The following is a 53,902-nucleotide window of genomic DNA, read 5'->3' as shown; positions in this document are numbered from 1 at the left end:
AATCAACCAATTCATATAAAATAAACCGGTATCAACAAACTTGGCACACTATTGAGTTCTCAAACAACAGACACACCCGGCACCACCACAACCAACCATTCGGTCGCGGATCGCTCCGGAGCAACTTTTCAAACTTACCCGCTCGCTTCGCCCTAGTCAAATCGGCTCCTGCGACTCCCTGATGCCTGAGGCATCTTAGTCGCTGTTCCGACCGACTCCGGGGAGCGGCGCGGAAATAAACTCTACCACTACTTTTCCCTGTAGCCAACCCGCCTGCAGAATGCACCGAAGAGGCATGGAAGAGGCCCGGAATCACGGGGATTCCGGGCCTCTTCCGGCAGCCTGGTCAGAACCGGGTTGCCGTCAGCTCACTGTCGTCTCCGGCAGCTCTGCCTTGGCCGAACCGCCCGGCAGGGTCTGCGCATTCGTGCCGGCCGGCTTGAAGTAGACAACACCCAGTGGCGGCAGCGTCACTGTCAACGTGGCAGGCTGGCCATCGATGGCTTCGTCCTCCGCTGTCAGCTTCCCGTCATTGAGGACGCCGGAGCCGCCATAGGCCGCGGCATCGGTGTTGAGCACTTCGGTCCAGACGCCCACGGACGGTACTCCGAGTGCGTAGTCCTTGTGCGGGCCTCCGGAGAAGTTGACCGCCACAACCACGGGGTTCCCCTCGGTGTCCCAACGGACAAAGGTCAGGACGTTGCGGTCCGCATCGGCTCCGTTGATCCACTGGAACCCGCCGGGCTCGTTGTCACGTGAGTACAGTGCCGGCGTCGACTTGTACAGCTCGTTGAGGTCCTTCGTCAGCAGCTGGAGCCCGCGGTGGGCGGGGATGTCCGCCAGCCACCAGTCAAGGCCGTGCTGCTCGGACCATTCTGCTTCCTGGCCGAATTCGGTGCCCATGAAGATGAGCTGTTTGCCGGGGTGTGCCCACTGGTAGCCGAGGAACGCGCGCAGGTTTGCCAATTGCTGCCAGCGGTCGCCGGGCATCTTGCGGAGCATCGAACCCTTGCCGTGGACAACCTCGTCATGGCTGATGGGGAGGAGGAAGTTCTCCGTGAAGGCATACACCATCGAGAAGGTGACGGTCCCGTGGTGCCACTTCCGGTTGACCGGATCCTCGGAGACGTACTTGAGCGAATCGTGCATCCAGCCCATGTTCCACTTGAGCCCGAAGCCGAGGCCGCCGTGGCTGGTGGGACCTGTGACGCCGGGGAAGGCGGTGGATTCTTCGGCGATCATGACTGCACCGGGATGGGTCTTGTACACGGTGGCGTTGGTTTCCTGGAGGAAGGAGATGGCCTCCAGGTTTTCGCGCCCGCCGAAGCGGTTCGGCTGCCACTGGCCGTGCTCGCGCGAGTAGTCCAGGTACAGCATGGAGGCGACTGCGTCCACCCGGAGACCGTCGATGTGGAACTCATCAAGCCAGTAGAGTGCGTTGGCCACCAGGAAGTTGCGGACCTCGGTGCGGCCGAAGTCGAAAATCAGGGTGCCCCAGTCCGGGTGCTCGCCCAGGTTCGGGTCGGCGTGCTCGTACAGCGGCTGTCCGTCGAACTGGGCAAGCGCCCAGTTGTCTTTCGGGAAGTGTGCCGGCACCCAGTCCAGGATGACCCCGATGCCCGCCTGGTGGAGCGCATCCACCAGGTAGCGGAACTCGTCGGGGTGCCCGAAGCGTGACGTCGGCGCGAAGTAGGAGGTGACCTGGTAACCCCAGGAGCCGCCGAACGGGTGTTCGGCCACCGGCATGAACTCGACATGGCTGAAGCCCAGCCACTGCACATACTCGACGAGTTCCTTCGCGAGTTCCCGGTAGCTCAGCCCCAGGCGCCAGGATCCGAGGTGGACCTCGTACACGCTCATGGGCGAGTTGTGCGGATCCCGCTCGGCGCGCGCCTTCATCCACTCGGCGTCCTCGAACCGGTAGTGGGATTCGACAACCCTGGAAGCAGTCAGCGGCGGCACCTCGGTGCCGAACGCCAGCGGGTCAGCCTTCTCTACCCAGTAACCGCCCTTGGTCTTGATCTCGAACTTGTAGCACGCGCCGGCCGCAACGCCGGGCACGAACAGTTCCCAGACGCCGGAGGACCCCAGGGAGCGCAGGGAGTTTTCCCGCCCGTCCCAGGCGTTGAAGTCGCCCTTGACGCGGACTGCCTCGGCGTTGGGGGCCCACACGGCGAAGGACACGCCATCGACGTCTCCCAGCGAAGACTTGTAGTGCTGGACATGGGCGCCAAGGACCGCCCACAGCTTTTCGTGGCGGCCCTCGCCGATCAGGTGCAGGTCCACCTCACCGACGGTGGGGAGGTAGCGGTACGGCTCGTCCACCGTCACGGGTTCCGCGCCTTCGTAGGCCACTTCCAAACGGTAGTCCGGCACGTGGCCGGCCTGCAGGGGCTCCAGCACGGCGACCCATACGCCGTCGGTCTCATGGGTCATCGGCACGGAACCGGCTTCGGTCACCACGGTGACCGCCTCGGCAAGGTGCTTGACGGTACGGATGGTTACGTGGCCGTAGTTATCCAGATGCGCACCAAGCACGGAGTGTGGGGCATGATGCTCACCGGCCGCCACTCGTGAGAGCGTGTTCGCATCCACATGAAGGGGGGCATGGGGCCTATCTGTAGGTGCAGAGCCTGTCATCTTCTTACCTTCCGCTGCGGCTCCGGCCGGTTCGCCGGGGCCTTTACTGCTGAGGAGTCGCCTGGACGCAGTCACAGGAATGGCTAGCCAGTCCGGCCTGTTGCGCAATTCATACACGACTTCGTACAACGCCTTGTCCAGCCACAATGCCACAAAGAGCGGGGACTTCCGGTCTATGGTGCCGGGAGTGACCTCGGAGTAGCCGGCCAGAAATGCCTCGGCGCAGTCATCCACCCACGATTCGGGCACGCGCGCCTCGCTGCTCTCGCGCTCCGCGGCGCCGGCCGCATAGTCGAAGGAGCGCAACATGCCCACCACGTCCCGCAGCGGGACGTCCGGAAAGTTCCGTTCCGAAATCGGCCGCATGGGCTCACCCTCGAAATCGAGGATTGCCCACCGGTCCGGCCCGCCGTTCCGGCCCGGAACCTGGAGGATCTGGCCAAGGTGAAGGTCGCCGTGGATGCGCTGCAGGGCACCGGCCGGAGTCCCTTCCAGTTGCATCAGGAGGCTGTCCAGTTCGTTTTCATACGGCCCGACGGCGGGACCGGCTTCCGTCCAGGCCTGCCGCACGCGCTGGGCTACTCCGGGCGCAATGACACCGCCGGGGACGGCCTCCGCGGAAACACCCAGGGTTTCAGCGAGCCGCCGGTGGACAGTCGCGGTGGCGTGCCCCAGGGCGTGGGCTTCCTGCGTAAAGTCCGTTCCTGCCGCGGCCGCATCGACCGCAAGCCGCCAGGCGTCCCGTCCGCCGGCCAGGAACTCGTGGGCAACGGCCAGTTCACCTTGCACCGGGCTCGCCACGGCAGCGTCCTGCCCGGAATCGGTGCCCGCCGCGGCCTGCTGCGGAAGCCATTGGCCGGTGACCCAGCCGAGCGTGGCCGGAACCTCTGAGGTCCGCGCTGCGGAAAGGGCGGCACCGACCTCCACCTCCGGATTGCGGCCGGCGGAGAGCACCCGAAAGAACTTGACGATGGCCGCGGAAGCGCCGTCGTCGACAATCACGGAAGTGTTGGACTGTTCGCCCGAGAGGACGCGGACCGTGCCCGCGGCGCTCGGAAGCGGCTGGCCACCGCCCGGGAGGTGCCCGCTGGCCGCCCCGCCCGCGGCGACACCCTCGGTTCGCATGAGGTCAAGCCATTCGGCGACGAACACCGGATCGTGGACGCCATCGTAAATCCAGCGGCGCCCCAGTTCGGCATCGTCGATTTCGCCGATGAGCGCGCGCCCGGCGCCAGCCAGCGGCGCGCTGCGGTAGCTGAGCGGCACCTGGACCACATCGGTGCGGGCGCCGCCGTCGGCCGTTTGGGACACCACGGAGGCGAGAATCACCTCAAGTCCTGCCTCACCGGAGGAGTCAGTGAGAGTGAAGCCGCCCACCGGGACCAGCGAAAATGCGCCGGCCTTTACCGGGAACCAGCGCTGGCTTGGCAGCCACTGGCGCAGCAGCTCGTGGAGCGTCGGGGTCAGTGTGGATTGTGTCATGTCAGCCCTCAATGGACAGGATCGGCATCGCCTGGGTGTACGGGGATGCAGGGTTGGAGGCGGCGGACCGCACGCGGAGCCAAAAGAAATCGTGGCTGCCAAGAGTCAGTGTCAGGTTGCCGTCCTCGCCGACTCCCGGGAACGGCTGCCCACCGAACACATCGCGGAGGCCACGGCCGGCGAACTGCGGCAGCTTCAGCGTCGCAGCCACCGGGTGCTGCGAAAGGTTGAAGGCGCACAGGATGGTTTCGGCCGGTTCCCCGGCCGTGTTGCCTTCCGGAAGTTCACGCAGGTAGGCCAGCACCACTTCGTGGTCGGCCTCCACGTGCCGGAAGCTGCCGAGCCCGAACGCGGCGTGGTTCCGCCTGACGCTCAGGATCTGCCGGGTCCAGCGCAGCAGCGACCCGGAGTGCGCGGCTTCCGCCTCAACATTGGCCATGCTGTAGTTGTAGACCAGCGACTGGATCACCGGGAGGTACAGCTTGCCCGGATCCGCGTTGGAGAAACCGGCGTTGCGGTCCGGGTTCCACTGCATGGGAGTGCGGACGGCGTCGCGGTCTTCCAGCCAGATGTTGTCGCCCATGCCGATTTCGTCCCCGTAGTAGAGGAACGGGCTGCCCGGCAGCGACAGCAGGAGGGCGTTGATCAGTTCGATCTCGGCCCTGGAGTTGTCCAGCAGCGGCGCGAGGCGGCGCCGGATGCCGATGTTGGCCCGCATCCGCGGGTCCGGCGCATACCAGCCGAGCATGGCGGCGCGCTCATCGGAGGTGACCATTTCCAGCGTGAGCTCGTCGTGGTTCCGCAGGAAGGTGCCCCACTGGGCGCCCTCTGGGATGTCCGGGGTGTCGTGCATCGTTTCGATGATGGGGGCAGCCTTCTGGTCACGCAGCGCGTAGTAGAGCCGCGGCATGATCGGGAAGTGAAAGGCCATGTGGCATTCCGGCTCCTCCTCGGTACCGAAGTACTCCACCACTTCGTTGGGCGGCTGGTTGGCCTCCGCGATGATCACCCGGCCCGGGTAGCTCTCATCCACCATCTTCCGCAGCTTGCGGAGGAACTCGTGGGTGGCGGGCAGGTTTTCGCAGTTGGTGCCCTCCTCCTCGAACAGGTAAGGGATGGCGTCGGCGCGGAAACCGTCGATCCCCTGATCCAGCCAGAACCGCACGACGTCGAACAGCGCGTCGATGACCTTGGGATTCTCGAAGTTCAGGTCCGGCTGGTGGCTGAAGAACCGGTGCCAGAAGAACTGCCGCCGGATGGGATCGAACGTCCAGTTGGACTCTTCCGTGTCCACGAAGATGATGCGGGCGTCCTGGTACTTCTCGTCCGTGTCGCTCCAGACGTAGAAGTCGCCGAACGGGCCGTCCGGATCCTTGCGAGACTCCTGGAACCAGGGGTGCTGGTCCGAGGTGTGGTTCAGCGGCAGGTCGATGATGACCCGGACGCCGCGGGCGTGGGCCTCCGCCACGAGCCGTTTGAAATCGCTGATGGTGCCGAACTCATCGAGCACGGAGTTGTAGTCGGAGATGTCGTACCCGCCGTCACGGAGCGGGGACTGGAAGAACGGCGGAAGCCAGAGACAGTCCACGCCCAGCCACTGCAGGTAGTCGAGCTTCTCGATCAGGCCGTGGAAATCACCCGACCCGTCGCCGTTGGCATCCGCAAAGCCCCGGACCAGCACTTCATAGAACACCGCCTTCCTGTACCACAGTGGATCATGCTGCAATCCCGGCGCATTGAGCTCGAATGTGCTCTTCGGAGTGAAATGATGTGACGGGTTCTGCGGGCTGAAACTCACTGAGGCTGCCTCCGGATGTTCAGTATGTGTGCAGGTTCAACGTGGGCATCAAGTCTGACGTAGTTGTACTCCCCCCATTCCCAGGTCTCGCCCGAGATCAGGTCATCCACCCTGAAGCCGCCGTTCGGCGTAAGGTCGTCCGGGTCGAGCTGCAGCGCGGCCAGATCCAGCGACACCGTGCTTTCCCGCGTGCTGTGAGGGTCCACGTTGACCACCACGATGATGGTGTCCTTGGTGCCATCAGGGAGGGTCTTGTGCTTGGAGTACACGATGGTGGCGTCATCCGTGCTGTGGTGCAGGGTCAGGTTCTGCAGATCCCCCAGCGCCGGATGTGCCCTGCGGATCTCGTTGAGCCGGGTCAGGTACGGGGCAAGGGTGCGGCCGGACGCGGCAGCAGCATCCCAGTCCCTGGCCTTGTACTCGAACTTCTCGTTGTCGATGTACTCCTCCGCGCCGGGGCGGGCCACATGCTCGTACAGCTCGAAGCCGGCGTAGACGCCCCACAGCGGGCTGGCCGTTGCAGCCAGCGCAGCACGGATCTTGAAGGCCGCCGGCCCACCGTACTGCAGGTACTCGGTGAGGATGTCCGGCGTGTTGACGAAAAAGTTCGGCCGGAAGTAAGCCGGTGAGACATGGCTGACCTCATGGAAGTACTCTTCCAGCTCTTTCTTCGTGTTCCGCCACGTGAAGTACGTGTAGGACTGCTGGAAGCCTGACCGGCCGAGCGCGTGCATCATGGCAGGCCTGGTGAATGCCTCGGCCAGGAAGACGACTTCGGGGTTCTTCTTGTTGACCTTGGCGATCAGCCATTCCCAGAACCACACCGGCTTCGTGTGCGGGTTGTCCACGCGGAAGATCTTCACCCCGTGGCTGACCCAAAGCTGCACGATGCGGAGGATTTCCTTGGACAGGCCCTCGGGATCGTTGTCGAAGTTGAGCGGGTAGATGTCCTGGTACTTCTTGGGTGGGTTCTCGGCGTAGGCGATGCTCCCGTCCACCCTGGTGGTGAACCATTCCGGGTGGGATGTGACCCACGGGTGGTCCGGCGCCGCCTGCAGCGCGAGGTCCAGTGCCACCTCGAGGCCCAGCTCCGTGGCACGGGCTACGAACGCATCGAAGTCCTCGAAGGTGCCGAGGTCGGGGTGGATGGCGTCGTGGCCGCCCTCCTTCGCCCCAATGGCCCAGGGTGATCCGGGGTCGTTCGGACCCGCGATCAGGGTGTTGTTGGGGCCCTTTCGGTGCTGGACACCGATGGGGTGGATTGGCGGCATGTAGATGACGTCGAAGCCCATGTCCGCGACAGCTTCCAGCCGCTTGGCCGCAGTCTGGAAATTGCCTGAGGTCCAGGCGCCGGTCTCGTGGTTGCGGATGGCGCCTTCAGAGCGCGGAAAGAACTCGTACCAGGAGCCGCGGCCGGCGCGATCGCGCTCCACCAGGAGCGGGAAACGTTCAGAAACCGTGACCAGCTCCCGGATCGGCTCGCGGCCAACAATCTCGGCCACGTCTGCGCCGAAGCCGGCGGCGAGCCGCTCCTCAGCGGACTTGGAGGTATCGGACAGACCCACGACGGCGGCCCTGAGCGTATTGCGGTCGGCGGAGTTGCGGAAGGACTCCTCGGCGGCCTGCGACAGCAGCGCGGCCCCCTCGTCCAGCATCAGCTCGACGTCGATGCCGGCTTCCACCTTGACCTCGGCGTTGTGGTGCCAGGTGCCGTAGCGGTCGTGCCAGGCCTCGATGACGAAAGACCAGTTACCCGTGGAGTCGGGCGTGAGCATGCCTTCCCACAGGTCCGTGCCCTTGCCGCGGTCCCCGGGCGGGGGCTGGAGGCGCACACGCTGGCGCTCCTTGCCCTTCGGGTCCAGCAGGACGGCACTGACGCCCAGCTGGTCATGGCCTTCACGGAAGGACTGTGCACTGACCACGATTCCTTCGCCGGGGAGCGCCTTGGCGGGAAACTTCCCCCCTTCGACTACCGGCTGAACGTTCGTGATCGGGAAACGACCAAATCGAAGGCCATCCGCGATCGAAGCTTTGGACGTTTGCTTGGCTGGGGCATTGGTTCGCGTGTTAGTCGTCACAGGCTCGACATTAGCGAGAAAAGCAAGCCATTGCTAAGCCTGCGATCTTAATTAATGAACTGATTCGTCATTTACCGGAAAGTAATCGAAACCGGTTCCTGCCGTTCATCTTCTCGATTAGTGTGGCGCAGGTGAAGGCAATCCGCAGATTTACCGTCCGAACCGTTCTTCCCGAGCCGATCCGGCCGCTGGCCCGTTTGGCCACGAACCTGCGCTGGTCCTGGCACCGGCCCACCAGGGAACTTTTCGAAGGACTGAACCCCAAGGTCTGGGCTGAATGCGGCAACGATCCGGTCAGCTTCCTCGGGCTGGTGGGCCGCGAAGAAATGCACCGGCTGGCCACGGACCGGGACGTCGTGGCCCGCGTGCGCGCCGCGGCGGACGACCTGGACCGCTACCTGGAGCAGCCGCGCTGGTACCAGGGACTGGGCGAGGACGCGCCCGCCTCCATTGCATACTTCTCCCCCGAATTCGGCATCACCGAGGTGCTGCCGCAGTACTCCGGCGGCCTGGGCATCCTGGCTGGCGACCATCTCAAGGCAGCGTCAGACCTCGGCGTTCCCCTGATCGGGGTGGGCCTGCTGTATCAGGCAGGCTACTTCAAGCAGTCATTGTCCCGCGACGCCTGGCAGCAGGAGACGTATCCGGTCATTGACCCGGATGGGCTGCCCCTGACGCTGCTGCGCGAACCGTCCCCTGACGGAAGCGGAAAGCCCATCGAAATTTCGCTGCCGCTGCCCAACGGGCGCCGCCTTGCGGCGCACATCTGGCGTGCCGACGTCGGACGCGTTCCCCTGCTGCTGTTGGATTCCAACGTTCCGGGCAATGACGACGCCGCCCGCGGCATCACGGACCGCCTCTACGGCGGCGGTGGTGACCACCGCCTCCAGCAGGAGCTGTTGCTGGGCATGGGCGGGGTGAAGGCGCTGCGCGTCTACCAGCGGCTGACCGGGACCCCTGCCCCGGAGGTGTTCCACACCAATGAGGGCCATGCCGGTTTCCTCGGGATCGAGCGGATCCAGGAACTGATGGCCGGTGATCAGGCACTCACCTTCGATGAAGCGTTGGCCGCGGGCCGCGCGTCCACAGTTTTCACCACGCATACACCCGTGCCGGCCGGCATCGACCGCTTCGAAACCGCCCAGATCCAGCACTTCTTCGAGGCGGGGCTTGCGCCTGACGTGCCGACCTCCCGCATCCTCGATCTTGGCCGCGAGAACTTCGCCGACGGCAACCCGTTCGTCTTCAACATGGCGGTCATGGGCCTGCGCCTCGCGCAGCGCGCCAACGGCGTGGCCAAGCTGCACGGCGAAGTGTCCCGCGGCATGTTCTCCGCGCTCTGGCCAGGATTCGATCACTCCGAGGTGCCCATCACCTCCGTGACGAACGGTGTGCACGTGCCGACGTGGGTCGATTCGAGGATTTCCAAGCTCGCCCGGGAACGGTTCGGCGCGGAAGCGGAAGCCATGGGCCGCTGGGACCTCGCCTACAACGTCAGCGACGCCGAGGTCTGGGCCCTGCGGCGCGAGATGCGCGCCTCGCTCGTGGAGGATGTCCGGCGCAGGCTCCGCGCGGCCTGGAAAAAGCGCGGCGCCGCCGACGCCGAGCTCGCCTGGACAGACTCCGTGCTGGACCCTGATGTCCTGACCATCGGCTTCGCCCGGCGTGTGCCCACGTACAAGCGGCTGACCCTGATGCTGCGCGAACCGGAACGGCTCAAGGCCTTGCTGCTGCACAAGGAGCACCCCATCCAGCTGGTCATTGCCGGGAAGTCCCACCCCGCGGACGATGCGGGAAAGAAGATGATCCAGGACCTGGTGCGCTTCACGGATGACCCGAAGGTCCGCCACCGCATCGTGTTCCTGCCCAACTACGACATCGCCATGGCACGCACCCTGTTCCCGGGATGCGACGTCTGGCTCAACAACCCGCTGCGCCCGTTGGAGGCCTGCGGCACGTCCGGCATGAAGGCGGCCATCAATGGCTCCCTCAACCTTTCGGTGCTCGACGGCTGGTGGGACGAGATGTACGACGGCGAAAACGGCTGGGCGATTCCGACCGCCAACAACGGTGCATCAGCGGACGAACGCGACGACATCGAGGCAGCCGCCCTGTACGAACTGCTCGAGACGCAGGTGGCGCCGCGCTTCTACGGCAACACGGTTTCGGAGGCGGCAGGGGCTGCCGGACCGTCCGCCACCGGGCACGAGAAGATCCCCACCCACTGGGTGTCCATGATCAAGCACACGCTCGCCCACCTGGGCCCGGCCGTCTCGGCCGAGCGCATGCTCCAGGACTACGTCAACGTGCTCTACCGGCCGGCTGCGATCTCCGGACGGCACGCGGTGGCGTCCTCCTTCAGCCAGGCCAAGGAACTCGCGGCATGGACCTCCAAGGTCCGCGCAGCCTGGCCCCAGCTCCACGTGGAGCATGTGGACTCCCTGGGCGTGTCCGAGGATCCGCAGATCGGTGACACCCTCGAGGTCAATGCCTACGTGGGACTGCACACCCTGACGCCCCAGGACGTGGCGGTGGAAGTCGCGTACGGGCAGGCCGAGGAAAGCGATGAACTCGCCAACGTGACACTCGTAGAGCTCGATCCGAAGGACGAACTCGGCAACGGCCGCTATTTGTTCACCGGCTCCATTGTGATCGACCGCTCAGGGTCCTTCGGCTATACGGTCCGCGTGCTTCCCAAGCACGACGCGCTGGCATCCAAGGCGGAGCTGGGCCTGATCGTCAACGCCTAAGCACGGCCCGGCGCCGCAAGCGCCGCCGGCTTACAGGAGCACCGCGATGACGGCCAGGTCCTTCCCGGCGTAGCTTTCGGCGTCCTGGAGGATTTCGCAGATGATGCCGAAGGACCTGTCGCTGCGGAAGGCTGCCGGCACCTGCCAGATGACCGTGAGGGGCTCCTCTCCGTTGTCGGAGATGGCGTCCGCGAAGTCGTGCAGTGAGTCGTTGAGTGCGTCCAGGTTGACGCCGTAGTGTTCCGGGAATTCCAGTGCTTCGCCGAAGGTGGCCAGCACTTCCTTCCTGGAATCGGCCGCCGGGACCACGAGGCTGCGGCGGCCGGCGTCGGCGACCTGGTCGGTCAGTTCCTCGATGGTCCAGGTGTCTGCGGAATAGATCTTCATGGCGCTATTTGCCCTCTGCTATGAACTTGAACGACTCGTAGTGGTCTGCCGTGTAGTATTTTTCGCCCGCCTTGCCCGCCACGATCCTGCGGGCGCCGCGGTCGGATTCACCGGGTGTGGGGACAGTGTACTCGCGGTAATATCCGCCGGATTTCCGGGGCAGGATGCGCTCAAAGTTGCCGAACGTCACGCCGTCGCGCCCGTAAGGGTACGGCCCGCCCCGGCGGATGAGCGCAAGGGTCCTGCGGCCTTCGGCGGGGAGCTGCGATTCCCGGATGGTGGCCAGGCCTGAAGGGTTGGGAACCGCACTGACCCCGGCCGTCGCCACTGGTCCGCGTGAGGCCGGTGTCGCGATCCCGGATTCCACCGGGGCGGGATCGCCCGCCTGCCTGCCTGCCTGCGGCTGGAGTCCACTGGACACGACAAGCGCCACTCCCAGCAACACCAGCAGCACCACGGCTGCCAACAACCTGCGCATGTTCACGCTTTCCCGTCCGGTGGTGCTAGGTGCGGTAGATGTTGATGGTGTTGGCCTGCACGACGTCCCGCTCGCCGGACGCCACCTCGAAACCCTGGCGCTGGTCATGGAGGTCGGATGTGGTCAGGCGCAGTTCGAACAGCCGCTTGGCTGTGCCGTCGTCGTTGACCGCTTGGGGAAGGGCGACCTGGATATCTTCCCGGCCGCCGTTGACCACAATCAGGCCGGCCATCTGCCCATCGTCCGAGCCCAGCAGCAGCTGCACCACCCGATGCCTGGGGTCATTCCAGCGTTCCATGGTCATGGGCTCGCCATTCTGGTCGTACCAAAACAGGTACGATTGCGCGTCCCGCACCGGATAGTCATGCGGCTGCCCGGCAAGGAATTCCTTGCGCAGCCGGATGACACGCTTGGTGCTCCGGAGCATGGCGTGCGATTCCGGCGTGCTGGTCCAGTCAAGCCAGGCGAGCGGGTTGTCCTGGCAGTAGGCATTGTTGTTGCCCTGCTGTGTGCGGCCCAGTTCATCGCCGGCCGTGATCATGGGGACCCCGAGGGAGATCATCAGCGAGGCCATCAGGTTCCGCTGGGTCTGAGCCCGCCGGGCAAGGATGGTTTCGTCCTCGGTCGGGCCTTCAAAGCCGTGGTTGTAGCTGCGGTTGTCGCCGTGCCCGTCCCGGTTCTGTTCCCCGTTGGCCTCGTTGTGCTTGCGGTCGTAGGACACAAGGTCGGCCATGGTGAATCCGTCATGGGCCGTGATGAAGTTCAGGGAGGCCAGCCTGGAGCGGCCTGACGGTTCGAAGAGGCTGGCGGAACCGGACATGGCATCTGCCAGCCGGGCCACGGAGCCGCCGTGGCCGCCGGCGTCGATGGCCGCGCGGTCGGCGAGCCAGAAGGAACGCATGGCATCGCGGTAATGGTCGTTCCAGTCAACCCAGCCGCCGGGGAAGCGGCCGGTCTGCCAGCCCCCGTAACCTACGTCCCAGGGTTCGGCTATGAGCTTGACCCGCGACAGTACCGGATCGGCCGCAACTGCCTTCAGGAAGGGGTGGTTCGGATCAAACTCATTGGCCGCGTTCCGGCAGAGAGTCACGGCGAGGTCGAATCGGAAGCCGTCCACGTGGAATTCATCCACCCAGTACCGGAGCGAATCCAGCACGAGCTGCACGACGCGCGGCTCGCCAAAGTTGAGTGTGTTCCCGCAGCCGGTGGTATCGATGTACCTGCCCTTGCCGTCCGTGCGGTAGTACTTCTCCTCCCCCAGCCCGCGGAAACAGACAGTGTTTCCGTCCGGTCCGCCTTCGGCGGTGTGGTTGTAGACCACGTCCAGGATGACCTCGATACCGGCGGCGTGCAGGAGCTTGACCATGCCCTTGAACTCATCCTGCACCGCCTGCGGCCCGGACGCCTGTGCAGACTGCGTTGCATATGCGGGGTGCGGGGCAAAGAACGCCGCTGTGTTGTAGCCCCAGTAATTCGTCAGGCCCAGGTTCTGAAGGTGCGGCTCGTCGAGGTGGAAATGGACCGGCAGCAGCTGCACCGCAGTAATTCCGAGGCCGGTGAGGTGCTCAATCATCGCAGGGTGGGCCATGCCGGCGTAGGTGCCGCGCAGCGCCTCCGGGATGTCCGGGTGCAGCATGCTCTGCCCGCGGACATGTGCCTCGTAGATGATGGTGTCCCGCCAGGGGGTGTGCAGCCTGTCGTCGGATTCCCAGTCGAAGTCGCTGGACATCCTCACGCTGGTGATCAGGTCGGCGCGCTGGTCCACCGCCCGCCCATAGGGGTCGAGCAGCAGCGGGTGCCGCTCGCCGTCGTCGAAATCCACTGTGGGGACCGAGAGAGGGAGGACCTGGGCGTCGGGGGCGGCACGCAAGCCGTAGCGCGAGCCGACGGCCAGCCCCTCGACAATGCCGTGGTGGACGCCGTCTGTGACGTTCGGCAGTGTCTCGATCCGCCAGCTGCCGCCGGGTGCCTGGTAGGCGATCTCCAGGGTCCGCACACCGGGAGCATAGACCGCCACGTTGGGGCTTCCGCCGGAGGAGCCGTCCGCGGCAGGCCCCGGGCGGAGAGTACTTACGCCAAGGGGAAACGCCCGGGAGGCGTCTACTGTGGAGGAGGCTGAGTCTACTAAGGGCATTACCATCGATTAAAGCTTAACTGTCACGTTCTAAATGCCGATCTATTCCGGCGTGTGACGTTTCGCTAATGTGGCGGCGCCGCTGCTGACCGGAATAACGCACCGAGGTGGAGGTATTTGTGAAGATTGCACTGGCCCAGATCATCACCGGTCGGGACGTGGAGGGCAACCTGGTCCTGGTGGCGGAGTACGCCCGCCGGGCCAAGGAAGGCGGCGCCGAACTGGTCGTTTTCCCCGAGGCCACCATGCGCGCTTTTGGGAATCCCTTGATCGGCATTGCTGAGCAGCTCGATGGCCCCTGGGCGGACCGGGTCCGTTCCATCGCTGCCGAGCTGGGCATCGTTATCGTGGCCGGCATGTTCACCCCGGGCGCGGCGTCCGCGGCAGGAGGCGGTAAGGTCCGGAACACGCTGCTCGTGACCGGCCCGGGCGTGGAAGCAAGCTACGACAAGGTGCATCTGTTCGACGCGTTCGGTTTCCTTGAGTCGGACACCGTGGACGCCGGAACGGGGCCTGTGACGTTCGATGCCGGCGGCCTCACCTTCGGCCTGGCCACCTGCTACGACATCCGGTTCCCGGCCCTCTTCTCAGCAAATGCCGACCGCGGAGCCGTTGCCAACATTATTTGCGCGTCCTGGGGTTCCGGCCCGGGCAAGGTGGACCAGTGGAAGCTGCTGGCCCGTGCCCGCGCGATCGACACCACAACCTATGTGCTTGCCTGCGGCCAGGGCGACCCCGCCACCGAGGGCATCGAAGCGCGCGGCGTGGCGCCCACCGGAGTTGGGCACTCCGCTGTCGTCTCGCCCTTCGGTGAGGTACTGGCAGAGCTCGACGGCGCCGCCGGCCTGCTGTTCGCCGACCTCGATCCCGCCGTCGTCAAGGAAGCCCAAACGAGGCTGCCCGTCCTGGCCAACCGCCGCTCGTTCTAGGCAGGCGTCGAGCGCAGCTTCCGCACCCGAGGAAGACCCTCCCGCACTTCCCGCAACTTAAGCGGAGACCCTCCCGCACTTCCCGCAACACAAACGGAAACCCTCCCGCACATGACGTGCTGGAGGGTTTCGCGTTTTCCCGCCAAAGGCGAGGGAGCGTTCCCAATTATGCAGCGAAAGGTGAGGGAGCGTCTCGAGAGGCTCGACGACCAGTAGACGACGGGAGGTGTCTAAGGACGGCAAAGCGGCCGCTGCGGACGCCACCCCGGCAGAGCGGGCTACTTCGTTGCGCGCTGGCGGGACACTTCGTAGAGGGAGATGCCGACGGCCATGGAGGCGTTGAGCGATTCCATGGCGGAGTCGATCGGGATCGAGACGATCTGGTCGCAGTTCTCGCGGACCAGCCGGCTGAGTCCCTTGCCTTCTGAACCGACGACGATACAGACCGGCTCGGTGGCCAGGGTGAGGTCCGGCAGGGAAACGTCGCCGTCGCCGTCGAGCCCCAGGACGAAGATGCCCATGTTCTTGAACTGCTTCAAGGCGTTGTTCAGGTTGGACGCACGGGCCACAGGCACGCGGACGGCCGCGCCGGCGCTGGTCTTCCAGGCTGAGGCGGTGACGCCTACGGAGCGGCGTTCCGGGACGATGACGCCGTGGCCGCTGAATGCGGACACCGAGCGGATGATCGCGCCCAGGTTGCGGGGATCCGTAATGCCGTCGAGGGCGACGAAGAGGGGTGCGTTCGCGACGTGCCCCTTCTTCCAGCGGTCCACGGTCTGTTCAGCCAGGTCATAGGCGTCCTGGTATTCATACGGCGGGATCTGCAGCACGAGGCCCTGGTGCACGGCATCGTCGGTCATCCGGTCGAGCTCCGGCTTGCCGGTTTCCAGCAGCGGGATGCCGCGTTCGGCAGCGAGTTTGAGGGATTCCTTGACGCGGTCGTCCATCTCGATGCGGATGGCCACGTGCAGGGCCTTCGCCGGGATCCCGGCCCGGAGCGCCTCCACGACGGAGTTGCGGCCCGTGACCACTTCCTCAGTGGCGCGGCCCTTCGGGCCGGACCGTGCACCGGCGCTGCGGCCGCCGCTGCCGGAGCGCTTGGCCTCGGAGCGCTCGGAGAGCTGCTTGTTCTTGTAGGCCTTGTGGTACGGGCGGTCTTCGGCCTTGGGGGTTGGCCCCTTGCCTTCGAGTGCCTTGCGGCCGTGGCCACCGGTTCCGGTGGTGGGGCCCTTCTTGAGCTTGCGGATTGCGCCCGGGCGACCGTTGTTGGCCATGAGTTCCACCCTTGGTTGTATTGAGTACGTCTGAACTCCAGTCTACTGACTCAAGTTAAATCGCTGACCGGGGCGGGTCGCTGCCGAAGGAATCAGCCGCGCTGAAGGCTCCACGTGGCACCGTCCGCGCCGTCTTCAACCACGACGCCGGCGGCCGACAGCGCGTCCCTGATGGCATCCGAGGCGGCCCAGTCCTTCCGGGCGCGGGCATCCGCGCGGGCGGCGAGCTGCGCCTCCACGAGAGTTCCGAGGGCGGACGTGGCCTGATCGTCGACGGCGGGCTGCGCGGCGTCGCTGATTCCGAGGACGCGGAGCATGTCGGTCACGCTGGTGAGCGCCTGCCGTGCCGCCGCGAAGTCCCCGGCGGTGAGCGCTGAATTACCGGCCCGGACGGTGTCGTGCAGCGACGCGAGGGCCTGCGGCACGTTGAGGTCGTCGTCCATGGCGGCGGCGAACGCGTCCGGCACCGTGCCGTGGCTGGCGAAAAGCAGGGAGCCGTCCGCCGACAGCGCCCGTACGGCCCTCGCGATGAAACCGTCGATGCGTTCGACGGCGGCGGTGGCTTCCTGCAGGGATGTCGGCTGGTAGTCCAGAACCGAGCGGTACTGCGCCTGGCCGAGGTAGTAGCGGACCACGCGGGGCGGGGCGAGTTCCAGCATTTCAGCGGGGCTGACCGTGTTGCCGACGGACTTGGACATCTTCTCGCCCTGGTAGGTGACCATGCCGTTGTGCATCCAGAAGTTGGCGAAGGCGTGGCCGGCGGCCTGCGACTGGGCCATCTCGTTTTCGTGGTGCGGGAAGCGCAGGTCCAGCCCGCCGCCGTGGATGTCGAATTCGGTGCCGAGGTACTTGGTGACCATCGCGGAGCATTCGAGGTGCCAACCGGGACGGCCGGCACCCCACGGCGAAACCCAGCTTGCCGTCGTCGGCTCGCCTTCCTTGTGCCCCTTCCACAGGGCGAAGTCCCGGGGGTCCTTCTTGCCGCGCGGGTCAGCGTCCGTGGCGCCCTGCATGTCGTCGAGCTTCTGCCGCGTCAGTGAGCCGTACTTGCTCCAGGAGCGCACGTCGAAGTAGACGTCGCCCGAGCCGTCCGGCGCCGGGTAGGCGTGGCCGCGGTCGATCAACTGCTGGATGAGGGCGTGCATTTCGGGGATGTGGCCCGTCGCCCGGGGCTCGTAGGTGGGCCGGGATACGCCAAGGACGTCGTAGGCCTTGAGGAACTCCTGCTCGTACCGGTAGGCCAGAGCCCACCATTCCTCTTCCGGTACGGTGTCGGGTTCATGCTCGAAGTCCGGGTGAAAGGACGCCTCGGACTTGGCAAGGATCTTGTCGTCGATGTCGGTGACGTTCCGGACCACGGTGACGCGGAACCCGCGGTACTCAAGCCAGCGCGTGAGCTGGTCGAAGGCGATGGCGGAGCGGATGTGCCCCACGTGAGGCATGCCCTGCACCGTGGCGCCGCAGTAATACAGGCTTACCTTGCCCGGTACCAGGGGAACGAAGTCGCGGACTTCGGCGGATGCGGTGTCGTAAAAGCGGAGGGTCACCGCTCCAGATTAGCCGATGCCCCTGTCGCCGCTTACTTTCCGCTCACGCGGTTCCGCTTACTTGCAGACATCGCCGATCCTGTTGTTCTGCCTGGTGAGCTCGGCCACCTGCTCCTCGCTCTTGTTCCCGAGTGATGTGCCGGCGACCTGCTTCATGACGTCGGCCATCTTCTGGATCGGGTCGGCGACTTCCTCGGCCACCTTGCCGGCAACCTCCTCGTAGTGCTTCGCGATCTGCTCCGCCTGCTGCTGCTGGTTTCCGGTGGGCTTGAACGTGTCGCTATTGAGGAAGGTGCAGCTCTCGCCCACGCTCATCCTCGGCGTACCGCCGCAGCCTGAAAGCAACAGGCAGGCAATCACGACGGCGGGAAGCAGCTTTTTCACGGGAGGTCTCCTGGTGTTGCGGTACAGATCGTGCCGGCGGGCGCGCCGCCGGTCCTTCTCCAGCGTAGGCGATTGCGCCTGTGGATGGTCAGGACGACGGGTAGACGAGGGCGGTGGCTATGGCGGAGATCCCCTCGCCCCGGCCGGTGAAGCCGAGTCCGTCGCTCGTGGTGGCCGAAACGCTGACCGGAGCGCCGGCGGCCTCTGTCAGGACGCGCTGCGACTCCTCCCGGCGGGGTCCGAACTTGGGTCGGTTCGCCACGAACTGCACGGCCACATTGCCGATCTCAAAACCGGCGGCCCGCACTATCCGTGCAGCTTCGGCCAGCAGGGTGACCCCCGAAGCGCCCGCCAGCTCCGGACGGTCGGTGCCGAAGTGCGTTCCGAGGTCACCGATCCCGCAGGCGGAGAAGAGCGCATCGGCTGCGGCGTGGGCCACGGCATCGCCGTCGGAATGACCGGCGAGGCCCCGTTCGTTGTCCCAGAACAATCCCCCGAGCCACAGTGGCCGGGGGTCGCTCTCCGGGGCGAAAGCATGGACATCGATGCCGATGCCGGTGCGGGGCAGGACCATCCTGGCGGGTTCCGTTTGGTTCTCTGAAGCCACCGTGTCAGCCCTCCACCCAGCGGACGCCCAGGGGCCCTTCGAGGAGGCCCTCGGCAATGATGAGGTCCAACGGCGTGGTGATTTTCAGGGACTGGCTGGCCCCGCGCACGGCATGCACCGGAACGCCGAGGAGCTCCACCAACATGGCGTCGTCGGTGACGGCCGCGGCCCGGTGCTGATCGAACCCGAGGGCGGCCTCGTGGGCAGCCTTCAACGTGTCCACGCTGAACCCCTGCGGTGTCTGCACCGAGCGGAGCTCCTGCCGCGACACCGTTCCCGTGACGATCTCCGGCGCGATGTCCGAGTCACTGCCGTCGGTGGCGGCAACCGTTTTGACCGTGTCCACCACCGGAATGACCGGGATAACGGCCGAAGCGCCGTTGGCCAGCGCCTGCGCCACGCGGTGGAAGACAGACTCGGGAGCCAGGGCGCGGGCGGCATCATGCACAAGCACGGACTCGGTGCCGTCCTCCAGTGCGGCCAGCGCCGAGCGGACGGAATCCGCCCTGGTGGCTCCGCCGTCGACCGTTGTCAGGAGCGGCCCCCCATCCGCCAACTCCAGCCTGAAGTCCTCGATGAGCTGCCGCAGTCCGGTTTCGCCCTCGGGCAGCGCAATACAGACCTGGCTTGCCACGCCGGCCGCGACGACGCCGCGGAGGGCGTGCAGCAGGATGGGTTCGCCTCCCAGCGGCACGGCCGCTTTGGGCATGCCGTAGCCAAGGCGCTGCCCGGAACCGGCGGCGACGAGGATCACTGCGGTGACAGGTCGTCTGGGTGCATCGTTCATGCGGACTAGCCTACGTCCCGGCCGCCCCGCTCCGCCCAACTCGTAGCCGCACACGCCGCTTTGGGGCGCCCGGATCGGTGCCTGCTGCCGCTACCTGGGAATTTTGGGCAAAAGAAAACCCCGGCGGCACTCTGCCACCGGGGTTCAATTCTCAGGAAGCCAAGACCTCGTCGAGAACGCTTGCGGCCTTCTCTTCGTCGGTCTTCTCAGCCAAAGCCAATTCTGAAATCAGAATCTGACGTGCCTTGGCCAGCATTCGCTTCTCACCTGCGGAAAGGCCCCGATCGTGATCCCGGCGCCACAGGTCGCGGACGACCTCTGCAACCTTGATGACGTCACCGGAAGCAAGCTTCTCCAGATTTGCCTTGTAACGACGCGACCAGTTGGTGGGCTCTTCAGTGAACTCGGCACGGAGCACATCGAATACGTGCTCCAAACCTTCCTTGCCCACTACGTCGCGTACCCCAACGAGGTCAACGTTCTCTGCTGGAACTTCAATGGTCAGATCACCCTGAGCCACCTTGAGCTTGAGATACATCTTCTCTTCGCCCTTGACGGTGCGCATCTTGATTTCTTCAATTTTTGCTGCACCGTGGTGAGGGTAAACTACTGTCTCGCCGACCTCAAAAACCATGTGGACTTTCCCCTTTCCCGCAGACCAGTTTATCACGATTAGGGCATACGACTGGCATGGATCCGGGTCGGGAACCGCGAGAATACGCGGAAAATGGGCCGAATCGGCCCCTCAGACCCCTTGACGAACGCGGATAATAGTGCATCGCCCACGTGCGAACAAGCGCTACGCGCGGGTAGCCAGGGAACCCCGATACAGCCTGAGGGACCCCTGAAATGGGCCCTATTGTGTACCGGCCGAATCCTCGTTTGGGCCCGTTTGCCGATAGGCTATGGCTGAAAACTGTTTCAAGACTTTCTAGGAGTGCGTGACGTGCGTTTCACTGCGATGAACCGGGGCCAGCGCGGCAAGTTGGCAATGGCGGCTGCCGCCCTGAGCGTGGGACTGCTCACCCTGACGGGCTGCGGCTACATCAACGCGCAGCAGACCTCCGAGCAGTATGCCGCGTCGGACGGAACGCGCTCCGACGTCGGCCCCCTGGAACTGCGGAACATGCTCATCGTCGCCGCCGACGAGAAGCAGCCGGGCCGCTTGATCGGCGCTGTGTACAACTCCTCGTCCAAGGACGTCAAGGTCACGCTGAGCGGCGCGGAAGGGGCCCAGACCGAGGTCTCCGTCGCGAAGAACTCCTACACGCTGCTCAACGACTCCACGGACGCCGCCATCCTGAGCACCGCGGGCGGCAAGCCCGGCTCCCTCGTGGACATCAAGGTCACCGAGGACGGCACCAACGTGAACAAGACCATCAAGGTGCCCGTTGTGGACGGCACACTCAAGGAATACCAGGCGTACCTCCCGGAGGGCAGCACCCCCGCGCCGACACCAAGCGAGACCGGCACGTCCCACGAGAGCACGGCACCGGCCACAGGCGGCCACTGACACTCTTTGGGGCCGACGGCCCACCGGCATGAAGAAGGAGGGGACCCCGCCGGGGTCCCCTCCTTCTTCATTGCTGCAGGCTGCGTGCTGCCGTGGCTACGGTTCGAACTTGTAGCCCAGGCCGCGGACGGTCACCAGGTACCGCGGGAGGGACGGGTCCGGCTCGATCTTGCTCCGGAGGCGTTTCACGTGGACGTCGAGCGTCTTCGTGTCGCCCACGTAGTCGGAGCCCCAAACCCTGTCGATCAGCTGGCCGCGGGTCAGCACCCGGCCGGAATTGCGCAGCAGCATCTCAAGGAGTTCGAACTCCTTCAAGGGCAGGGGCACCTGCTCGCCGCCGACGCTGACAACATGGCGTTCGATGTCCATCCGCACCGGCCCGGCCTGCACCGTGGAGGACACGAGTTCCTCCGGTTCGCCCTGCCGCCGGAGCACCGCACGGACACGCGCCACCAGCTCGCGTGACGAGTAGGGCTTGGTGACGTAGTCGTCGGCGCCCAGTTCGAGGCCCACGACCTTGTCGATTTCGGAGTCCTTGGCAGTCAGCATGATCACGGGGACGCTCGAACGCTGGCGCAGCTGCCGGCATACTTCGGTCCCCGAGAGGCCCGGCAGCTGCAGGTCCAGCAGCACCAGGTCCGCCCCGTTTCTGTCGAATTCGTTAATAGCGTCGAGGCCGTTGTCGACCACCTCCACCTCGAACCCTTCCTTGCCCAGCAGATAGGACAGGGGATCGCTGAACGATTCCTCGTCCTCAACAATAAGAATCCTGCTCAAGCGGTAACTCCTCGTTCATGGGCGCCGGCGGCGTCCTTTGGTTCCTTGGCATTCGGCGCCTGGCCTTCCATCTCCGGCAGGCGCAGCGTGAAAGTCGATCCCTGCCCCGGCTGGGACCAGAGGGTGACCTCCCCGCCGTGGTTGGAGATGACATGCTTGACGATGCTCAGTCCCAGCCCGGTGCCGCCGGTGTGCCGGGAACGTGCGGTATCCACGCGGTAAAAGCGCTCGAACACCCGCTCCTGGTCCTCGGCGGAGAGGCCTTCGCCCTGATCCGTCACGGAGATCGCGATCAGACCTTCCTTGGCGCGCACCCCGATCCCCACCCGGGTGTTCTCGGGCGAATAGCGGATGGCGTTGTCGATCAGGTTGCGCAGCGCCGTCACCAGGAGGTCCTGGTCGCCGTAGACCTTCGCGTCCACACGTCCGCCGATGACGATCTGGATGTTCTTGCTCTCGGCCGGCAGCTGCGAGCGGTCCACGGCTTCCGAGATCACGTCATTGATGTCCACGGGGTGGCCCTCTTGCGCCACGTTGGCCGCCTGCAGGCGTGAGAGTTCAATGATGTCCTGGACCAGCGCCGCGAGCCGGGCAGATTCCTTGTGCATGCGGGCGGCGAACCGCCGGACGGCCTCTTCGTCGTCCGCTGAAGACTCGAGCGCCTCAGCCAGCAGCGAGATGGCACCAACCGGTGTTTTCAGTTCGTGGGACACGTTGGCCACGAAGTCGTTGCGGATCTCTTCGGTACGGGTGATCTCGGTCCGGTCGTCGGCCAGCAGGAGGATGTATTCCTCGCCGAGCATCGCGGCCCGCACCTGGACGATGATGGTGCCCTGCCCAACCGGGCCGCGCTGCAGTTCCAGCTGCTTCTCCAGGATCACACCGTCCCGGCGCACATTGGCGGTCATGTCCAGCAGTTCCCGGTGGACCACTGTGTGGCCGCGCACCAGGCCGTAGGCGTAGGCTGCCGGACTTGCCCGGACCACGCCGTCGATGGCGTCCACCACCACGAAGGCCTTGCCGACGACCGCCAGCACCTCGGCGGCACCAGGAGGCAGGCCGGGCTCATCGAATTCGACGTCGACGATCTTGCGCTGCTGCTCGCTGACCCTGAACGCGAGCACGCCGAAGACACCGAACGACAGGCCGAGGAGGCCGGCGATGACACCGATGAGCATTGGATCCACGGCTCCAGCTTATGCTTTCGAAACTCCTGAACGGCCGCTCCGGGACCACAATGGGATGGATTCAGCTAACGTTCATCTAGAGGTGCGTAACAGTTCACCCGGCGCTGGAAGAGTGGCAGGTTGGACTGACGGAACGGTGACACGAGACTCTGGCTGCCATCGCGGCGGGGCGGGGTTTCCAAGGAAAGGACGCCTACGTGCGTAAGGTTTTTCAGGAAGAGCTCGCCCAGGTGGGCGAAGACCTCGTCGAAATTTCAAAGCTGGTCAGCGAGGCGATCAGCAAGGCAACGACGTCGTTTGAGGTTGCCGACGTTGACCTGGCACAGGATGTCATCGCGGCGGATGCCCGGATCGACTTCCTGCAGAACAGCCTCGATGAGCGCGCAATCGACATCCTTGCCCTGCAGGGTCCCGTCGCCAGTGACCTGCGCATGATCGTAGGCTCCCTGCGCATGAGCGCATCGCTGGAACGCATGGGTGACCTTGCACGCCACATTGCGCAGCTGGCCCGGCTCCGCTTCCCCTCCACCGTCATCCCGGCGTCCCTGACAGAGACCTTCAAGAGCTTTGCCGAACAGGACATCCTGATCGCGAACAAGCTCACAGAGCTGCTGGAGACCAGGGACCTCGAAGTGGCCCGCGACATCCTCAAGGCAAACACGGCGGTGAACGACCTGCACCTCAGCGTCTTCAAGGCCATCGCCCGCAGCGACTGGCAGGAATCCCCCGCCACCACCGTGGACGTCGCCCTGGCCAGCCGCTACTTCGAGCGTTTCGCCGACCACGGCGTGTCCGTGGCCCAGAAGGTCACCTATCTCGTGACCGGCGCCTGGCACCCGAACAGCAGCGTCGAGCACGGCTGACGTTCCCGTCCCAACAGCAAACAACGGCGGCTGGTCCCCTCAGGTGCCCATCCGCCGTCGTTCGTTCTAGAGCGCGCGGAGCCGTTACTTTTTGCCCTGGTTGGCCACGGCCAGGATGGCTTCGGCGGCCGCCTCGGGGTCGAGGTAGGTTCCACCCGGCTTGACGGGCTGGAAGTCCTCGTCCAGGTCGTACACCAGCGGGATGCCGGTGGGGATGTTCAGGCCGGCGATGGCGTCGTCGCTGATGCCGTCAAGGTGCTTCACCAGTGCACGCAGGGAGTTGCCGTGGGCCGTGACGAGAACGGTCTTGCCGGACTTCAGGTCTTCCTTGATGTCTGATTCCCAGTACGGAAGCAGCCGGACGAGGACGTCCTTGAGGCACTCGGTACGGGGCAGGTCATCGCCCAGGTCCGCGTAGCGGGGGTCACGTGCCTGGGAGAACTCGGAGTTGTCGTCCAGGGGCGGCGGCGGGGTGTCATAGGAACGGCGCCATTCCATGAACTGTTCCTCGCCGTACTCGGCGAGGGTCTGGGCCTTGTCCTTGCCCTGCAGGGCGCCGTAGTGGCGCTCATTGAGGCGCCAGTCGCGCTTCACCGGGATCCAGCCGCGGTCGGCCTTGTCCAGTGCGATATTGGCGGTGTTGATGGCCCGCTTCAGGAGCGACGTGTAGAGGATGTCCGGGAGCACCTCGTGCTCAACCAGGAGCTCACCCCCGCGTGCTGCTTCCTCGCGGCCCTGATCGTTAAGGTCGACGTCCACCCAGCCGGTGAACAGGTTCTTGGCGTTCCATTCGCTGTGGCCGTGGCGCAGCAGAATCAGCTTGTAAGTCATGATTTTCATCCTAGCCGAGCAGACGCCGCCGCTGCCGAGCGTTACATTGCCGCACGGTAGTCTGGGGCGGTGGTGCAGAAAGCAGAGCGCGTGGCGAACCCTGAACACCGGGGCAACCGGGGCAACCGCCGGCGGCCCGTCGGGAACATCACCCGCGGTACCACCAACCCGAACCGCATGCGCCGCCTGGACCGCTGGCTGGCCGGGCCGCAGGCTTGGCGGCTCCGGTCGGCGGCTGACCCGCTCGTGGTCGACCTGGGCTACGGCGCATCCCCTGCCACCGCCGTCGAACTTTTTGAAAGACTTGCCGTAGTCCGGCCCGATGTGCGCGTGTGCGGCATCGAAATAGAGCCGGACAGGGTGCGGGTGGCCAAGGCCCTGGAACGTCCGGGTCTCAGCTTCCTTGAGGGCGGCTTTGAGCTCCCCGTGCCTGGCCGGCCGGTCCTGGTGCGGGCCTTCAACGTGCTCCGCCAATACGAGGAAGCGGACGTCCCGGGCATCTGGCGGCTGGTGCAGGACAGGCTCGCGCCGGACGGGCTGTTCATCGACGGGACCTGCGACGAGATCGGCCGGCGCGTCACGTGGATCGCGCTGGATGCCGCGCGCCCGCTGACCCTGAGCATGTCCGTGCGCTTCGGCAGTTTCGAGCTGCCGTCCGATGTGGCCGAACGCCTGCCTAAGGCGCTCATCCACCGGAACGTTCCCGGCGAACGCGTCCACGCGCTGTTGCAGGCCATGGACCAGGCGTGGCTGGAATCGGCGCCGCTGGCATCCTTTGGACACAGGCAACGCTGGACGGCCATGTGCCGGGCGCTGCTAGAGGGCGGGTGGCCGGTTCACGACGGACCCTCGCGCTGGCGGCTGGGGGAACTCACCGTCGGCTGGGAAGCGGTGGCACCGGAGGCTTAGGGGCTGGCCTTCACCAGGGGCCGTAGGGGCCCCTGGTGCGGCTCCCGCCGCGGCCGGCGTCCTTGACCGCCGGGCGGACGTCCGCCAGGTAGATGGATGCCGCCACCACGGCTGCCAGGCCGAACAGGCCGAAGGGCCCGATCAGGCCGCCTCCCCCGCCGCCGAGCACGGACAGCGCACCGACGGCCATGCTGCCGCCGGTCACCGCAAGCCAGAACGTCTTGGTCCGTTTGCCTACTGCTTCGAAGGCGTTGGCCCTGTGGCGGACACAGTCAAAGAAGGCCCACACTTCCAGGGCCAGCGCCACCAGGCCCAGGATGTAGTAAACCGCGTCCTCGACAACTTTGATCAGTACTGTTCCGTCCACGCGTCAAGCCTAACTGTCCAAGGCGTCCAAAGCCTGCTGCAAATCGGACCAAAGGTCTTCGACGTTTTCGATCCCCACGCTGAGCCGTACCAGGTTGTCGGGGACGCTGACTGGCTCAGCCGTGTGCCGGCGTCGTCGTTCAATGAGCGACTCCACACCGCCGAGCGATGTGGCGGGCAGCCACAGCTGCAGGGCACGGACCAGCTTGTCGGCGGCGTCGGCGCCGCTGAGGCCGCCGACCGGCGCGACCTGGATGCACAGAATGGAACCGAAACCGGACATCTGGGACTTGGCGCGGTCATGGCCCGGATCGGTGGCCAGGCCCGGGTACCGGATACCTTCGACCCGGTGATGCGTGGCCAGCCGTTCGGCCAGGACTGCCGCCGACCCCTGCGAGCGTTCGATCCGCAGGGCGAGGGTCCGCAGCCCCCGCAGTGCCAGCCACGCTTCGAACGGGCCCGCGATTGCGCCGTGGATGGTGCGGTGGTGGAGCAGCGTATCCCGCAGTTCCTGGTTGGACGTCACCAGGGCCCCCAGCACGACGTCGGAATGCCCCGCCAAATATTTGGTCACCGAGTGAAGGACGACGTCGGAGCCCAGGCTCAGCGGCTGCTGCACCAGAGGTGTGGAAAAGGTGTTGTCCGTGACAACGACCGCTCCGGCATCGTGCGCCGCCTGGGTCAGCGCCCGGATGTCAGCGATGCCAAGCATGGGATTCGTCGGGCTCTCCAGCCACAGCATGGCCGCCGGGTGGCCGCCCGCGGGGGCAAGCTGGGCGATGACGGCGTCGGTGTCGGCAATGTCCACCAGTCGGAGCTCGAAGAAGCCCTTTTCCGCCAGTTCGGAGGCCATCACCAGCGAGCCGGAGTAGCTGTGCGTGGGCATCACCAGCGCTCCCCCGGCGGGGATGAGCGAGAGGGCTGAGCTGACGGCCGCCAGGCCGGAGGCGTAGAGGAGGCCAGGCAGCGCGGCACCCTCAAGCTGGCCCAGCGCTTCCTCGAACGGGTCCCAGGTGGGGTTGGAGTAGCGGCCGTAGCCGCGGTCGCCGTCGTCCAGGGCTCCCGTACCGAAATACGTGGAGGACAGCACGATGGGCGCGTTGACCGGCTCGTCCCGTTCGCGCGGGGGGCGGCCGGCGGCCACAACCACCGTCTCAGCCGAGAGGGATGCGGCATGGTGTTGGGAAAGGCTCATGAACAAAGCGTACTTTGGGCTCCTGCCGCGCGGAAAAGCGGTGGCTGGCGGGGGTCCCTGTCGGTGACTTGTCAGTGAGACCTTGTCAGTGGGAGTGGGTAGGCTGGATGAGTGAATAATCAGAGTCCCGGACTTTTCATCGCTTTCGAAGGCGGTGACGGCGCCGGCAAGTCCACGCAGGCCGCCCTGCTGGCCGGGGCCCTTGAATCCCGAGGCCTGACCGTGCTGCGGACCCGGGAACCGGGCGGAACGCCGATCGGCGAAAAACTGCGGTCGCTGGTGCTGGACCACGGTAACGGGCACATCGATGCCCATACCGAAGCGCTGATTTTCGCGGCGTCCCGCGCTGCCCACGCCAGCCAGGTGATCCGGCCTGCGCTGGAGCGCGGCGAAGTGGTGCTGACGGACCGGTACATCGACTCTTCCGTCGCCTACCAGGGGGCGGGGCGGGATCTGGGCACGGACGCCGTCCGCAGCGTCAATGAGTGGGCCACTTCCGGGCTGCAGCCTGATCTCACCGTGCTGCTGGACGTGGACCCGGCAGACGGCCGCAGCCGCCGCACGGCCGGTGACGCCGCAGAGGACCGGTTGGAATCGGAAGCCGACGAATTCCATGCAAGGATCCGGCAGGCGTTTCTGGACCTTGCCGCGGCGCGTCCGGACAGCTACCTGGTACTTGAGGCGCAGCTGTCCGTGGACGAGCTTGCCGCCCGCATCCTGGACCGCGTGGACCGGCTGCTGGCAGCCACCGGCAGGAGCCGGAAATGACAGTATGGGATGACCTCCAGGGCCAGTCAGCCGTCGTCGCACAGCTGCAGCAGGCCGCAACCGGTGATTCACCCACGCACGCCTGGCTGTTCACCGGGCCGCCGGGCTCGGGCAGGTCAAACGCCGCCAAGGCCTTTGCCGCGGCCCTCAACTGCGATCAGGACGACGTCTCCCGGCGCGGCTGCGGCGAGTGCCACGCCTGCAGGACCATCCTCGGCGAAACCCACGCCGACGTCGTCTTCGTCCGCACCGAAAAGGTGACCATCACCATCGAGGAGGCCCGGGAGCTCGTATCCACGGCAGGCAACAGGCCCTCATCAGGCCGGTGGCGGATCATCGTGGTGGAGGACGCGGACCGCATGGCCGAGCGGACCACGAACGTTCTGCTGAAGGCCATCGAAGAACCCACACCGCGGACCATCTGGATGCTGTGTGCTCCCTCCCCGGCGGACGTCCTGGTCACCATCCGGTCGCGGTGCCGGGCGGTAGCCCTCCGGCTCCCCCCGGCGGCCGACGTCGCCGCGCTGCTGGTAAGCCGCGATGGCGTCGATCCGGCCGTGGCCGAAAGCGCCGCACGCACAGCGCAAAGTCATGTCGGGATCGCCCGCCGACTGGCCCGCGACGCCGAGGCCAGGCAGCGCCGGCTGGAGACTGTCCGCTTTCCGCTGGGCCTCCGGGGCATTACGGCCGCCGTGATGATGGCTGATAAGCTGGTCAAGATCGCCACCGAGGAGGCCAACAGCTCCAATGAGGAGCGGGACGCCGCCGAGAAGGCCGCACTGTTGGCCACGCTGGGCGCCCCCGAGACCGGAACCCTGCCGCCGGCCATGCGCAGCCAGGTGAAACAGCTTGAGGATGATCAGAAACGGCGCGCTAAGCGGTCCATCACGGACTCCCTCGACCGGACGCTGACCGACCTCCTCTCCTTTTACCGGGACGTGCTAATCATCCAGATGGGGAATTCCGTGGAGCTCGTCAACGTTGAGTTGAGGAGTGAACTGGAGGATTTCGCTGGCCGCTCGGGACCGGAGGTCACCCTCGCCAGGATGGATGCCATCAACAAGGCGAGGAAACGCATCACCACTACCAACGTCGCACCGCTTTTGACCATCGAGGCAATGGCCGCCGGCCTGGTCTAGGCCGAAGCCCAGTCCTGCCTTGCCTGACGCCGCCAAACGCTCTGCCCCAAGGAGAACCGCATGATGTCCATCCCTCCCCTGACCGCGCGACCGCGCTCATTCGCGGCTGCAGTGCGGGCTGCCGGAGCCATGGCGGCAGTCCTGTTGCTGACATCGTGCAGCTTCCTCGGGCTTTCCAAGGACGGCAGCCAGGGGAACTCCACGGGGCAGGCCGATCCTTCCATCGCTGCTGAGGCTCCGGAGGGGCTGGAGGAGTTCTACTCCCAGAAGGTGGTTTGGGAGCCGTGCGAGGACAAGATGCAGTGTGCCAAGGTCAAAGTGCCGCTGGATTATGCCAAACCGGACGGCGAGACCATTGAAATCGCAGCCCTGAAAATCGCAAGCACGGGCAAGAAACAGGGCAGCCTGATGGTCAACCCTGGCGGACCAGGGGCCTCCGGATATGACTTCGTGCGGGACGCCGGAGTCAGCAACTTCTCTGACAAGGTGCGGGCCAACTTCGACCTCATAGGCTTCGACCCCCGCGGGGTCAAACGGTCGGCGCCTGTGACGTGCCTGACCGACAAGGAGAGGGACGAGGCCAGGGAAAAGATCTATGCTCCCGAGACGGACGCCGGTCTCGCGACCATGCTCGCCGACAACAAGGCCATTGCGCAGAAGTGTGCCCAGAAGACAGGGCCGGTGCTGGGCCATATCGACACCGTCAGCGCAGCGAAGGACCTCGATGTCCTCCGCGCTGTGGTGAATGACGCCAAGCTCAACTATGCGGGCTTCTCCTACGGAACCTTCCTCGGCTCCACGTACGCCTCGCTGTTCCCGGACAAAGTTGGGCGGATGCTGCTCGATGGAGCGATTGATCCTTCCTTGGGCGCTGAGGAGCTCACCCTGGGCCAGGCCAAGGCCTTCGAAAAGTCACTCCGCGCCTACGTCGAGCACTGCCTGCAGCAGGAAGACTGCCCGCTGAGCGGGACCATTGACGACGGCGTACAGCAGATCAGCGACGTCATCCAGTCGGTTATCGCAACACCGCGTGCTGCAAAGGACGGACGGATCGTAGGCGGCAATGCCTTCGTCAGCGGCCTCATCGTTCCCCTGTATGCCAATGAAAACTGGCCGGCCCTGACGCAGGCCCTCGATGCCGCCATGAAGGGCGATGTCAGCCTCATGCTGCGCCTGGCGGACCTGGGAGCCAACCGCAACTCGAACGGAAAATACACGTCGAACACCACGTTCGCCTTCTCCGCCATCAACTGTCTTGACTACCCCATGACCAGCGATCCTGCAGCCATGCGGGCGGAGGAGCAGCAGCTCCGTGCGGCGTCACCGACACTTGGGTACTTCTTTGCCTACGGTGGCACCAACTGTGCCAACTGGCCATACAAGAACGTTCGGGCCACCCCGGAGGCCGCAGAGTACACGGGCTCAGCCCCGATCGTGGTGGTCGGTACCACCGGAGATCCCGCGACCCCCGTGGAATGGGCCAGCGCCCTGCGCAAGCAGCTGGGCAACGCTTCCCTGCTGACATGGAAGGGCCAAGGGCACACGGCCTATGGTCGGGCCAACAATTGCATCAGGGACGCCGTGGACTCGTACCTGGTGGATGGCAAGGAACCTGCGGACAACACCGTCTGCTGATCTGGCTGCCGATCGTCTGATTAGCGCCCCGTTCCGACCCGCACACCACCTCATTTTGACCCGGACGCAGGGACTCTATTACAGTTGACTCTTGCATGAACCGGCCGGGTTTTCCCGGTTGTTTGATGCGGTGCTTCCTTAGCTCAGTCGGTAGAGCGTTTCACTCGTAATGAAAAGGTCATCAGTTCGATTCTGATAGGAAGCTCGGGATAAACCCCGGACAGCCCCTAAATCTAGGGGTTTCCGGGGTTTTTCGCTGGTTGCGCCATGCGTACCGCTCAACGGCAGGGCACACTTATGGCACACTTTGACCCGCGGTGCGAAAGAGTACATGAAACGAGTTTAGGCAGCGGTGCCTAGATAGGGGCCCCGTTGTTTGCAAATGCCGGCTCCGCGTCTGGCTTGGTGGGTTAGAGATGCGCGCTTGTGAAGCAGACCCGTCGTTGCCTGGGAATTGACTACGCGCGCACGTCCCGCCCTGAACAGGACGACCGCCCAGGTTCGAAGCACGGACTCGATACGATGCAGCCGAACAGCCGTTTGGTCAACTCATGATGCCGCGGGAAATAGCTATAGTGAAAACCGGAACCGGGGGGTGAACGCTTTGCAGGAGTCAATCGCACAGATCAAGCGCCGTGCCATTGAGGTCGCGACCCAGACCCTGGCGACCCATTGGGTCGACGGCAGCGGTGAATGCCCCCTGCCCGTAGACGCTACGGTTGTAGCAGAACGGGCCGGTGCCAATGTGTTCCTTGCTGATCTCAGCTCTTACCAGCTCGACGGCTCGATTTACATGCCACCCCGAGGGCAGGGAAAGCCCGAGATCCTGATCAATCAGGCAAACCCCGTGACCCGCCGGCGCTTCACCTGCGCTCACGAGCTCGGCCACATGATGGACCCGCGGCGGGACGTTGACAGGGATACCGGCTACACGGACAACCGCGACACGCTGTCATCCACGGGCACGGATCCACGCGAGATCTTTGCTAACAACTTCGCAGCTGCGTTGCTGATGCCCTCCGATGAGGTCGAATGGCTTGCCGCCGAACTGGACCTTTACGGGCTGGCGCGTCGGTTCAGAGTTTCAACAGAAGCCATGGCACATCGACTGAAAAACTTGAGGTTATCCGTCATTGACTAGTGCCACCGATACAAGCCAGGACGAAGCAGGCACCGCGAACATGCCGGCAGGAGCGAATGTGCAGGTCGCCAGAGAGCTGGCACGCTCAGCACCTCGCCAGGCAGCAGCCACAGACGACCGGTTAGAGAACGAATCCAGCCGAGCTGAGCTGAATGTTCACATTCCAGGTGCAGCGGCTATCGCTTCAGTTCGAAGGATCACGCCCTTCCTCTTTTTTCTCCAGGTCTACGCAGACGTGATGTATCCGAATGTCAGCAACCCAGCAGCACGGGTCTCAAGGTTCAAGGCAAAGAATCCGAAAGTATTCTGGTTTCATTGGTTTCTCGACATGATCATTCAGGTCATGCTCGTTGCGGTCCTCCTCGGCGGCAGCGCCCTGATTGTCTTTAACGGGCTGAAAACAACGTTCGGGGGCCCGTAGATAAACGGGGTCGTGCACGGAGTGCACTCCCTCAGGAGCCTGGCGGTGAGGCGCGAGGCACTCAAGCGGCTCAGGTCGGTGCGGACGTAGGTCGCACTCGATACCGCCAGCTATATGGATGACCTGGAAGCGGATAACTGTCGGGACTGGAATGGGTGCTATGTACCCGAGCGGCCTGATACGTGGATGGCCTCACTGACCGGCACCGCGACGTCGGCCGTCGGCTATCATCTGCCATCGCCGGGTCCGAAAACCCGGAGCTGGAGTCTGCACAAGAGCAGCCGCCATCCAACGAAGTACCCACACCTCCACAGCCCCAGTTGGCCCGAATAGGCAAGCTGATGGTGTTCGTGCAGGACACCATCGGCTACCCGTCTCGGTCGAGCACGTCGGGTCGGAGCCGACCTTGACGGCGTGGCTGCAGCGCCGATGGGAGGAAGCGCGGGTCGCAACGCTCGCTCTGCTTACCGAGAAGGACTGGCGATGCCGCCAAGGTGGCAGGCACCTCCACGAACGAAGGCTGACGAAGCCCGGTGGCAGGTATGACTCGGCACGCAGGTCGACGACTCTTGGCTTCTGCGCCTGGCAGCGGAGGAATCTGAGGCGTTCTAGCCAACGCTGTCAGCGATGGTCGAAAAAGAGAGCCATTTCGTGGGCGTCACAATGGCTCAGTTTTCGACCGTCACCGGCAAACGCCTGAACGAAGTGGCCATGGAAGCCAAACACGCTGGTCTCGGCCGGGTGCGTCCCATCACCATTCACTTTCTAGCGCTCATTGCATCTTGTGCCCATGACGTTTCCCGGGATGAGTGAACCTTCCGGTTCCCGCCAGTCAGCCGGGCCCTTTGATGTCACACATGGTCGTTAGCATGCTCCCATGACAAGCCAAGCACTCAATCGAGAGCCCCCGGCCCTTTGGCTTCGAAGAACCACCGGTTCCGTGTATCTTCTGGATCTGGCTGCGAACGCCCTGACTCGCTTCGCTGCTGCCGACGAACCTGCTGTGGACCACCTTGTGGTGGGAACAAGTTGCTTGCGACGTGACGGGCAGGCTCTCCCAGTCCACCGGATCCTCCGCTTGGAATTAGGGCAGCCAGCATTGTTCTTTTTTAGGAGGTGCGGACCAACGACCCGGATGTGCCAACTCTGCGGGCAATTAGCCGGGTAGTCAACTTAGCTAACCTGGCTGAACTGAAAGGACAAAGCGACCTGTGACGACTGCTGAAGAATACTACGGGTACTACGCACGGCACGGACTGCCCGGATGGTTTGGGCGCCTAGGACGCCTGAGGCAGGCTATCATCCGGTGCGATGGCCCAGAGGTGCTGGACATCCTGCGTAGCCGGTGCAAACTCGATCCCAAGGATCCTCTGGGTTGCTGGATTTGGACTGGCGCGAAGCGTTCGGGCTACGGCTTCATCGGTCGTGGACCAACCAACCGTCTCGCGCATCGTGTGGCCTGGGAAGCCGCCCGGTCCTTCACAGAGGAGTTGGGGGCGCTGAGCGTCCACCACACGTGCGGAATCCGACTCTGCATCAATCCACGCCACCTCGCTGCAGTCACCCACCTCGAAAACGTCGCGGAAATGCTCGGTAGGAGAAGCTATCTGCGCAGGATCCATGAGCTGGAGGAGGCTCTTCGCCAGTTTGCTCCAAATCATCCTCTCCTCACGCGGCGGCCCAAGCCGCTTCCTCCGGAGGAGTGAACTGTTGAGCATGAGCGAAAAAATACCCATAGTTTGCGTTGGAGACTGGCACGGTGATCAAAATTGGGGAATCCGGGCCATAAAAAGCGCCGCAAGGAGTGGGGCTAAGACCATAGTCCACGTCGGCGATTTCGGCCTGGACTTTCCTGGGCCAAAGCGAGGGCGCTACGAATCAAAGCTGAACTGGTACTTGGTTGAATACGGGATGACTCTGGTCCTGTCCCCGGGGAACCACGATAACGCTGAGACGGTCTCAAGGCTTGAAATTGAGGATGATGGACTCGCCTATTTTCGCAGCAACATCAAGATCCTCCCCAAGGGTGGCCGGACAACAATCGACGAACTCCATATCGGGGGTTTGGGGGGCGCTTTCAGTATCGACCAGGCCTGGCGCCGAGAAGGCAAGGATTGGTGGCCAGACGAGGAGCCCACCGAGGAAGAGGCCAAACGACTGTTAGGCGGCGGCTCCATAGACATCCTCATCACTCACGATGTGCCAGCAGGCGTACCAGTAAGGAGCAGCCTGAACCTCACTCCTGAAATGCGCAAGCGTGCCGAACGTACCAGGACGCTGTTGCGTGAAGTCGTCGACGAGGTCATTCCCTCTCATGTCTTCTGCGGGCATTGGCACCAAAGATTGATCCACTACCTGAATCATGCAGACGGAAGCGAAACGCGCGTCGACGTGCTCAACATGGAGAACTCCCGGGAGGGTAACGCTGTGCGCTTGTGGCCCGGGGACTTGCCACTGCTTGTGGAGCCACTCATTATCGGTGGCACTTAGCTTCAGCGAAGGCGCAGCTTGGCGCAGCTAGAGCCCCACGTCACGCAGCAGTACTGAACCGTCCCGGGAATCATGCCGCCTGTTTGTTGGCGGCGTCGTCGGGTAACGGGCCGGTTTGTAGATCATAATATGTCTGCTCATATTCCTCTGGCGTCTGGTGATCCAGGGCGGAATGCAGGCGTAACGGATCTTCGGGACGTGCACGCCTCTTGCCAACCAGTCCGCGCCGAGCGCTAAGCTAATCCAAAGGGGGGGAAATGACGACGAAGCCTAAGGACCGTAGCGGGGCGTTGGCCGACCCCAGCATCCGCGTCCTCGCTTGGATCGTCGGCATAGTGGTGCTCGGCAATGGCGCTATGTTCATCTCCAGTCAACTAGGCGTGTCTTGGGGGTCTAACGGAGATCGACCGACTAGCGCCTCTCGTCCGTCCGTCCAAGCCTCTCGTCCGTCCGTTCAAGCCTCTCGTCCGCCCGTTCAAGCCTCTCGTCCGCCCGTCCAACATTATGCTGAAGGCTACGTGCCCACCGACCAGGAGATCGAAGAGGCGCAACAAGAGTCGTGGGAGAAAGTCTTCGGTAAGCGGTGGTCATGTTTCTACGACCCGACCATGAACGAGAATTGGCACGACGACGTGCGCTGCACTAGCGGAGCAAAATCATATCGCCCCATCCTTCTCGCCGACTGGGGGTTTGTGACCGAAGAAGACATGCGCGCGGCCGGTCAAGACTATGAGAACCACCTAAACTCCGGCGTCAAGCCCTAAGAGGTTCCGCCGGTAGGTGGGGTCGTGCTGGATTTAACGGCGCAGGCACAAGCTTTGATAAACACGTGTTTGTCTAGAACCAGTGTTGCCTCGGGAAGCTTGTGCCTGTCGTCCCATCACCCGTCATGAATCCCCTCTGGGCCCAATTCGAGGCCCTGATTCCGCCCGTGATCGACACCCATCCTTTGGGGTGCCACCGGCCCCGGGTGTCGGACCGGGTCGTGTTCGACAAGCTTGTCCAGGTCCTCGTGCTCGGGGTCATGCACGAGAAGATCGCCGATACGTCCTCCCAAACGAACGCTGTGTAAGGACGGGGGCTAAATCCGCACCGCGGTCAGTTGCCCCTGAAGATCAGCTGTTCTACCTGCTCGGGTTCAATGCTGAGGTCTTGTGCCCATTCGGTCATACAAGCCGTGTACTTGCGATAGCTGCCGGCGCTGTGCCAGGTAAGCCACAGAGTGAACCGTCCCGGGAATCATTCCGCCTGTTTGTTGGCGGCGTCGTCGGGTAACGGGCCGGTTTGTAGATCATAATATGTCTGCTCATATTCCTCTGGCGTCTGGTGATCCAGGGCGGAATGCAGGCGTTCATTGTTGTACCAGTGGACCCACTCGAAGACGATTTCCATCACGTCGGTTTCGGTCTTCAACGCCCCGCTGCGGAACGGTGAGTCCTTCGCGACGGCCTCGTTCTTGAACAACCCCATCACCGTCTCGGCGGCTGCATTGTCATAAGCATCACCCACGCTGCCAATGGACGGTTCCAGGCCCTCCAGGGCCAGGGTGTCCGTGTAACGGATCGAGGTGTACTGGCTTCCCGCATCTGAGTGGTGGATCAGTCCCGCCGGTGCCGGGCGGCCGGTGTGTTCGCGCCGCCACAGGGCCATCCGCAGGCAGTGCTCGACGAACGCGGTGTCCTTGACGGTTGAGGTTTCCCAGCCGACGATCGCCCGGGAGTAGAGGTCGATGACCAGGGCGACGTAGACGAATCCGGAGTAGACCGGGACGTAGGTGAAATCAGTGACCCAGATCTGGTTCGGGGACGGGGCGGTGAAGTCCCGATTTAGCAGGTCGCCGGCTCGGCGGCCGTCTTTGCCGGGGATTGTGGTGCGGGTCTTGCGTCCTCTGATGAGGCCGTTCATTCCCTCTTCGCGCATGAGCCGGTCCACGGCGTGTTTGGAGGCTTCCGGGAAGCCGTTACGGCGCAGCCACTGTGTCATTTTCCGCCGTCCGTAGATGATCTCGGGCCGGGGTCGTCCCTTCGCGTCGGGGACTTTCAAGGCCCGGAGCGCATCGGTGATGCGGGCGTCTTCGATGGTGCGCAGGGCTGGCAGGCGTTTCTTCCACGCCCGGTAGGTTCGTGCGGCGACCTGAACGCCCTGCTCCCGCAGGACGGCACAGATCGACTCGACCGCATAACCAACAGCGCGCATTTCGTCGATAAATCGACAAATCAGCGGCGGCGAGGGTCGAGTTCCCTCGCGAAGAAAATCGAAGCCTGTTTGAGGACCTCGTTGGACTCTTTCAAGTCCCGCACCTCAGCCCGGAGCCGCTTGATCTCCTCCAGCTCATCACTGCTGGGCCCGGTCTTCTCACCGGCATCGATCTGGGCCTGGACAACCCACCGGCGCAACGATTCAGCGCCGACCCCGAGCTTCGGCGCCAGTGCCTTGCAAGCAGCATAGACAGACGGGTATTCGGACAACCGATCCATGGTCATGCGCGCTGCACGGTCACGGACTTCGGGCGGGAACTGCTTGGGCACAATCACTATCTTTCTCAACAGAAGATAGCGGCATCAAACCCGGGACGGTTCAGTACACGACCTGACCTGCGACGCCGCAGCATGGCATCCTTGTGTCGTGTCAAACAACCCCACGAAGAGGCAGCACGTGGTCTCGCAAGCGCTCTTGAACCGGTTCACGTCCCCGGACGGGTTCATCACCGCTTTCGACCTTAGGTATGGAGTATCAAACCTCCGGACTTCAAAGGCCATTGGCTTCGAGATGAACTTCGTAAAACACGAGCCGGATGCCATCGAAACGGTGTGGCGGGAGGTTGAAGAGCTGATCAGGCCAGCACTCTCAGAAGTCGACCAGCAATCAGGACGGCTGTCGCAATCGACCGAGAGAGTAGTCAAAGACCTCGTGGCGCTCCATTTCGCACGCAGTCTAGCCACCTCTGCCGGTCACTCAAAGGCTCTCGTGAATGCTGAGCTGAAGGTTCGAAGCAACAAAGCGAACCTGGCACGACTGGCGAGAGCCAAGTACAGCGGCCTGCATCTCGACTTCGCATCGAGCATTCACGCTGAGATCGCCGACGAGATTATCAATGCTGTCCGCGACGAGGAAGCAACGGGCAAAGTCTTTCGTGATGATGTCCTGAGGTACTTCGAGGTCACCCGTACCAGCCTGTCCGCGTTCCGCCTTATGGTGCGCCCCCTGATGGGAGAGGCCGAACTGTTGCTGGGAGACTGCCCGGCCGTCTCTGTAGCGCGCGGTATGGAGCCTTCGAGTAGGTCACCGTTGTTCGAAGCTGCCTTCATCGCGATGCCGCTCAGTCCGTACAGCGTGGCTTTTGTCTACCCGGACGGGATTGATGAGCCGATAGTACCCGTTGGTCCGGATGAAGCCCTCTGGCTGAACCGTAGTCAGGTTGCCCAAGCCCAAAAACAGGTCTATTACCGACCAGGCAGCGGCCTTAATCGAATGGTTCAGGAATATCGGCCAGGAAGGTGGAGACAGTAAGTCCTCGACGGGTTCACCAGTACAGGCCTGACGTAGGCCGCAGTCGAGTGCAGGGCGGGGCATCACGACGACGGGCACACAGACCTGTCTCTCCATGCCCACGACGTAATCGTGGCCGCCATAGACTCGTCGGTCGCGTCGCCGCCGGTGAACTTTGCCGCGAGTTCCTGGACGGAATCGACGCCTATAATCGTGGATTCGACTCGAACCGACTTCCGGACTTTGCGCGGGACGCCGCTAGTCGAGACTTGGAGCTTAGCGCGGGCAGCATCTACTGGGAGCTTCAAAGGAATAGGGTGTTCGATCTCAAGGACCATCTCCCTACCGGCCGTACCCGTACCGCCGTTACTAGCCGATTCTGAAGACCGTTGCCCGCGCCGCCGATAGGTGGCGCTGTGTTGGCACGGCGGTAGCCGTGGACCCAGTGTGAAAAAATCCGAAGGACCGTCGAGCAAACGGTGGTGGCAGCTGTCGGTTGGGCATATTAAGAGGACTCGGGGCTTCGCCCCTCGCCCCGTCGTGTTTTCCGATTCGCTCATCGCCTCGTTGTCCGTTTCGTTTCCCCGCGTCCTGATCTTCTTTTTGTTTCCTGGCCTGCGGCCGGCTGCTCGCGCGCTGCGCGCGCTCCGCGGCATGCTTTTCGCCGCGTGAGCGTCTTGGCTGTCGTTGTGTTTCTCGTGCCGCGCTGCGCTCCGCGTCCGCGCTGCGCGCGGCCCGTTTCGTTTTTCCTGCTCGCCTCCCGGCTCGTTCCTCGAATCGTTTCCTGGCCGCTGCGCGGCCTTCGGCGTGGTGTCTCCGCTGCGCGGAGGCTGCGTCGTCCCCGTTGTCGCCGTCGGGTGCTTCACCGTCATGTAGATCATCATGATGATCTCGGGGCTGAGCCCCGGGCCGGTGGGTTGTCGCCGCTGGTTCTTGTTTCACCGTTGGTGTCGCCTGCGGCGGGCCGTCCCCGGTTCGTCTTCCGACTCGTGGTTCATGCCGATGCTCGTTGTGTTCTCCCTGGGGGCTGCGCCCCCTGCTTCTGGTTCTCCGTCAGGTCTTCGATGTGTTTCTCGGGGGCTTCGCCCCGGCCGGTGGTCCCTCCTTCGGTCTCTTGTGCTGGGGGCGGTGTCGCCTGCGGCGGGCCGTAAGCGGTGCATCGCCCTGTGTGGTTTGCGATGAGTTTCTCTGCGGTCCGGAGCTTCGCGCAGCAACGGTCCGGGGCAGACGGGGGTTTATTCACGTCTGGCTGCGCCGCCGTTCCGTGGACGGAATGACAGCGACATGCTCCACGGACTGGACATCGCGCGCTCCGCGCAGGTGGCATCGGCGCGAAGAACCGGAGAGGCGTTGCGATTCGTCCAGGCAGACAGGTATTGCCTAGCAATTCGTCTCGCAGCGCGCTGCACCGATCCGGAAAACGCGACGCCCCACCTCCCGCGCCGCAGGCATCCAACAAGGCCCCCAGCCCACATCATCAGCTACCCCACCACCGGGGCGAAGCCCCAACACCACACACCTTCTCCCACCAACGCACAAACTGCGCCGCACACTCACCGCCGGCCGCAGGCCAAACCCCGCCACAACAACTGGCGTCCAACAACCAACCCCAAGTGGCACCCACTGCCGGCCGCAGGCCATTAAAAGGACCGCTGCAGGCGACACCAGCGGTGACATGCGCCGAGCATGGGACCACCCAAAAGTTTTTGGGAGAAAGTTCTGGAAAGGGCCGTCGCATCTGCGGGGCAGCCGCACACAGAAGAAGTACCAGCGGAAGAGCTACGGGACCCGTCTTGGAGACACCGGATCGCTTGCGCATGGCGGTCTGACATGTTCGCAGCCGTACATATGTTCTATAGGCAAGAAGGGTCACGGCGGTCGAATCCGGGCTTGGGGCGATTTAGGGCGATGGCCAGCTGAGACCGGGCTGTGAAAAGCCCCAAATCCGCCTAGCCGGGTCTGTAGGCCTGTCCCCTGAGAAACTACGCATGTTCCAGGGCATGGAGCAGCACATTTTTCGCCTGGCACGAGCCGGCGGCATCGACACAAACCCCACAACCTCCGAGGTGGAACGGCGCCGACGATCCGCGTTTCATCATCCAACTCCCCACCTCGAAGCTGACTTCTTCACCTACGCAGCAGCGCAGGGCTACACCTCAAAACCCGCAGGAGCACTCCCTTGGAAACCGCTACGCCCGAACGTCGCATCGTTGCAGACGGCATCCACGCTGAGATGATGCCGTCAGCAAACCTCAACGACGACCTCGCCATGCACAAGCGCCGGGACCCGTACTGGGACCGGCTCTGGGCACCCGGTTCGCAGGCGAACTGGATCACCGGTCCAATGGCCAGGCACCACAGAGACCTGGGCCTCAGCCCTGTCAACGCGAAGCTGCTCCTGGGTGCAGATAACGCACTGCGCATCGTCACGTCCAACCGCGGCCGCACGGACCGGCTCGCGGCATGGGGCGTCCTAGATTCCTGGCGGACTGCGTCCGCGGAACAGCTGGCCGCCTTCACCGGTTGTCGGTATTTCCTGGACCCCAACTACTCCTCCATGGCCGCGTCGTTCTCCCTGGACCTGATCGACATCGGCATCTACGCCAACCGGCTCCGCCCCAACCCCGCGATGGACAGCAGCGTCGTCTTCCGTACCGCGAACTCCGAGGCGTTCAGCAAAGTCATCGAGCCGACCCTCACCAGTCCGGAATGGCTGAGCGTCACCGCCGGCACGTCCTGGTCCACCGGAGGTCACTACGACCGACACAACATCCTCTCCACTGAGCTGGGCCTGCGCGCCGCCGAGTACCTCGACATCGGAACAGTCCTGGGCGAGAAACTCTCATCCATCGATCTGCTCGCCGGCTCCGGCCTCGGCAAGAAGCTCGCCCGCCCGGACGGCCGCCGCGCCGACGGCACCATCATCCGGCACGACGGGATGCGCATCGCCTTCGAGCTGACTGCTACCGCGTCCACCTCCTTCGAAAACAAGGTCCGCCGCTGGGCTCAGGTGATTTCCGAACGCCCTCTTGAGACATCCGGTTTGACCGTGGTGTTCATCGCCGCCCCGCACCCGGACCGCTCCAGCCACACCGGGACCGACCCCCGCCACGAGATCTACCGGATCCTCTCCAAGGTCCTTCGCGAATTCCCAGGCCGAGGCCAGGACTCACCGGCGGCGCGGATCGGCATCGCCCATTGGGAGGAATGGTTCCCGGACCGGCACCTGATGAGCGAAGCGTTCTTCAACCTCGAAGCCGACTTCGCCATCAACGACGCCACCGGCCCTGACCGGTGGGCGCGCCGCGGGATGCTCATGGATTACGCCTTCTCCCCGTGGCACACGTTCGACGCGACCGCTGTTCTGGAAAACTCAAAGCTGCTCGCCGCCACCCCGCACTGGCTGCGCAAGGGAGACCACACCGCACTCATCGGATCCCCCATGGACCGGGCACAGGCCGACGTCCCGCACCCGGCGCCGGCCAAGCCGCACCTGACCAAAGGCCGGCCACTAGGAGCAGCCATCGGCAACGGCGGCGACGCCAAACTTCCGCGCCGTCTCCGCATCGAATGGTGAGACGGTCTCTGTCCGCTTAGAGATGAGGACGCCCAAGGCGCCTCAAGATTGACACAGGATCCTCCCCAATTCCCGTTCAACGCCGGAGCCTCCAGCTACTCTGGGGACACCGAGGAACTGGGGGCCAGGTGTTTTGCAGGAGCATGCTCATCGAAGAGGCTGCTGCCATGCTGCACGGCAAACGCGAATTCGTCTGCGTGGATCTTGAAACAACCGGGATCAGCACCCGTCACAGCCGAGTCATCGAAGTCGGTGCCGTCCGCTTCAACAGCAAAGGACAGCTGACCCGCGAATTCTCCAGCCTGGCCTTCCCCGGTCACGGCTACCTCCATGGGGCGGAGTTCATTCACGGCATCAGCCAGCGCGAGGTGGAATCAGCAGCACCCATCGATGCCGTTCTCCGGCAGCTCATGGATTTCGTTGGCGACCGGGTCGTCGTCGCACACAATCTCCCGTTCGAAAACAGGTTCCTTGGGTTTGAACTTGAACGGGCGCTGATGGAGCCCGGCGACAACGTGGGCTTCTGCACCTACTCCGCTGCCCGCAGGTTCGTCAGCACCGGAACGAACCACAAGCTGGCCACACTGGCTGAACACTTCGGCATCAGGCAGGACTCCTCCCACCGCGCCTTACCGGATGCCAGGGTCGGTGCTCACCTCGCGTTCAAGCTCCTGAAACTGGTCGCTTCGGGTGCTCCCGCGCTCCGGACCCCATCGTCGAAGAAGACCACGACCACGACCACGACTACGACCACCTCAGCGCCGACACGGCTCGCCGCGGTCCGGCAGGGTTACAAACCCCGGTGGAAGCCCAGCCAGGAACAGGACGCCATCCTGGAGGCGTTCTTCGGCCAGGGTGACATCAAGATTCTTGCCGGCGCGGGAACCGGGAAGACCACCACCCTGCAGTTGCTCGCCAACTCCACGAAATCGAAAATCATCTACCTCACGTTCAACAAGGCGACCGCGGTTGAGGCCCGGGGAAAATTCGCCAGCAACGTGTCCGCCACGACCATCCACGCGTTCGCCCACGCCGACCTCATCGGGGAGGGCAAGTCTGCCTGGCTCAGCCGGCTGCGTCTGGGAGTTGAGCCCATCCGCGTGACTGCCGGCCGCCTCGGCGCGACGGAGCCCGGATTCATCGAAGCGTTCGGCAGCCCCGAAATTGCCCGCGCAGTGACGCCGCACGACATTACCAAGATGGCCGTCGACACTGTCATCAAGTTCTGCCATAGCCCGAACCGGAAACTCCTGGCCCGCCACGTCAGCACCGGTCAGGCAGCAGCCAGTCTTCGTCCAGCTCTGGTGCCGCTGGTCCTGCTGATGGCCGAAGAGCACTGGGCCAACATCCTGGACGAGGGCGTCAGCGACATGCCCATCCTGCACGACCACTATCTGAAGAGGTGGCTGCTGGGCGATCCGGTGCTGGGAGCCAGAGGTGAGATCCTCTTCGTTGATGAAGCCCAGGACCTGAGCCCCGCCGTCGCAGCAGTCATTCAGGCCCAGCGGCACCTGAAGAAGGTCTTCGTTGGGGACCCCAACCAGTCCATCTACGGTTTCGCCGGCGGCAAGGACGCGCTGGCCACCATCCCGGCCGCGCACACTCTGCCGTTGACAACGTCCTGGCGGTTCGGCGAGGGCGCAGCGGTCATCGCCAACGGCTGGCTCCGTGCACTGAACGCACGCCACATGGTCCACGCCGCCCCGCTGCAGGCCACGGCCGTCGGCCATTGTGAACACCCCGATGCGGTACTCACACGGACCAACTCTGTCGCCGTTGAGCAACTTATGAGCTTTCAACGACTCGGCCGCAGGTTGACTTTGAGGGCGGACCACCAATCCATCCTGGCTTTGCTGCGGGCAGCTGCAGACCTGAAGGAAGGACGCAGGGCCAGCCATTCGATGCTCAGAGCGTTCAGCTCATGGGACGAGGTCAAAGAGCACGTCCGTCACGATTCCAGCGCACATGAGCTGGTCACGTGGGCCAGGCTCATCGAGGAGTACGGCATCCCCGAGCTGGACAATGCCATCACCGTCGCGTCCCTTTGGTCAAAGGACGGGGCTGTCGTATCGACCGCCCATAAGGCTAAGGGCCTCGAATGGGACACGGTGCGGATCGCTGGCGACTTCGCAGTCTTCCTTGCCCGGGCCGCGTTGTCCGGTGACCAGGAACATTTGGCGGACGAGAAGCGCCTGGCCTACGTCGCCGTCACCCGCGCACGTCGGCGCATCGACCCAGGACCACTGGCTCATTTCGCTCACTTCATGAAGCAGTGGACCCCGCCATCTTCAACAACGCCACGAAGCTGCGCATGAACGCTGACATGACGATGAAGAACTCCAACAAGCCGATGACCCAGCTGATCATGACGGCCGAAAACGAGCTCAGCACCCCGTCGGCCAAGGAGCGGCTCATCCCGCTGTACGTCGGCAAGGGCAAGCTCAACGAGATCTCCTCCCGCACCGGCACGCCGGCCCGGTTCACCTCCCAGCTGATCAAGTACATCCGCTTCGTGGCCACGACCCACCCCGGCGGCTGGGCAGCGTAGGTGTCAGCGATGGAGGGAGCCCGCTCACAGCTCAAGGACCAGGTCAGTGACCTGATGAAGGAAATGGGTGCCGCGTCGGGGTCGCTGGAGCGGACCTCGGCCTTGGCCGCCGACGTCATGCTGACCTTCTTCATCCTGGAGAACCTGGCCCGCGAGCTGGACATGGGCGACGACTTCGCCGACCAGTTCGGCGTCGAAGGCGAGATGTCCATGTCCGTGATCCAGCTGGTCACCAACGCCTACGCCGAGAACCAGCAGGCCGCCCCCGGCATCTCCCTGGTCAAGGCGCTGGCGGCGCTCCTGGCATCCGGTGCCGCCCACGTGATCTCCGGCGATGACCCGTCCCGGCCGCCGATCGAAGGCACCGAGCAGTCCGAAGCGATGGTCAACAACCGGCTCGGCTGGGTCGTCGTCGGCGGCGGAGACGGGAGCCTGCGCCCGTCCGGCACGAACATCGGCACGGTCGTGACTGTCAAGGACCACAACCGGGAACCCCAGAAAGTGGTGCTGTTCTCCTCGGAGACCGCGTTCAGCGCCGCACAGAAGGCGTACCGGGCCCTGATCCAGTTCGGCCAGGGACCGACGGCTGCCTGGTCCAGCGTGTGGGATGAGAACCTGAACCCGCCCTTCATCACCCGGATCAAGAACGGGCGCGGGACACCCTTGGCACCGTGGCGGAAGGGCAAGATCACCGGCATCCCAATCGCCGTCTCCCGCCTGATAGACGGCGGCCTGTCCATTGAGGACCTGCCCGAAGCCAGCAACGAGGACTAGGTCCACCAGAAAGGCCCCACTGTGGCGGGGCCTTTCCTATGCCTTTGCAGCCAGGGCGCCCGGCGTCCCCGGCTTGGGGCCGCGCCTGGCCTTGGGCCTGCGCTTCGGGTGGAGGCTGTTCAGGTACTCCTTGACCTGCTCGAAAAGGTCCACCAGGTCACCCTCCAGCCACTCAGCCGCGTACTTCTCCCAACTGAAGAGTTCGTTGCTCAGTGGCTCGCCGCTCTTCGCCGCCCAAAGCAGGCGTTCTCGTTTTTCCTGGTCGATGTCCTGCAGGCTGGTCTGCCGTTGGGCCTGCATCAGCCTGTAGCCGGCGTCCTGGATGGCCACCAGGTCCCGGGCCGCGTTGCGGGCCCCCAGGCGTGCCCAGGAATCATCGGGAAACTGCTCGAGCAGGTCCTGCTCCAGGCAGTACCCGGCGGTCCGGATTCCGTTTAGATCGAACTGCTTCGAGCGCGTGGGATCCGCCTCGTACAGGATCTGTTCCGGGGTCCCGGGCGCCAGAGCGAAAGCCACTCCCGGCACTCCATCGAGGTCGTGGCCCCAGTCCAACTGCATGCCATCACAGTACGGGGCGCGCTGCTGGCAGGCGGTCCGAAACGCCTCGAAGCACTCATCGACATCCGGTGTGGGTGGCGGCGATGCGGGCTTCTGAGACCACTTGGTGAGGCCTTCGGCCGTTGCGTGGGAGGCCTCGCTTACCGCCTGGTCAATGGCCTCCTGGATGGTCGCTGCAGCGACCTCGTGGAGGCCCATCAGCGCACTCACATGCTCGCCCCAATAGTTCCTGAGGATGCCTTCCTGGCTATCCATGGACAGCAGATCGGAGAGCGTCCGGGAGGGCCCACGGTGCTCGCGGCTGCGGGTGTAGATGTCGAAGTCCCCGACGGTGACTTCGTGCCAGGAGAATTCAGGGACGCCGATGTCGCCGTACGGGGACACCTTGAACGCGTAGTAGTGCGTGTCGGAGTAGCAATACTTGGCCGTAACCGTGCCGTCGTAGTCCACCTTCAGGTCCGTCAGGCTGGTGTCCTGAATGGCTTGAAGCCGTAGCTCCATCTGCCCCTGCGGCGAGATCCCGTCGTCCATGCTCCTGCTTCCTCTGCGGTGTACGCGAGCAAGAGTATCCCCGGCCAAGGGGTACAGCCCCATCCGGATGTGATGTTGCAGCGCAACATTGATGGCTGAACGCCACGGAAGCCATTGATGGGAATCCGCGATTCGTAAAACCAGGGCCCTGCGGCGGTTCGCCCCGACCGCGGACAACCTCAGGTCTGGTTGAGGAAGCCACTTACGCACCGACTCAGTTCGTCCCGAAGGAAACCATACCGCCCTTCCATAGCCGGCGGCGCGTGATTACCGCCCGATTCCTCCGGTAATGCATATCCTGACGTGAGATTGTCCGCGACACCGCCCAGGAGGAAAGCATGTCGGCTGCAGCCGCGTCAGGCCGAACTGCGATCCAACCCTGCCGGACCGGTCGCCCGCCAGAGATCACAGTCGCTGACGTTCCGCGGATGCTTGACTGTTACGAACCCTCCAACGAGTTGCCCGCCGGCGCTGTGGGAGTCCAGTCCGACATAGTCTGCCGCTGGCGGTGTCCTGCCGGCCCCGACCACGTGTACGAGGCCAAGGCCTATGCCGCGTTCAACTCCTCGTATACCGCCTGCCCCTTCTGCACCGGACGTGAGCTGTCAGTCACCAACCGCTTGGACGTGCTCTACCCCGAGATCGCCGCCGAATGGGCGTCCGACCTTAATGGCGGACCCCCGGCCGTAGTCTCCACATCCTCGAAGACAGTATGGTGGCGCTGCGCCGAGTGCAGCCACGAATGGACGTCAAGAGTCGGCCGCCGCGCGCAAAAGGGGTCCGGGTGTCCCAGGTGCTCCAGGCTGAAGAACTCGGAGCGGCTGCCAGGAACCTCCTGGGGCAGGGAACCACAGACCACGGTCGCCGACGTACCCCACATGGCAGAGCGCTACGATCCGGACAACGAGCTGCGTGCCGAAGAGGTCGCCGCCCGCTCGAAAAAGGTCCGACGCTGGCGTTGCCCGGCTGGCCCCGACCACTTGTACGAGGCCCGGGCCGCGACCGTTTTCGGCTCAAGCATCGGGGGATGCCCGTTCTGTGCAGGACGTGAGCTCTCGGTGACCAACAGCTTGGAGACGCTCTACCCACTAATCGCGGCGGAGTGGGACCCCGAGCTCAACGGACGCACGCCGGATGTGGTCGCCACGTCCGGCCAGCGTGCCTGGTGGCGGTGTGCCGTCTGCGGCCACTCATGGGAGACGACCGTCAACCGACGCACCGTCTCTGGGACGGGATGCCAGCAGTGTCACAGGAAAGCGCGGATTGCCGAGTCATCCCGTCCGCGGCCAGGGCGGTCGCTGGCCGAAGTCGCCCCGGCAGTGGCTGCAACCTGGCATCCTTCCAAAAATGGCCAGCTACTCCCGGAGGACGTCGCTGCCATGTCCAACATCCCGCGCTGGTGGCAGTGTGAAGACGGCCATGAGTGGGAGAGCGCTCCCTACACGCGAGCACGGGGAAACGGCTCCGGATGTCCGCACTGCAGCTCGCTGGCCGCGCGCTTTCCGGAAATCGCCTGCGAGTGGCACCCCACGCTGAACGGCGAACTGACTCCCGAGCGCGTCATGCCGCGGTCTGCAGTGAAGATATGGTGGCGGTGCCCGGCCGGGCACGACTACGACAGCATGCCCTCAAACCGGACAGGCAATGGTACCGGCTGCCCGTTCTGCTCAGGTCACAGGGTTGGGTACGGCAACGATCTGGCCTCAATCTCCCCTGATTTGGCTGCCGAATGGGATTACGAGAAAAACCATCCAACCAAGCCTTCAGAGGTCACCACTGGTCGTGCTGCCAAGTTCTGGTGGCTTTGCGAGCAGGGGCACTCGTGGCAAACCACCGTCCACTCCCGGCGCGGGTTGGGTACCGGGTGTCCGCAGTGCTGGTCTGGATGGCGCCGTTCACTTCCCGAGGTCGCACTGCAGTACGAACTTGGCCACGTGCTGCCATTACCGGTTATGGGGGACACCGAGGTGCGGACGTCCAGCCACGCCTGGCACGTTGACGTGATTTGCGCAGGGCTGCGGATCATCGTCGAATATGACGGTAGCTTCTGGCACGACGAGAGCCTGGAGCGAGACGTCAGGAAGACGCAGGACTTGATTTCGGACGGGTGGCTTGTCGTGCGCGTCCGACAGGCACCACTGCCGATGGTCGGTCCCTGGGACGTGGCCGGTGAGGCGAAAGACCCGGACACTTTCCGGATGACCGCTTCGGTACTGGAGCGCATACTTGCTGCCGCAGAAAATGCTCCTGGCAATCACCCCGCTCACGAGCGCCTGGCAATTCTCAGTGAGAGAATCGGGGTCTACCGCGCCGAAGGCGTCGCTCGGGCCTTTGATGAAGCCGAAATCGCCCTCGCCCAGGGCCGCGTCAACCGTCCCCGCCCAAGCTCTTCCGGGCTGCCGCGTCCACCCGGACCAGGAGAATCGCTGGCCGAGAAGAGCCCCAAGACTGCTGCTGAATGGCACCCAGAGCTCAACGGCGGCCTCACTCCCTTTGACGTATCCAACGGCCGCAATGCCAAAGCCTGGTGGCGCTGCTCGATGTGCGGGAAGGAGTGGGAAGCCAACATCAACGGGCGCACTCGGACGGACTCCGTGGGATGTTCAGACTGTGTACGCATACGACTCGCGCTTCCCGAGCAAGGCCACTCTCTTGCCGACCTTCACCCTGAGATTGCAGCCGAATGGCACCCCACAAAGAACGCCCCACAGACTGCAGGGGAGGTTAAACCTGGCTCCAAGCAGCGCGTGTGGTGGCAATGCTCGCTCTGCAGCAATGAGTGGGAAACCGTGATTTCCAACCGCATGAAACACAAAAACGTCGGTTGCCCCACCTGCGGATGGTCCCGTCGTGGTGCGGAGCAGGCCAAACCTAAGGCAGGCCACTCATTAGCCGATGTATTCCCTGAGGTAGCCGCTCAGTGGCACCCGACGAAGAACGGATTACGAGCAGCCGAGTCGGTGAAACCCCAATCGAACCAGACGGTCTGGTGGCGCTGCGAGCACGGCCACGTATGGCAAACAGCCGTCTACTGCCGCACGGGCAGAAACCCTACGGGCTGCCCGGATTGTTGGAGCATTCGAGGCTCTCGGCCAGGAGCGACACCTGCCATGGCAACGGACCGGCCAGCCCAGAAAGTTGGTACGACTGCCCCACAGGGCCAGCTGGCCCTGTGGTGAGCTGATTAGATGGCTTTAGCTCTCTGCCTGCTGGTGGAAAGGAAGACCCCGGCCGCCTACTGTAGCGGCCGGGGTTTTCCTTTGGAGCAAGGCAGACGGGGGCTAGCTTTCGTTTACGAGGAGCTCGACGAGCCGATCGCGGAGAGCGTGTTCAGGAACGTCGTCTCGGTGAACGGGTCGACCCAGAACGTTGCCGATCGGCCTCACCGCGGCGGCGTACGGCGGCCATGTTCGGTCGCTGGCCAGCACCAGCGGACCTCGAGGACCCAGTCGGCAATCTTGTCGATACTTCACGGCACGTCCGGTGAAGATGGTCGTCTAGGACGTCTGCTTGTGTGGATCCGTCAGGCGGATCGACGCCGGAATTGTCGTGTGGGGAAAGTTATCTTTAGGACGCGTCGCCTTCATGGCAGCCTTCGTGGGCGGGGGTGGTGGGAGTCCCCCATGTGGCTGGACGAGCTCCTTCCCGGTCGGTGACGGTGGTAGCAGCGTTACCTGTTACCCGCGTTACCTAGCCTCTGAGTCTCTAAACGCACATCCCGTTCCGGCCAAGCCCGATTTTCTTCCGGGCGACAGGTTCCTTACTGCAGGGCTGATCTTTGAACAGCTCGCTGGTGGCGGCGCTTATGTACGGGTACTTCCGTGCTGGAGGCCGTCACTGACAGCGAGGAAGCCGCTGCTCATCCACTGACCGGCTGTGATCTCGCGCTGGCGGCTCTCGGCTCGAACGGGGACGCTCTCCGGCGATCCTCCCTGTCCGCGCCCTGTCCAAGCTCGGACACGGGATGACCGCAGGGGGTCGGTTCACCGACCCCCTGCGGTGTTGGCGGAGCCCCTCTCGGCAACAAGATTGCCCAGCTGGCAAGATGGGCCGCATCGTTCGATGCTGTGTTTGGATGACGAGCCAGATTTCGAAGGTGCTTACGATCCGGTGGTTTGGGAAACGAGATACGGTCCCTTCGTTGTTGAACTCTTCTATGTCGGACGGTATTACGGGAGGCCAGATACTTGGATCAAGAGTTTGTTTGAAGGGTTATAACTTAAGTCGGCATATTGCGGCTAAGGTTATTTGACACATAACCCCGGTTAGGTCTAAAGGAAGGCCCCGACGATGGAACAGGACATGATCCTGTCTCAGGCAATGCTGTTGTTGCGAGAAGCCGGTATTCGGATCTCCGGCGGCAACTTGGACGCGCTCTCTTTGACCCTCCCGGACCACGGAACACGGGAGGTGAAGGTTCAGATTACAGACACGCCCCCGACACCCAGCAAGCTGGAGGTAATCCTCGAACGCAAAGTTCGGACGCTCATCATCACGTCCCGCCCCACCCCAGCGCTTTCCGATGCAGCGGCCTTGGACAAGATCGACCTCGTAACCGTGGCCCCTGCTTCCGTCATGATCGGAGGCGTTCAGGCTCTGGAACCCCGCGAGAAACCTGTAGCCGCCGCCGAGAAGACCCACGGACGCACGCCGTGGGGCCGGTGGGCGTTGCTTCGCGCCTTCGCTCTCGCCGACGGCCCGTGGACTCAGCAGGAACTGGCGACCGTCGTCGGCATCAGCCAGCCCGCAGTGAACAAGCACCTCAAGGTGCTCACGTCGTTTGTCGAGCGCGATCAGTCGGGCTGGAAGGCGAACAGCGTTCGAGACATCGTGTCCTGGGTAGCGGACCATTACCCGGGTCCCCGCGGCGTTTCGTCGTACTGGTATAGCCTGAAGTCCCCGGCCGAGCAGGCGGAGGCGGCAGCCAAGTTCGCCGAAGAGATCGGTGCTTCACCGTTAGTCTCCGGTGACGCGGCCGCGGACATCTACGCTCCTTGGCGGCTGCCTGACACCGTGCACCTTTATCTACGTGAGGCCGTAGACTTCACGGACGCCGGATTCAGCCCGGCCAGCAGAGAGGAGGCCACCCTGATCACGACCGTGCCGGAGGACCCGACACTTTGGGCGACCGCTTTGCTTGTGCACTCCCATGGCAGCTTCCCGTTGGCCGACCCTCTCGTGACCCTCCGTGATGTTTTGTCCGGTGACGCCGTCGACAGCGAAGAGGCTGCCGAGCATCTTCGCGAAGCCATCGTCACCGGTGCAGCCCGATGACGGCCATCAACGTCATCTCCACGTCCAACGCCGCTGACTTGGGTTACCGCGCACTGGCCGACGTTGCGGACGCGTCCCAGGGGATCCCCCTCACGGACTACCGCATTGTCGGTGGCCATATGGTCCAGCTGCTCATCCACGCCTACCCCACCCCTGCAGCAACAGAACGAAGTACTGCCGACGCGGACGCCGGCATCAGGGAAGCGGTGGCTGCGGGGCAGGACCTCCACAACGAGCTCCTGGAGCGCGGGTACGAGGCCATCAAGGGCAACCACTACATTCGCACGAACGAGGACGGGGCTCTCATCGAGGTAGACCTGCTAATCCCGCACGACGGTGTCGGCAGGCCGATGACAGGGCCGACAGAGGTCAACGGCCGCGGCTTCGATGCGATTCCAGGCCTCGGTTTCGCCCTGAATGCAACCCCTCTTTTGGTCAACGTCAAGGTCCTGCTCCGCGCAGACAAGGAGGATCTGGCCTTCACGGTTCCAGTGCCGGACGTTGAAGCGGCCTTGATTCTAAAAGCCCTTGCATGGAAGTCGCGCACGGCTGACAAGGACCTCGCCGACATTTCTTCGCTGCTGGAGATCGTCCAATTGCATAAGAATTCGCTAGCGAGCTGGGGCTACGGGGAAGAACGATTGGCTGCCAAGGGGCAGCGACTGGACGCTGCCAGGGTGTTGCATCAGCTTGTTGATCTGGCCGGCCGCAACCGCATCAAACCGATGCAGGGTCTATCATCCCCGGCCAGACTGGCCGCGCTGATCCGGGAACACATTCCGGCACCGCGCTAGCAGCTCTGGTGAGGCGACACCCCGGGACCGCACAAATAGGGAACCCTGGTTGAAAGCACCATGATTACCCCGTAAACGGCCTCCATGCTCACCCGCCTCAGCGATGGGCGAGGAATTCGATACCTGAACCGAAGAACTGCCGCGTTCGGCTCCACTGGAACATATAACTGCCGGACGTCCGGCAGTTACGTGTTCCAGTGGAGCTGTCACTTTCGACTAGATCGGCCTTTGAAGGTTCCGCCCGCGTCAGCTACGCCCGAGCCGGCAGCCCAGTCAAGGTCCTTCGCATGCAGCCAGAGCACGACGTCCATCACGCGTAGGCGGGACGGTGTGTTGGGGACGCCCGAAAGCTCCAAGATCCTGTCTAACCGTGGGCCGAGGCTGTTGCCGTCGGCTTGGAACGCCTGCCACCAGGTCTCCCACTGGCCATTTGCGTTAGCGTGGCCCATCATCGGACCCACGTAGCTGCCGAAAATGGGGAACAGCTTGGGACGCTTTCGGGCCATGATCTTGCTCGCCGTGGTATGACCGACATCCCAACGGTACCCATCGTTCCCCCGAAGAAGGTCCCACAGTTTAGTCCCGGCGCTTCCGGGACCCAGGTGCTCGTCGTACTCTGCTCGGTCAAGCATGGTCAGATCAAGGTGCGTTGGGATCTGCTGTAGCAGGCTTTGCACGTCTTCTGCACGGGCCCTCAGGCCGACGGCCGCCTCGGCGGGTACATTGACGGCCAGCATGGAGACCGCAACGAAATCCTCCTCGGTAAGTTGATTCGCTATTTGGCGTCGGTCTCCTCCGCCTCCCCAGTCCTCGAAGTACGCACCAGTTCGAGGTCTGCCAGTCCTATCGAGTGGGCTGTAGTAACGCCAAACTAGGCGTGCAGCGTCTGTCGTGCGCTCCACGTCGAGAATTTCGTGCATAACAGGCTCCCCTCACGTCGTTGGACGGACAACAAATGATGAAGGTTCCCCTCCACTGGTACCGGGTTGCGCGTGAAGCTGACCCGAAAGTTGTGTCCTCGTGAACCAAGATGCACGGTATCTCACCTAGCCCTTGAGGACTTGTGAGACTCCCCTATGAGACGACTTATGAGACGGTTTTAAGCGGCCAAATGACAGTATTCGCTCATCCCCGGCACAGGCCAACCAAACTATAGTTCCTGAGACGCCAGAGTGACCCGTCCGCCCGCAGCCCCCAGACCGTGTCGCAAATCCGTAACCACCGGCATTCTCAGCGCCCCGCAGAGATAATCAGAGCGACGCAGGAACGGGATTCTCCGGCCACCAGCTACGCTGGCTCAGCCCGCCGCTCCTGGCATGTCGTGACCGCGGAGCCAGACGAGCAGGGGGAAACCCGATGGACCATGAGAAGCCGAAATGCATTGACACGACCTTTGACTTCAACTCCGATGCCCGAGGGAAAGACCCTGACAAGTACAGCCCAACCCTGAAGGACTACCACCAGAAGCTGTGGAACAAAGAGCTGCCTTGCGGAATCGGGCGTTTCGACCTGGCGCCTGAACCCAACGCCTACCTGGTGCACAGGTCCTCGAATGGTGTCTTTTTCATGGCCAGCGACGCCATCACGACCAGGCTCAAGAAGCGGGCAGGGCGCATCATCAGGAACATCCCGCCGGAGGACCTGCCAGCGTGGCCCGGCTACACGATCGGAAGCTCCATCGTGTTCCCGGGAAACAAAGTCGCCGGGAAAATGACCATCAACGGGGCCCGCGGCTTCAACAGCAAGATCGCTGACCGTTTCGACCTGACCCTCGAATGCATCCGCCGTTACTACGACGGCCGCCAGGAGTGGAGTCCCCTTGAAGACGTCCTGCTCAGGTACGAAAA

At 64.0% G+C, this 53,902-nt stretch carries 44 protein-coding genes, 1 tRNA gene and 2 pseudogenes (1 of these 47 running past the window's edge); 26 read left to right on the top strand and 21 right to left on the bottom strand.

Annotated elements, in window-relative coordinates; translation table 11 throughout:
• Nucleotides 1-363: 363 nt before the first annotated feature.
• The 3 genes from AC3A3W_RS08700 to AC3A3W_RS08690 are packed head-to-tail and all read right to left on the bottom strand — an operon-like array spanning nt 364 to nt 7,998.
• On the bottom strand, nt 364-4,122 hold the full coding sequence (locus AC3A3W_RS08700) for a 1,4-alpha-glucan branching enzyme (protein WP_487441954.1): 3,759 nt from the start codon (nt 4,120-4,122) through the stop codon (nt 364-366).
• Between the two features lies 1 nt (nt 4,123).
• Nucleotides 4,124-5,920, bottom strand: coding sequence for a maltose alpha-D-glucosyltransferase (gene treS / locus AC3A3W_RS08695; protein ID WP_487441953.1), 1,797 nt, complete (start codon nt 5,918-5,920; stop codon nt 4,124-4,126).
• Nucleotides 5,917-7,998 carry an alpha-1,4-glucan--maltose-1-phosphate maltosyltransferase gene (locus tag AC3A3W_RS08690; RefSeq protein WP_487441951.1) on the bottom strand — a complete coding sequence of 694 codons (2,082 nt, stop codon included), beginning with the start codon at nt 7,996-7,998 and terminating at the stop codon, nt 5,917-5,919. Before AC3A3W_RS08690 ends, treS begins: the two co-directional genes overlap by 4 nt.
• A 131-nt stretch (nt 7,999-8,129) precedes the next feature.
• Here AC3A3W_RS08690 and glgP point away from each other — a divergent pair, with 131 nt between their 5' ends.
• On the top strand, nt 8,130-10,748 hold the full coding sequence (gene glgP / locus AC3A3W_RS08685) for an alpha-glucan family phosphorylase (RefSeq protein WP_487441949.1): 2,619 nt from the start codon (nt 8,130-8,132) through the stop codon (nt 10,746-10,748).
• Nucleotides 10,749-10,778: 30 nt separating this feature from the next.
• On the opposite strand, the gene AC3A3W_RS08680 is transcribed toward glgP, so the two are convergent.
• Genes AC3A3W_RS08680 through glgX form a run of 3 tightly spaced genes read right to left on the bottom strand, consistent with a single transcriptional unit; the run spans nt 10,779 to nt 13,753 of the window.
• A complete protein-coding gene (locus AC3A3W_RS08680) occupies nt 10,779-11,135 on the bottom strand; it encodes a barstar family protein (RefSeq protein ID WP_487441948.1) in 357 nt (118 codons plus the stop codon).
• 4 nt (nt 11,136-11,139) lie between these two features.
• Nucleotides 11,140-11,613: a guanyl-specific ribonuclease gene (locus AC3A3W_RS08675; RefSeq protein WP_487441946.1), complete on the bottom strand. Its 474-nt coding sequence runs from the start codon at nt 11,611-11,613 to the stop codon at nt 11,140-11,142.
• Between the two features lie 25 nt (nt 11,614-11,638).
• Nucleotides 11,639-13,753, bottom strand: coding sequence for a glycogen debranching protein GlgX (gene glgX / locus AC3A3W_RS08670; RefSeq protein ID WP_487441944.1), 2,115 nt, complete (start codon nt 13,751-13,753; stop codon nt 11,639-11,641).
• Nucleotides 13,754-13,866: 113 nt separating this feature from the next.
• Here glgX and AC3A3W_RS08665 point away from each other — a divergent pair, with 113 nt between their 5' ends.
• Entirely contained in the window at nt 13,867-14,676 is an 810-nt protein-coding gene (locus AC3A3W_RS08665) for a carbon-nitrogen hydrolase family protein (RefSeq protein WP_487441942.1), read from the top strand.
• A gap of 278 nt (nt 14,677-14,954) precedes the next feature.
• Here AC3A3W_RS08665 and rlmB read toward each other — a convergent pair whose 3' ends face one another.
• The 6 genes from rlmB to AC3A3W_RS08635 form a co-directional block, all read right to left on the bottom strand.
• Entirely contained in the window at nt 14,955-15,950 is a 996-nt protein-coding gene (gene rlmB, locus AC3A3W_RS08660) for a 23S rRNA (guanosine(2251)-2'-O)-methyltransferase RlmB (RefSeq protein WP_487441940.1), read from the bottom strand.
• A 92-nt stretch (nt 15,951-16,042) separates the two neighbouring features.
• Nucleotides 16,043-17,497: a cysteine--tRNA ligase gene (cysS, locus tag AC3A3W_RS08655; RefSeq protein WP_487441939.1), complete on the bottom strand. Its 1,455-nt coding sequence runs from the start codon at nt 17,495-17,497 to the stop codon at nt 16,043-16,045.
• A 57-nt stretch (nt 17,498-17,554) separates the two neighbouring features.
• Nucleotides 17,555-17,881: a hypothetical protein gene (locus tag AC3A3W_RS08650; protein ID WP_487441937.1), complete on the bottom strand. Its 327-nt coding sequence runs from the start codon at nt 17,879-17,881 to the stop codon at nt 17,555-17,557.
• An 88-nt stretch (nt 17,882-17,969) separates the two neighbouring features.
• The gene (gene ispF / locus AC3A3W_RS08645; protein WP_487441964.1) at nt 17,970-18,455 is read right to left on the bottom strand and encodes a 2-C-methyl-D-erythritol 2,4-cyclodiphosphate synthase; all 486 of its coding nucleotides are present in this window, start codon (nt 18,453-18,455) and stop codon (nt 17,970-17,972) included.
• 37 nt (nt 18,456-18,492) lie between these two features.
• Nucleotides 18,493-19,275: a 2-C-methyl-D-erythritol 4-phosphate cytidylyltransferase gene (gene ispD / locus AC3A3W_RS08640; RefSeq protein ID WP_487441935.1), complete on the bottom strand. Its 783-nt coding sequence runs from the start codon at nt 19,273-19,275 to the stop codon at nt 18,493-18,495.
• A 151-nt stretch (nt 19,276-19,426) separates the two neighbouring features.
• Entirely contained in the window at nt 19,427-19,909 is a 483-nt protein-coding gene (locus AC3A3W_RS08635; RefSeq protein WP_026266570.1) for a CarD family transcriptional regulator, read from the bottom strand.
• A 327-nt stretch (nt 19,910-20,236) separates the two neighbouring features.
• Between AC3A3W_RS08635 and AC3A3W_RS08630 the strand changes: the two genes are divergently transcribed.
• Nucleotides 20,237-20,788, top strand: coding sequence for a hypothetical protein (locus AC3A3W_RS08630; RefSeq protein ID WP_487441963.1), 552 nt, complete (start codon nt 20,237-20,239; stop codon nt 20,786-20,788).
• 96 nt (nt 20,789-20,884) lie between these two features.
• Here AC3A3W_RS08630 and AC3A3W_RS08625 read toward each other — a convergent pair whose 3' ends face one another.
• Together AC3A3W_RS08625 and AC3A3W_RS08620 are read right to left on the bottom strand one after the other, a co-directional pair.
• A complete protein-coding gene (locus tag AC3A3W_RS08625) occupies nt 20,885-21,565 on the bottom strand; it encodes a response regulator (protein WP_487441931.1) in 681 nt (226 codons plus the stop codon).
• Complete coding sequence (locus tag AC3A3W_RS08620; RefSeq protein ID WP_487441961.1) at nt 21,562-22,743, bottom strand: sensor histidine kinase; 1,182 nt, start codon at nt 22,741-22,743, stop codon at nt 21,562-21,564. The genes AC3A3W_RS08625 and AC3A3W_RS08620 overlap by 4 nt, the downstream gene beginning before the upstream one ends.
• Before the next feature lie 206 nt (nt 22,744-22,949).
• On the opposite strand from AC3A3W_RS08620, the gene phoU reads away from it, so the two are divergent.
• Nucleotides 22,950-23,615, top strand: a complete 666-nt coding sequence (gene phoU / locus AC3A3W_RS08615) for a phosphate signaling complex protein PhoU (RefSeq protein ID WP_487441930.1) — start codon at nt 22,950-22,952, stop codon at nt 23,613-23,615.
• Between the two features lie 84 nt (nt 23,616-23,699).
• Here the strand turns inward: phoU and AC3A3W_RS08610 are convergent, their stop codons facing one another.
• Nucleotides 23,700-24,446 (bottom strand): phosphoglyceromutase, encoded by a 747-nt coding sequence (locus AC3A3W_RS08610; RefSeq protein ID WP_487441929.1) that lies wholly within the window; start codon nt 24,444-24,446, stop codon nt 23,700-23,702.
• Between the two features lie 69 nt (nt 24,447-24,515).
• Between AC3A3W_RS08610 and AC3A3W_RS08605 the strand changes: the two genes are divergently transcribed.
• On the top strand, nt 24,516-25,355 hold the full coding sequence (locus AC3A3W_RS08605; protein ID WP_487441928.1) for a class I SAM-dependent methyltransferase: 840 nt from the start codon (nt 24,516-24,518) through the stop codon (nt 25,353-25,355).
• Nucleotides 25,356-25,365: 10 nt separating this feature from the next.
• Here AC3A3W_RS08605 and AC3A3W_RS08600 read toward each other — a convergent pair whose 3' ends face one another.
• Complete coding sequence (locus AC3A3W_RS08600) at nt 25,366-25,722, bottom strand: DUF2516 family protein (protein ID WP_487441926.1); 357 nt, start codon at nt 25,720-25,722, stop codon at nt 25,366-25,368.
• Between the two features lie 9 nt (nt 25,723-25,731).
• Nucleotides 25,732-26,916, bottom strand: a complete 1,185-nt coding sequence (locus AC3A3W_RS08595; protein WP_487441924.1) for a trans-sulfuration enzyme family protein — start codon at nt 26,914-26,916, stop codon at nt 25,732-25,734.
• A gap of 111 nt (nt 26,917-27,027) precedes the next feature.
• Between AC3A3W_RS08595 and tmk the strand changes: the two genes are divergently transcribed.
• The 11 genes and pseudogenes from tmk to AC3A3W_RS08540 all read left to right on the top strand — a co-directional run.
• Complete coding sequence (tmk, locus tag AC3A3W_RS08590; RefSeq protein WP_205652270.1) at nt 27,028-27,684, top strand: dTMP kinase; 657 nt, start codon at nt 27,028-27,030, stop codon at nt 27,682-27,684.
• A complete protein-coding gene (locus AC3A3W_RS08585; RefSeq protein WP_487441922.1) occupies nt 27,681-28,823 on the top strand; it encodes a DNA polymerase III subunit delta' in 1,143 nt (380 codons plus the stop codon). Before tmk ends, AC3A3W_RS08585 begins: the two co-directional genes overlap by 4 nt.
• Before the next feature lie 63 nt (nt 28,824-28,886).
• Nucleotides 28,887-30,458, top strand: a complete 1,572-nt coding sequence (locus AC3A3W_RS08580; protein ID WP_487441960.1) for an alpha/beta hydrolase — start codon at nt 28,887-28,889, stop codon at nt 30,456-30,458.
• Between the two features lie 132 nt (nt 30,459-30,590).
• Nucleotides 30,591-30,663 (top strand) — tRNA-Thr (locus AC3A3W_RS08575).
• A gap of 390 nt (nt 30,664-31,053) precedes the next feature.
• A complete protein-coding gene (locus AC3A3W_RS08570) occupies nt 31,054-31,599 on the top strand; it encodes an ImmA/IrrE family metallo-endopeptidase (RefSeq protein ID WP_487441921.1) in 546 nt (181 codons plus the stop codon).
• A complete protein-coding gene (locus AC3A3W_RS08565; protein WP_487441919.1) occupies nt 31,592-32,020 on the top strand; it encodes a hypothetical protein in 429 nt (142 codons plus the stop codon). The genes AC3A3W_RS08570 and AC3A3W_RS08565 overlap by 8 nt, the downstream gene beginning before the upstream one ends.
• 627 nt (nt 32,021-32,647) lie before the next feature.
• Entirely contained in the window at nt 32,648-32,833 is a 186-nt protein-coding gene (locus AC3A3W_RS08560; protein ID WP_487441917.1) for a hypothetical protein, read from the top strand.
• Nucleotides 32,834-33,231: 398 nt separating this feature from the next.
• The gene (locus AC3A3W_RS08555; protein ID WP_487441915.1) at nt 33,232-33,726 is read left to right on the top strand and encodes an HNH endonuclease; all 495 of its coding nucleotides are present in this window, start codon (nt 33,232-33,234) and stop codon (nt 33,724-33,726) included.
• A 10-nt stretch (nt 33,727-33,736) separates the two neighbouring features.
• Nucleotides 33,737-34,510, top strand: a complete 774-nt coding sequence (locus tag AC3A3W_RS08550; RefSeq protein ID WP_487441958.1) for a metallophosphoesterase family protein — start codon at nt 33,737-33,739, stop codon at nt 34,508-34,510.
• 518 nt (nt 34,511-35,028) lie between these two features.
• The gene (locus AC3A3W_RS08545) at nt 35,029-35,274 is read left to right on the top strand and encodes a hypothetical protein (RefSeq protein ID WP_377951945.1); all 246 of its coding nucleotides are present in this window, start codon (nt 35,029-35,031) and stop codon (nt 35,272-35,274) included.
• A 101-nt stretch (nt 35,275-35,375) separates the two neighbouring features.
• Nucleotides 35,376-35,561: pseudogene (locus AC3A3W_RS08540) on the top strand (IS5/IS1182 family transposase); the annotation flags it as partial.
• 47 nt (nt 35,562-35,608) lie between these two features.
• Here AC3A3W_RS08540 and AC3A3W_RS08535 read toward each other — a convergent pair.
• A complete protein-coding gene (locus AC3A3W_RS08535) occupies nt 35,609-35,731 on the bottom strand; it encodes an 8-oxoguanine DNA glycosylase OGG fold protein (RefSeq protein WP_421093929.1) in 123 nt (40 codons plus the stop codon).
• 18 nt (nt 35,732-35,749) lie between these two features.
• Nucleotides 35,750-37,038, bottom strand: a protein-coding gene (locus tag AC3A3W_RS08530) for an IS3 family transposase (RefSeq protein WP_487441912.1) whose coding sequence is annotated in 2 segments (ribosomal slippage) — nt 35,750-36,765 and nt 36,765-37,038 — 1,290 coding nt in all. Because the reading frame shifts where the segments join, the coding sequence is not laid out codon by codon here.
• Nucleotides 37,039-37,135: 97 nt separating this feature from the next.
• On the opposite strand from AC3A3W_RS08530, the gene AC3A3W_RS08525 reads away from it, so the two are divergent.
• The 5 genes from AC3A3W_RS08525 to AC3A3W_RS08505 all read left to right on the top strand — a co-directional run bounded on the left by AC3A3W_RS08525 (nt 37,136) and on the right by AC3A3W_RS08505 (nt 44,898).
• Complete coding sequence (locus tag AC3A3W_RS08525) at nt 37,136-38,020, top strand: DUF4238 domain-containing protein (protein ID WP_487441911.1); 885 nt, start codon at nt 37,136-37,138, stop codon at nt 38,018-38,020.
• Nucleotides 38,021-40,178: 2,158 nt separating this feature from the next.
• Nucleotides 40,179-41,576 (top strand): hypothetical protein, encoded by a 1,398-nt coding sequence (locus AC3A3W_RS08520; RefSeq protein ID WP_487441909.1) that lies wholly within the window; start codon nt 40,179-40,181, stop codon nt 41,574-41,576.
• 143 nt (nt 41,577-41,719) lie between these two features.
• Nucleotides 41,720-43,891: an exonuclease domain-containing protein gene (locus AC3A3W_RS08515; RefSeq protein ID WP_487441908.1), complete on the top strand. Its 2,172-nt coding sequence runs from the start codon at nt 41,720-41,722 to the stop codon at nt 43,889-43,891.
• Nucleotides 43,849-44,124 carry a hypothetical protein gene (locus AC3A3W_RS08510; protein WP_487441907.1) on the top strand — a complete coding sequence of 92 codons (276 nt, stop codon included), beginning with the start codon at nt 43,849-43,851 and terminating at the stop codon, nt 44,122-44,124. Before AC3A3W_RS08515 ends, AC3A3W_RS08510 begins: the two co-directional genes overlap by 43 nt.
• A 9-nt stretch (nt 44,125-44,133) precedes the next feature.
• Nucleotides 44,134-44,898, top strand: a complete 765-nt coding sequence (locus AC3A3W_RS08505; protein ID WP_487441905.1) for a hypothetical protein — start codon at nt 44,134-44,136, stop codon at nt 44,896-44,898.
• Between the two features lie 36 nt (nt 44,899-44,934).
• Here the strand turns inward: AC3A3W_RS08505 and AC3A3W_RS08500 are convergent, their stop codons facing one another.
• Complete coding sequence (locus AC3A3W_RS08500) at nt 44,935-45,987, bottom strand: hypothetical protein (RefSeq protein ID WP_487441904.1); 1,053 nt, start codon at nt 45,985-45,987, stop codon at nt 44,935-44,937.
• A 338-nt stretch (nt 45,988-46,325) separates the two neighbouring features.
• Here AC3A3W_RS08500 and AC3A3W_RS08495 point away from each other — a divergent pair.
• From AC3A3W_RS08495 to AC3A3W_RS08480, 4 genes and pseudogenes are all read left to right on the top strand, one after another.
• Nucleotides 46,326-46,778 (top strand): annotated as a pseudogene (locus AC3A3W_RS08495) (zinc-ribbon domain-containing protein); the annotation flags it as partial.
• A gap of 87 nt (nt 46,779-46,865) precedes the next feature.
• Complete coding sequence (locus tag AC3A3W_RS08490; protein ID WP_487441956.1) at nt 46,866-49,166, top strand: zinc-ribbon domain-containing protein; 2,301 nt, start codon at nt 46,866-46,868, stop codon at nt 49,164-49,166.
• 1,231 nt (nt 49,167-50,397) lie between these two features.
• Nucleotides 50,398-51,261 carry an ArsR/SmtB family transcription factor gene (locus AC3A3W_RS08485; protein WP_487441903.1) on the top strand — a complete coding sequence of 288 codons (864 nt, stop codon included), beginning with the start codon at nt 50,398-50,400 and terminating at the stop codon, nt 51,259-51,261.
• Entirely contained in the window at nt 51,258-52,055 is a 798-nt protein-coding gene (locus AC3A3W_RS08480) for a hypothetical protein (protein WP_487441901.1), read from the top strand. The genes AC3A3W_RS08485 and AC3A3W_RS08480 overlap by 4 nt, the downstream gene beginning before the upstream one ends.
• 206 nt (nt 52,056-52,261) lie before the next feature.
• Here the strand turns inward: AC3A3W_RS08480 and AC3A3W_RS08475 are convergent, their stop codons facing one another.
• On the bottom strand, nt 52,262-52,975 hold the full coding sequence (locus AC3A3W_RS08475; protein ID WP_487441899.1) for a DUF6308 family protein: 714 nt from the start codon (nt 52,973-52,975) through the stop codon (nt 52,262-52,264).
• A 436-nt stretch (nt 52,976-53,411) separates the two neighbouring features.
• Between AC3A3W_RS08475 and AC3A3W_RS08470 the strand changes: the two genes are divergently transcribed.
• Nucleotides 53,412-53,902: the 5' portion of a DUF6994 family protein gene (locus AC3A3W_RS08470; protein ID WP_487441898.1), read on the top strand. 229 nt of this gene lie beyond the right edge of the window; the window shows 491 of its 720 coding nt (coding positions 1-491); the start codon lies at nt 53,412-53,414; the stop codon falls past the right edge of the window.

It is taken from the genome of Arthrobacter sp. Soil_N43, assembly GCF_057655195.1.
Note: the sequence above shows the minus strand (reverse complement) of the source record. Positions and strands in the feature narration are given on the sequence as shown.

Bases quoted from the DNA above. Each gene is read 5' to 3' on its own strand.
- AC3A3W_RS08700 (WP_487441954.1), bottom strand. From the start codon at position 4,122: ATGACACAATCCACACTGACCCCGACGCTCCACGAGCTGCTGCGCCAG.
- AC3A3W_RS08680 (WP_487441948.1), bottom strand. From the start codon at position 11,135: ATGAAGATCTATTCCGCAGACACCTGGACCATCGAGGAACTGACCGAC.
- AC3A3W_RS08675 (WP_487441946.1), bottom strand. From the start codon at position 11,613: ATGCGCAGGTTGTTGGCAGCCGTGGTGCTGCTGGTGTTGCTGGGAGTG.
- glgX (WP_487441944.1), bottom strand. From the start codon at position 13,753: ATGGTAATGCCCTTAGTAGACTCAGCCTCCTCCACAGTAGACGCCTCC.
- rlmB (WP_487441940.1), bottom strand. From the start codon at position 15,950: ATGGCCAACAACGGTCGCCCGGGCGCAATCCGCAAGCTCAAGAAGGGC.
- ispF (WP_487441964.1), bottom strand. From the start codon at position 18,455: ATGGTCCTGCCCCGCACCGGCATCGGCATCGATGTCCATGCTTTCGCC.
- ispD (WP_487441935.1), bottom strand. From the start codon at position 19,275: ATGAACGATGCACCCAGACGACCTGTCACCGCAGTGATCCTCGTCGCC.
- AC3A3W_RS08635 (WP_026266570.1), bottom strand. From the start codon at position 19,909: ATGGTTTTTGAGGTCGGCGAGACAGTAGTTTACCCTCACCACGGTGCA.
- AC3A3W_RS08630 (WP_487441963.1), top strand. From the start codon at position 20,237: ATGAACCGGGGCCAGCGCGGCAAGTTGGCAATGGCGGCTGCCGCCCTG.
- AC3A3W_RS08620 (WP_487441961.1), bottom strand. From the start codon at position 22,743: ATGCTCATCGGTGTCATCGCCGGCCTCCTCGGCCTGTCGTTCGGTGTC.
- AC3A3W_RS08610 (WP_487441929.1), bottom strand. From the start codon at position 24,446: ATGACTTACAAGCTGATTCTGCTGCGCCACGGCCACAGCGAATGGAAC.
- AC3A3W_RS08595 (WP_487441924.1), bottom strand. From the start codon at position 26,916: ATGAGCCTTTCCCAACACCATGCCGCATCCCTCTCGGCTGAGACGGTG.
- AC3A3W_RS08585 (WP_487441922.1), top strand. From the start codon at position 27,681: ATGACAGTATGGGATGACCTCCAGGGCCAGTCAGCCGTCGTCGCACAG.
- AC3A3W_RS08580 (WP_487441960.1), top strand. From the start codon at position 28,887: ATGTCCATCCCTCCCCTGACCGCGCGACCGCGCTCATTCGCGGCTGCA.
- AC3A3W_RS08560 (WP_487441917.1), top strand. From the start codon at position 32,648: ATGGTCGAAAAAGAGAGCCATTTCGTGGGCGTCACAATGGCTCAGTTT.
- AC3A3W_RS08550 (WP_487441958.1), top strand. From the start codon at position 33,737: ATGAGCGAAAAAATACCCATAGTTTGCGTTGGAGACTGGCACGGTGAT.
- AC3A3W_RS08515 (WP_487441908.1), top strand. From the start codon at position 41,720: ATGCTCATCGAAGAGGCTGCTGCCATGCTGCACGGCAAACGCGAATTC.
- AC3A3W_RS08505 (WP_487441905.1), top strand. From the start codon at position 44,134: ATGGAGGGAGCCCGCTCACAGCTCAAGGACCAGGTCAGTGACCTGATG.
- AC3A3W_RS08500 (WP_487441904.1), bottom strand. From the start codon at position 45,987: ATGGACGACGGGATCTCGCCGCAGGGGCAGATGGAGCTACGGCTTCAA.
- AC3A3W_RS08490 (WP_487441956.1), top strand. From the start codon at position 46,866: ATGGCAGAGCGCTACGATCCGGACAACGAGCTGCGTGCCGAAGAGGTC.
- AC3A3W_RS08480 (WP_487441901.1), top strand. From the start codon at position 51,258: ATGACGGCCATCAACGTCATCTCCACGTCCAACGCCGCTGACTTGGGT.
- AC3A3W_RS08475 (WP_487441899.1), bottom strand. From the start codon at position 52,975: ATGCACGAAATTCTCGACGTGGAGCGCACGACAGACGCTGCACGCCTA.